45 protein-coding genes and 4 pseudogenes (1 of these 49 running past the window's edge) are annotated in these 49,184 nt (G+C 56.1%); 24 read left to right on the top strand and 25 right to left on the bottom strand.

Features of this window, described 5'->3' with window-relative positions; genetic code table 11:
- Nucleotides 1-451: 451 nt before the first annotated feature.
- From paaK to paaA, 11 genes are read right to left on the bottom strand one after another with little or no spacing between them, the layout of a single operon-like run.
- Nucleotides 452-1,768 carry a phenylacetate--CoA ligase PaaK gene (gene paaK, locus ABLU88_RS02155; RefSeq protein ID WP_004850513.1) on the bottom strand — a complete coding sequence of 439 codons (1,317 nt, stop codon included), beginning with the start codon at nucleotides 1,766-1,768 and terminating at the stop codon, nucleotides 452-454.
- Nucleotides 1,769-1,796: 28 nt separating this feature from the next.
- Nucleotides 1,797-3,002 (bottom strand): 3-oxoadipyl-CoA thiolase, encoded by a 1,206-nt coding sequence (gene pcaF / locus ABLU88_RS02150; protein ID WP_048263577.1) that lies wholly within the window; start codon nucleotides 3,000-3,002, stop codon nucleotides 1,797-1,799.
- Complete coding sequence (gene paaI / locus ABLU88_RS02145; protein ID WP_025107920.1) at nucleotides 3,002-3,424, bottom strand: hydroxyphenylacetyl-CoA thioesterase PaaI; 423 nt, start codon at nucleotides 3,422-3,424, stop codon at nucleotides 3,002-3,004. The genes pcaF and paaI overlap by 1 nt, the downstream gene beginning before the upstream one ends.
- Entirely contained in the window at nucleotides 3,414-4,835 is a 1,422-nt protein-coding gene (locus tag ABLU88_RS02140; protein WP_025107921.1) for a 3-hydroxyacyl-CoA dehydrogenase, read from the bottom strand. Before ABLU88_RS02140 ends, paaI begins: the two co-directional genes overlap by 11 nt.
- 3 nt (nucleotides 4,836-4,838) lie before the next feature.
- Entirely contained in the window at nucleotides 4,839-5,627 is a 789-nt protein-coding gene (gene paaG / locus ABLU88_RS02135) for a 2-(1,2-epoxy-1,2-dihydrophenyl)acetyl-CoA isomerase PaaG (RefSeq protein ID WP_025107922.1), read from the bottom strand.
- A 2-nt stretch (nucleotides 5,628-5,629) separates the two neighbouring features.
- Complete coding sequence (gene paaF, locus ABLU88_RS02130; RefSeq protein ID WP_025107923.1) at nucleotides 5,630-6,397, bottom strand: 2,3-dehydroadipyl-CoA hydratase PaaF; 768 nt, start codon at nucleotides 6,395-6,397, stop codon at nucleotides 5,630-5,632.
- Entirely contained in the window at nucleotides 6,394-7,464 is a 1,071-nt protein-coding gene (paaE, locus tag ABLU88_RS02125; protein WP_102803559.1) for a 1,2-phenylacetyl-CoA epoxidase subunit PaaE, read from the bottom strand. The genes paaF and paaE overlap by 4 nt, the downstream gene beginning before the upstream one ends.
- 7 nt (nucleotides 7,465-7,471) lie before the next feature.
- On the bottom strand, nucleotides 7,472-7,969 hold the full coding sequence (gene paaD / locus ABLU88_RS02120) for a 1,2-phenylacetyl-CoA epoxidase subunit PaaD (protein WP_004850498.1): 498 nt from the start codon (nucleotides 7,967-7,969) through the stop codon (nucleotides 7,472-7,474).
- A gap of 12 nt (nucleotides 7,970-7,981) precedes the next feature.
- Nucleotides 7,982-8,737 (bottom strand): 1,2-phenylacetyl-CoA epoxidase subunit PaaC, encoded by a 756-nt coding sequence (paaC, locus tag ABLU88_RS02115; RefSeq protein WP_348836139.1) that lies wholly within the window; start codon nucleotides 8,735-8,737, stop codon nucleotides 7,982-7,984.
- A gap of 7 nt (nucleotides 8,738-8,744) precedes the next feature.
- Nucleotides 8,745-9,032 (bottom strand): 1,2-phenylacetyl-CoA epoxidase subunit PaaB, encoded by a 288-nt coding sequence (paaB, locus tag ABLU88_RS02110; RefSeq protein ID WP_004850493.1) that lies wholly within the window; start codon nucleotides 9,030-9,032, stop codon nucleotides 8,745-8,747.
- An 11-nt stretch (nucleotides 9,033-9,043) separates the two neighbouring features.
- Entirely contained in the window at nucleotides 9,044-9,973 is a 930-nt protein-coding gene (gene paaA, locus ABLU88_RS02105) for a 1,2-phenylacetyl-CoA epoxidase subunit PaaA (protein ID WP_025107926.1), read from the bottom strand.
- A 286-nt stretch (nucleotides 9,974-10,259) separates the two neighbouring features.
- Here paaA and paaZ point away from each other — a divergent pair, with 286 nt between their 5' ends.
- The 3 genes from paaZ to ABLU88_RS02090 all read left to right on the top strand — a co-directional run bounded on the left by paaZ (nucleotide 10,260) and on the right by ABLU88_RS02090 (nucleotide 15,263).
- The gene (gene paaZ / locus ABLU88_RS02100) at nucleotides 10,260-12,305 is read left to right on the top strand and encodes a phenylacetic acid degradation bifunctional protein PaaZ (protein ID WP_186006544.1); all 2,046 of its coding nucleotides are present in this window, start codon (nucleotides 10,260-10,262) and stop codon (nucleotides 12,303-12,305) included.
- A gap of 190 nt (nucleotides 12,306-12,495) precedes the next feature.
- On the top strand, nucleotides 12,496-14,754 hold the full coding sequence (tynA, locus tag ABLU88_RS02095) for a primary-amine oxidase (protein ID WP_348836138.1): 2,259 nt from the start codon (nucleotides 12,496-12,498) through the stop codon (nucleotides 14,752-14,754).
- Nucleotides 14,755-14,930: 176 nt separating this feature from the next.
- Entirely contained in the window at nucleotides 14,931-15,263 is a 333-nt protein-coding gene (locus ABLU88_RS02090) for a cupin domain-containing protein (RefSeq protein WP_046877267.1), read from the top strand.
- 55 nt (nucleotides 15,264-15,318) lie between these two features.
- Here the strand turns inward: ABLU88_RS02090 and gcvA are convergent, their stop codons facing one another.
- Complete coding sequence (gcvA, locus tag ABLU88_RS02085; RefSeq protein WP_348836137.1) at nucleotides 15,319-16,221, bottom strand: transcriptional regulator GcvA; 903 nt, start codon at nucleotides 16,219-16,221, stop codon at nucleotides 15,319-15,321.
- 124 nt (nucleotides 16,222-16,345) lie between these two features.
- Here gcvA and ABLU88_RS02080 point away from each other — a divergent pair.
- Together ABLU88_RS02080 and ABLU88_RS02075 are read left to right on the top strand one after the other, a co-directional pair.
- A pseudogene (locus ABLU88_RS02080) lies at nucleotides 16,346-16,660 on the top strand (gamma-glutamylcyclotransferase family protein); the annotation flags it as partial.
- 353 nt (nucleotides 16,661-17,013) lie between these two features.
- Nucleotides 17,014-17,667: a LysE family translocator gene (locus tag ABLU88_RS02075; RefSeq protein ID WP_046877265.1), complete on the top strand. Its 654-nt coding sequence runs from the start codon at nucleotides 17,014-17,016 to the stop codon at nucleotides 17,665-17,667.
- A gap of 194 nt (nucleotides 17,668-17,861) precedes the next feature.
- Here the strand turns inward: ABLU88_RS02075 and ABLU88_RS02070 are convergent, their stop codons facing one another.
- The 3 genes from ABLU88_RS02070 to ABLU88_RS02060 form a co-directional block, all read right to left on the bottom strand.
- A complete protein-coding gene (locus tag ABLU88_RS02070; RefSeq protein ID WP_348836136.1) occupies nucleotides 17,862-18,287 on the bottom strand; it encodes a VOC family protein in 426 nt (141 codons plus the stop codon).
- A 171-nt stretch (nucleotides 18,288-18,458) separates the two neighbouring features.
- Nucleotides 18,459-19,322, bottom strand: coding sequence for an alpha/beta fold hydrolase (locus ABLU88_RS02065; RefSeq protein ID WP_348836135.1), 864 nt, complete (start codon nucleotides 19,320-19,322; stop codon nucleotides 18,459-18,461).
- A 411-nt stretch (nucleotides 19,323-19,733) separates the two neighbouring features.
- Complete coding sequence (locus ABLU88_RS02060; protein ID WP_348836134.1) at nucleotides 19,734-20,741, bottom strand: MBL fold metallo-hydrolase; 1,008 nt, start codon at nucleotides 20,739-20,741, stop codon at nucleotides 19,734-19,736.
- Between the two features lie 147 nt (nucleotides 20,742-20,888).
- Here ABLU88_RS02060 and ABLU88_RS02055 point away from each other — a divergent pair, with 147 nt between their 5' ends.
- Complete coding sequence (locus tag ABLU88_RS02055) at nucleotides 20,889-21,794, top strand: LysR family transcriptional regulator (RefSeq protein ID WP_348836133.1); 906 nt, start codon at nucleotides 20,889-20,891, stop codon at nucleotides 21,792-21,794.
- A 46-nt stretch (nucleotides 21,795-21,840) separates the two neighbouring features.
- Here ABLU88_RS02055 and ABLU88_RS02050 read toward each other — a convergent pair whose 3' ends face one another.
- Nucleotides 21,841-22,830, bottom strand: coding sequence for an NAD-dependent epimerase/dehydratase family protein (locus ABLU88_RS02050; RefSeq protein ID WP_348836132.1), 990 nt, complete (start codon nucleotides 22,828-22,830; stop codon nucleotides 21,841-21,843).
- A gap of 96 nt (nucleotides 22,831-22,926) precedes the next feature.
- Between ABLU88_RS02050 and ABLU88_RS02045 the strand changes: the two genes are divergently transcribed.
- Nucleotides 22,927-23,838 carry a LysR family transcriptional regulator gene (locus tag ABLU88_RS02045; protein ID WP_348836131.1) on the top strand — a complete coding sequence of 304 codons (912 nt, stop codon included), beginning with the start codon at nucleotides 22,927-22,929 and terminating at the stop codon, nucleotides 23,836-23,838.
- Between the two features lie 287 nt (nucleotides 23,839-24,125).
- Here ABLU88_RS02045 and ABLU88_RS02040 read toward each other — a convergent pair whose 3' ends face one another.
- Entirely contained in the window at nucleotides 24,126-24,578 is a 453-nt protein-coding gene (locus tag ABLU88_RS02040; RefSeq protein ID WP_014229171.1) for a GNAT family N-acetyltransferase, read from the bottom strand.
- A 200-nt stretch (nucleotides 24,579-24,778) separates the two neighbouring features.
- Between ABLU88_RS02040 and ABLU88_RS02035 the strand changes: the two are divergent.
- The 3 genes and pseudogenes from ABLU88_RS02035 to gap all read left to right on the top strand — a co-directional run bounded on the left by ABLU88_RS02035 (nucleotide 24,779) and on the right by gap (nucleotide 27,293).
- Nucleotides 24,779-24,990: pseudogene (locus tag ABLU88_RS02035) on the top strand (hypothetical protein).
- Nucleotides 24,991-25,223: 233 nt separating this feature from the next.
- Nucleotides 25,224-26,204: a helix-turn-helix domain-containing protein gene (locus tag ABLU88_RS02030; RefSeq protein WP_048263748.1), complete on the top strand. Its 981-nt coding sequence runs from the start codon at nucleotides 25,224-25,226 to the stop codon at nucleotides 26,202-26,204.
- A gap of 78 nt (nucleotides 26,205-26,282) precedes the next feature.
- Nucleotides 26,283-27,293: a type I glyceraldehyde-3-phosphate dehydrogenase gene (gap, locus tag ABLU88_RS02025; protein ID WP_348836130.1), complete on the top strand. Its 1,011-nt coding sequence runs from the start codon at nucleotides 26,283-26,285 to the stop codon at nucleotides 27,291-27,293.
- A 291-nt stretch (nucleotides 27,294-27,584) separates the two neighbouring features.
- On the opposite strand, the gene ABLU88_RS02020 is transcribed toward gap, so the two are convergent.
- Both ABLU88_RS02020 and ABLU88_RS02015 read right to left on the bottom strand, forming a co-directional pair.
- Nucleotides 27,585-28,556, bottom strand: coding sequence for a hypothetical protein (locus ABLU88_RS02020; protein ID WP_042945071.1), 972 nt, complete (start codon nucleotides 28,554-28,556; stop codon nucleotides 27,585-27,587).
- Nucleotides 28,557-29,177: 621 nt separating this feature from the next.
- A complete protein-coding gene (locus ABLU88_RS02015) occupies nucleotides 29,178-29,945 on the bottom strand; it encodes an arylamine N-acetyltransferase (protein ID WP_348836129.1) in 768 nt (255 codons plus the stop codon).
- A 38-nt stretch (nucleotides 29,946-29,983) separates the two neighbouring features.
- Between ABLU88_RS02015 and ABLU88_RS02010 the strand changes: the two genes are divergently transcribed.
- The gene (locus ABLU88_RS02010; protein ID WP_064406356.1) at nucleotides 29,984-31,480 is read left to right on the top strand and encodes a PLP-dependent aminotransferase family protein; all 1,497 of its coding nucleotides are present in this window, start codon (nucleotides 29,984-29,986) and stop codon (nucleotides 31,478-31,480) included.
- Between the two features lie 87 nt (nucleotides 31,481-31,567).
- Here ABLU88_RS02010 and ABLU88_RS02005 read toward each other — a convergent pair.
- The 3 genes and pseudogenes from ABLU88_RS02005 to ABLU88_RS01995 form a co-directional block, all read right to left on the bottom strand.
- Nucleotides 31,568-31,740 (bottom strand): annotated as a pseudogene (locus tag ABLU88_RS02005) (RNA polymerase sigma factor); the annotation flags it as partial.
- Nucleotides 31,727-32,275, bottom strand: a complete 549-nt coding sequence (locus tag ABLU88_RS02000; RefSeq protein WP_014838337.1) for a tetratricopeptide repeat protein — start codon at nucleotides 32,273-32,275, stop codon at nucleotides 31,727-31,729. The pseudogene ABLU88_RS02005 and the gene ABLU88_RS02000, both read right to left, overlap by 14 nt.
- Before the next feature lie 111 nt (nucleotides 32,276-32,386).
- A pseudogene (locus ABLU88_RS01995) lies at nucleotides 32,387-32,533 on the bottom strand (cytochrome b); the annotation flags it as partial.
- 267 nt (nucleotides 32,534-32,800) lie between these two features.
- On the opposite strand from ABLU88_RS01995, the gene ABLU88_RS01990 reads away from it, so the two are divergent.
- The 3 genes from ABLU88_RS01990 to ABLU88_RS01980 all read left to right on the top strand — a co-directional run bounded on the left by ABLU88_RS01990 (nucleotide 32,801) and on the right by ABLU88_RS01980 (nucleotide 34,556).
- Nucleotides 32,801-33,211, top strand: a complete 411-nt coding sequence (locus ABLU88_RS01990) for a DUF4440 domain-containing protein (protein ID WP_311102677.1) — start codon at nucleotides 32,801-32,803, stop codon at nucleotides 33,209-33,211.
- Nucleotides 33,208-33,828 (top strand): histidine phosphatase family protein, encoded by a 621-nt coding sequence (locus ABLU88_RS01985; protein ID WP_038424436.1) that lies wholly within the window; start codon nucleotides 33,208-33,210, stop codon nucleotides 33,826-33,828. Before ABLU88_RS01990 ends, ABLU88_RS01985 begins: the two co-directional genes overlap by 4 nt.
- Before the next feature lie 248 nt (nucleotides 33,829-34,076).
- Nucleotides 34,077-34,556 carry an Rrf2 family transcriptional regulator gene (locus ABLU88_RS01980; RefSeq protein ID WP_004121015.1) on the top strand — a complete coding sequence of 160 codons (480 nt, stop codon included), beginning with the start codon at nucleotides 34,077-34,079 and terminating at the stop codon, nucleotides 34,554-34,556.
- Nucleotides 34,557-34,619: 63 nt separating this feature from the next.
- Here ABLU88_RS01980 and oqxB read toward each other — a convergent pair whose 3' ends face one another.
- Nucleotides 34,620-37,772 (bottom strand): multidrug efflux RND transporter permease subunit OqxB, encoded by a 3,153-nt coding sequence (gene oqxB, locus ABLU88_RS01975; protein WP_348836128.1) that lies wholly within the window; start codon nucleotides 37,770-37,772, stop codon nucleotides 34,620-34,622.
- 24 nt (nucleotides 37,773-37,796) lie between these two features.
- The gene (locus tag ABLU88_RS01970) at nucleotides 37,797-38,972 is read right to left on the bottom strand and encodes an efflux RND transporter periplasmic adaptor subunit (RefSeq protein ID WP_032720794.1); all 1,176 of its coding nucleotides are present in this window, start codon (nucleotides 38,970-38,972) and stop codon (nucleotides 37,797-37,799) included.
- A gap of 335 nt (nucleotides 38,973-39,307) precedes the next feature.
- Between ABLU88_RS01970 and ABLU88_RS01965 the strand changes: the two genes are divergently transcribed.
- Entirely contained in the window at nucleotides 39,308-39,682 is a 375-nt protein-coding gene (locus ABLU88_RS01965; RefSeq protein ID WP_025107948.1) for a helix-turn-helix domain-containing protein, read from the top strand.
- Nucleotides 39,683-39,756: 74 nt separating this feature from the next.
- On the opposite strand, the gene ABLU88_RS01960 is transcribed toward ABLU88_RS01965, so the two are convergent.
- Nucleotides 39,757-40,551 (bottom strand): helix-turn-helix transcriptional regulator, encoded by a 795-nt coding sequence (locus ABLU88_RS01960; RefSeq protein WP_009653008.1) that lies wholly within the window; start codon nucleotides 40,549-40,551, stop codon nucleotides 39,757-39,759.
- Nucleotides 40,552-40,628: 77 nt separating this feature from the next.
- On the opposite strand from ABLU88_RS01960, the gene ABLU88_RS01955 reads away from it, so the two are divergent.
- The 9 genes from ABLU88_RS01955 to ABLU88_RS01915 all read left to right on the top strand — a co-directional run.
- Complete coding sequence (locus tag ABLU88_RS01955) at nucleotides 40,629-42,668, top strand: FUSC family protein (RefSeq protein WP_046877250.1); 2,040 nt, start codon at nucleotides 40,629-40,631, stop codon at nucleotides 42,666-42,668.
- Nucleotides 42,658-42,873, top strand: a complete 216-nt coding sequence (locus ABLU88_RS01950; RefSeq protein WP_014229155.1) for a DUF1656 domain-containing protein — start codon at nucleotides 42,658-42,660, stop codon at nucleotides 42,871-42,873. Before ABLU88_RS01955 ends, ABLU88_RS01950 begins: the two co-directional genes overlap by 11 nt.
- A complete protein-coding gene (locus ABLU88_RS01945; RefSeq protein ID WP_046877249.1) occupies nucleotides 42,870-43,793 on the top strand; it encodes an HlyD family secretion protein in 924 nt (307 codons plus the stop codon). Before ABLU88_RS01950 ends, ABLU88_RS01945 begins: the two co-directional genes overlap by 4 nt.
- Nucleotides 43,794-43,903: 110 nt before the next feature.
- Complete coding sequence (locus ABLU88_RS01940; protein ID WP_025107952.1) at nucleotides 43,904-44,704, top strand: hypothetical protein; 801 nt, start codon at nucleotides 43,904-43,906, stop codon at nucleotides 44,702-44,704.
- Nucleotides 44,705-45,143: 439 nt separating this feature from the next.
- Nucleotides 45,144-45,713 carry an XRE family transcriptional regulator gene (locus ABLU88_RS01935; RefSeq protein ID WP_032749316.1) on the top strand — a complete coding sequence of 190 codons (570 nt, stop codon included), beginning with the start codon at nucleotides 45,144-45,146 and terminating at the stop codon, nucleotides 45,711-45,713.
- A 440-nt stretch (nucleotides 45,714-46,153) separates the two neighbouring features.
- On the top strand, nucleotides 46,154-46,516 hold the full coding sequence (locus tag ABLU88_RS01930; protein ID WP_048263736.1) for a cupin domain-containing protein: 363 nt from the start codon (nucleotides 46,154-46,156) through the stop codon (nucleotides 46,514-46,516).
- A 610-nt stretch (nucleotides 46,517-47,126) separates the two neighbouring features.
- The gene (gene asd / locus ABLU88_RS01925) at nucleotides 47,127-48,245 is read left to right on the top strand and encodes an aspartate-semialdehyde dehydrogenase (protein ID WP_201993937.1); all 1,119 of its coding nucleotides are present in this window, start codon (nucleotides 47,127-47,129) and stop codon (nucleotides 48,243-48,245) included.
- Between the two features lie 72 nt (nucleotides 48,246-48,317).
- Nucleotides 48,318-48,854: a dihydrofolate reductase family protein gene (locus ABLU88_RS01920; protein ID WP_109240270.1), complete on the top strand. Its 537-nt coding sequence runs from the start codon at nucleotides 48,318-48,320 to the stop codon at nucleotides 48,852-48,854.
- Between the two features lie 106 nt (nucleotides 48,855-48,960).
- On the top strand, nucleotides 48,961-49,184 hold the beginning of the coding sequence (locus tag ABLU88_RS01915; RefSeq protein WP_042945062.1) for a DinB family protein. 268 nt of this gene lie beyond the right edge of the window; the window shows 224 of its 492 coding nt (coding positions 1-224); its start codon is at nucleotides 48,961-48,963; its stop codon lies beyond the right edge, outside the window.

Below are 49,184 nucleotides of genomic sequence, written 5' to 3'. Positions count from 1 at the left end.
ACCGCCCCGCAGACGACGGTGAATACGTAGCCCGGCTAAGCGCAGCGCGAGCCGGTAACAGGCCCAGTTGATACATCAACCCCGGCACACTCCCCGGGTCGCGGCGTAAACGCCTTACCCGGGCTACCGGCCCGCAGACGACGGTGAATTTGTAGCCCGGCTAAGCGCAGCGCGAGCCGGGAAGAAGCTGAGCTGATACATCAGCCCCGGCACACTCCCCGGGTCGCGGCGTAAACGCCTTACCCGGGCTACCGCCCCGCAGACGACGGTGAATACGTAGCCCGGCTAAGCGCAGCGCGAGCCGGGAAGAGGCTGAGCTGATACATCAACCCCGGCACACTCCCCGGGTCACGGCGTAAACGCCTTACCCAGGCTACCACTGTCCGGGCCAAGGGAGTTGCGGCATCGGGTAGCCCAGACAGGCGCAATGCGCCGCCTCCGGGAGAATGCGTTATCCGTTAGCAGCCACCTTGCGCAGATCGAACACGCGGCAGGCCTTACCCTCGGAGCGCGGAATGCTGCCGCAGTTAACAATGCTGATATCGGTCGAAATCCCCACCATCGACTTGATCCGGTGGCGCAGCTGGTGGCAAATCTGACAGCGCTGCTCGTGGTTCAGCGCCAGACCACTCTCTTTTAGCTCCACGCGCACCGAAAGTGAATCAAGATGGCCCCGGCGGTTGACTTCCAGCTGATAGTGCGGCGCCAAATGTTCGAACTTGAGGATCTCCTCTTCCAGCTGCGACGGGAAGACGTTCACGCCGCGGATAATCAGCATATCGTCGCTGCGCCCGCTGATGCGATCCATCCGGCGCATGGTGCGGGCGGTGCCCGGCAGCAGTCGCGTCAGGTCGCGGGTGCGGTAGCGGATCACCGGCAGCGCTTCTTTGGTCAGGGTGGTGAACAGCAGCTCGCCGTGTTCGCCGTCCGCCAGCGGCGTACCGGTGTCCGGATTCACCACTTCAGGGTAGAAGTGATCCTCCCAGATCGTCGGACCGTCGGCGGTTTCCAGACACTCCATCGCCACCCCCGGCCCCATCACCTCCGACAGGCCATAGATATCCAGCGCCGAAATCCCCAGACGACGTTCGATTTCCGCCCGCATCGCATGGGTCCACGGCTCCGCGCCGAACACGCCCACCCGCAGGGAGCAGCCGCTGGCGTCGCCGCCCATCTGGCGCTCCAGCTCTTCAATCAGGTTCAGACAGTAGGACGGCGTCACCATAATCATATCCGGCTTAAAATCGCGGATCAGCTGCGCCTGTTTTTCAGTCTGCCCGCCGGACATCGGTATCACCGTCGCGCCTAAACGCTCCGCGCCGTAGTGGGCGCCTAGCCCGCCGGTAAACAGACCATAGCCGTAGGCAACATGAATCTTGTCTTTTGCCGTCCCGCCCGCCGCGCGCAGGGAGCGGGCGACAATATTGGCCCAGTTATCAATATCGTTTTGCGTATAGCCCACCACCGTCGGTTTGCCGGTGGTGCCCGAAGACGCGTGGATACGCACCACCTGCTCCATCGGCACCGCAAAGGTATCAAAGGGGTAGTTGTCGCGCAGATCCTGCTTGGTGGTGCAGGGAAACTTGCTCAGATCGCTCAGTTCGTGAAAATCGTCAGGATGAATGCCCGCCGCGTCAAATTTACGGCGATACATCGGCACGTTCTCATACGCATGCTTAAGGGTCCACTTCAGACGCTGGGTTTGCAGGGCCTGTAGCTCGTCGCGCGATGCGGTTTCAATCGGGTCTAATTGAGTTATCGTTGTCATTTTGTAGGGTACTCGCAGGTAGATTCGCTCACACTCGCTCAAGGATCATGGCAATGCCCTGACCCACGCCAATACACATCGTACACAGCGCATAGCGCCCGCCGCGGCGCTGCAGCTCCAGGCTGGCGCTTAATGCCAGCCGGGCGCCGCTCATTCCCAACGGATGGCCTAAGGCGATGGCGCCGCCGTTGGGGTTAACATGCGGGGCATCATCCTCCAGCCCCAGCTGTCTGAGCACGCCCAGCGCCTGGGCGGCGAAGGCTTCATTCAGCTCAATCAGATCCATATCGTTTATACTCAGCCCGGCGCGCTCCAGCGCTTTACGTACCGCCGGTACCGGTCCAAGCCCCATCAGCTTCGGCTCGACGCCCGCCGTCGCCATCGCCACAATACGCGCCCGCGGCGTCAGCCCCTGGACGATGGCCTGCTGCGAGCTGGCGATAATCAGCGCCGCGGCGCCGTCGTTGACGCCGGAGGCATTACCCGCGGTCACTACGCCACCCTGACGGAACGGCGTTTTTAGCCGCGAAAGCTGTTCAATGGTGGTGTCCGCCCGCGGATGCTCGTCGTCGCGCACGACGTTTACCGCTCCTTTCCTGTCGACAACGTTTACCGGTACGATCTCCTGCGCCAGAATGCCGTCGCGCTGGGCCTGAGCCGTCCGCTGCTGGCTGCGGAAAGCGAAAGCGTCCTGATCGGCGCGGCTGATATTTAACAATTCAGCTACATTCTCCGCCGTTTCCGGCATGCTGTCAGTGCCAAATCGCTGCTGCATGAGCGGGTTCACAAAACGCCAGCCGATGGTGGTATCAAACAGCTCGGCCTGGCGCTGCCAGGGGGCGCTGGCTTTGGCCATCACAAACGGTGCGCGCGACATGGACTCGACGCCGCCGGCGATCATCAGATCCGCCTCTCCGGCTTTGATGGCGCGTGCGGCGAAGCCGATAGCGTCGAGACCGGAGCCGCACAGACGGTTAATGGTGGTGCCGGGTACGGTGTGCGGATAGCCCGCCAGCAGCGTCGCCATATGGGCCACGTTGCGGTTGTCTTCGCCGGCCTGGTTGGCGCAGCCGAGAATCACATCATCAATCGATGCCGGATCGAACTTCGGGTTACGGCTCAGCAGTTCGCGCAGCGGGATGGCGGCGAGGTCGTCGGCGCGCACGCTGGCCAGCGCCCCGCCGTAGCGGCCAATCGGCGTGCGGATCCCGTCACAAATAAAGGCGTCGCGCATCAGACTTCTCCTGTGATTGTGCCGCCGATGCGGTGCGATTTACCGCGGAACAGAGCGACAACTTTTTGCTGTTGGTTAACAATTTCTATGTCATAGACCCCGGTCAGCTTGCCCTGATGCTTAACTCTCGCCGTCGCGGTCAGCAGCTCGCCGACAAAGGCCGGACGCAGAAAATCGATGCTCGCCGCCGACGCGACCGCCGCCAGCCCCTGGCTGTTGCAGGCGTAGGCGAATGCGGTATCGGCGAGCGAAAACAGCTGTCCGCCGTGGCAGGTATGGTGGCCGTTGAGCATGTTCGGGGTGATCGCCATGGTCATCTGCGCGTAGCCCTGGTCCATCTCGATAATTTCAATTCCCAGCGCTTTCGCACAGTTATCGTTCTCGTACATCGCGCGGGCGTTGTGCCAGGCTTCATTGCTCATGATGTCTCTCCATCAGCGCCTTCTGGCGCAGCAGGGAACAGGGGCGATAGCGCTCTTCGCCGTAGTGCTGCTGCAGGTTTTCCAGCAGCCGCAGCACCCGGCCCCAGCCAAGTGATTCACCCCACGCCAGCGGGCCGCGCGGGTAGTTGACGCCCAGACGCATGGCGGTATCGATATCCTCCGCGCTGGCGACGCCCTTCTGCAGCGCGTCCAGCGCTTCGTTAACCAGCATCGCCACCGTCCGCCACACCAGCAGGCCGGGATAGTCGGCGATCTGCAGCACCTTTTTGCCCTGCTGCTGAAAATAGAAAGTCGCTTTATCGATCGCCGCCTGAGAGGTGGTTTCCGCGCTGGCCAGCACCACCGTATCGCCTGCGCTATGGTCGTAGACCACCACCGGGCGGCCGTGCTGAAGGCTTAACGCCAGGGCGGTTTCACCGGTCGTTTCCAGCAGCAGCACCTCGTCCAGATCGGTGACAACGTCACGTTTTATGCGCTTTGCTGCGCGTTCTGCCGATACGGCGGCCAAGGCCAGCTCAGGCTGCGCTTCGCCAGGCCAGCAGTAGACCCCCTGCCCGCTCTTTTTACCCAGCCGTCCGGCCAGCGCCAGCTCCTGCTGCAGCAGCGACGGCAGATAGCGGCGGTCCTGCCAGAAGGCGTTAAATACCGAACAGGTCACCGCAAAGTTGACGTCCTGGCCAATCAGGTCGGTCAGCGCCAGCGGCCCCATGGGAAAACCGCCGCCGTCGCGCAAGGCGGCGTCAATCACCTCCGGCGCGGCGACCTGCTCCTCCAGCGCTCGCCACGCTTCGGCATAAAAAGGCCGCGCCACGCGGTTGACGATAAAGCCGGGCGTTGAGCGGCAGCGAACCGGCTGCTTTCCCCAGTCGCTGACCCGCTGGCAGAGCTGTGCGACGACTTCCGCCGAGGTGGCCAGGCCGCTGACCACTTCCACCAGCTTCATTACCGGGGCCGGGTTAAAGAAGTGCAGCCCGGCGACCCGCTCCGGGTGTTTTATTCCCGCGGCGATGGCGGTGATCGATATCGACGACGTGTTGCTGACCAGCAGCGCTGACGGGGAGCAGATTTCGGCCAGCTGTTTGAACAGCGCTTTTTTCACGTCCAGGCGCTCGGAGGCGGCTTCAATAACCAACTCCGCACGGGCTAAAGCGCTCAGATCCTCAGCCGGTGCCAGACGCGACAGCAGCGCCCCGGCCTTTTCCGCCGCCAGCTTGCCGCGGCTGACGCGGGAGGCCAGCCGCTGGCGAATCCCGTCGATGGCGCGAACCACCGCCTCAGGGGCGATGTCGTAAATCAGTACCGGATGCCCGGCGGCGGCGGCCACTTCGGCAATGCCGGCGCCCATGGTGCCGCTGCCTATCACCGCGACGGTAGGTAACGTTGTGCTCATCGGCTATTTCCCGCTGAAGTGAGGTGGACGCTTCGCCAGAAAAGCGCTGACGCCTTCGCGATAGTCGGCGCTGCGTCCGGCCAGGCGCTGGTAGTCGCGCTCCAGGTCAAGCTGCTGGTCCAGGGTCTGGGTTTCCGCCAGCCGCAGCGCGTTTTTAATCAGCCCGAGGCCATAGGTCGGCTGGGCGGCCAGGTGCCGGGCCAGCGCCAGGCTGGTGTCTTTCAGCTCGGCGTCATCCACCACCTGCCAGATCATCCCCCACTGCGCCGCCTGCTCCGCGCTCAGGCTATCGCCCAGCAGCGCCAGCCCCATCGCGCGCGCGCGCCCCGCCACGCGCGGCAGAAACCAGCTGCCGCCGCAGTCCGGCACCAGACCAAGCTTGCTGAACGCCATAACGAACTTCGCTGAACGCGCCGCCAGCACGATATCGCAGCCCATCGCCAGCGTAGCCCCCGCGCCCGCCGCGACGCCGTTCACCGCGCAAATCACCGGTTTCGGCAGCGCCGCCAGACGGCGCACCAGGGGGTTGTAGAAACGCTCAACCGAGAGCCCGAGATCCGGAGCCGGCCCGCTGGGGTCGACGTTACGGTCATTTAAATCCTGCCCGGCGCAAAAACCGCGCCCCGCGCCGGTCACCAGCAGGCAGCGTATGCTGTCGTCGCGTTCGGCCTGTTTCAGGCACGCCGCCAGCTGCTGGTGCATCAGGTCGTTAAAACTGTTCAGACGGTCCGGGCGATTAAGGGTAATCGTCATCACGCCCTGTTCCACTTCGCTGAGAATGAAAGCTTCCACGATTAGCGTCCTTTAAATTCCGCAGTACGTTTATGTAAAAAGGCGTCGATGCCTTCGCGGCGATCTTCGGTCGCACTCAGCAAAGTAAACAGCTGGCGCTCCTGCTGAAGCCCGGCCTGCAGGCTCACCTCCTGCGACAGCCGCAAAGCCTGCTTAGCCGCGCGCAGCGCCAGCGGCGAGTGGCGAGCCACGGTTGCCGCCAGGCCGAGCGCGTATTCATCGGTGAGCGCTGGCGGATAAACCTCGCATACCAGCCCCGCCCGCTGCGCCTGATGGGCATCAATGCTTTCGCCGCTCAAGACCATCCGGCTGGCCAGCGCCTTACCGACGGAGCGGATCAGGCGCTGGGTCCCGCCCGCGCCCGGCATCATGCCGAGGGTGATTTCCGGCAGGCCGAAGCGGGCGTTATCGCCGGCGACAATCAGATCGCAGAGCAGCGCCAGCTCGCATCCGGCGCCGAGGGCATAGCCGTTAACCGAAGCGATCAGCGGTTTACTGAAGGCGTCGATACGCGCCCACAGCCGCGGGCGAATATCATCGAGCGTGGCGGGCAGATCTTTTTCCGCCATTTCGTTCAGGTCAGCCCCTGCGGCAAAGAAGCGTTCGTTACCGCTGATGACGCAGACGCCGACCGACGGGTCCAGCGCCGCCGCGTCGAGCACGTCGGCGATCTGCGTCAGCAGCGCGTTATTCAAAGCGTTGCGCGCCTGCGGGCGATTTAGCGTCAGCTGCAGTACGCGCGCGTGACGAGCAATGAACAGTTCGCTCATGCCATCCCCCGCGCGTCAAAGTCGACAACCACATCGTCGCTGGTGGGCAGCGCCTGACAGCTCAGCACGTAGCCCGCCGCCAGTTCGTCGGCTTCAAGGCTGTAGTTAGCGGCCATCGCCACCTCGCCGCGCAGCACTTTGCATTTACAGGTGGCGCAGACGCCCCCCTTGCAGGCAAACGGCAGGTCCGCCCCCTGGCGCAGCGCGGCGTCAAGAATGCTGTCATCCTCCGCGCTCAGGGCAATGATTCGGTCGCGGCCGTCCTGACGAATCGTGACCGCGCGGCCCTCCGCCTGGACGCCGGTAGCCCGCCTGGCGCGGCTGTCCGGGGTATTAAAACGTTCCAGATGAATCGCGTCCTCCGGTATGCCCAGCTCGCGCAGGGCGATCTCCGCTTCATCCATCATCGCCGCCGGGCCGCAGATAAAGGCGTGCTCGAAGCGGCTGAAGTCCAGCAGATGGGCGGCCAGTTCGCGCAGCTTGTCGCCGTTGATGCGCCCCTGCAGCAGATCGCTGTCCATCGACTCCTGGCTGAACAGGTGTACCACCTGCAGACGCTGCGGATAGCGGTCTTTCAGGTCGGCCAGCGCCTGACGGAACATCATGCTGTGGCTGCTGCGGTTGCCGTAAACCAGCGTGAAGCGGCTGTCGACTTCGGTGGCGAGGGTGGCGTCGATAATCGCCATCATCGGCGTAATGCCGGAGCCGGCGGCAATCGCCAGGTAGTCAGCGCAACGCCCGGCCTGCGGCTGGTAGCCGAAATGTCCCTGCGGCACCATCACGTCCAGCGCCATGCCTTGCTGAATGTCGCTCTGGGCATAGCGCGAGAAGCGCCCGCCGGCGATGGCCTTCACCGCCACGCTGATTTCACCCGGCGAGCGGCTGCGGCAAATGGAGTAGCAGCGCCTGAGCTCTTCCCCGCCAAGGCGCGCTTTCAGGGTCAGATGCTGGCCCGGACGGAAGGCGTATGCATTACGCAGCGCGTCGGGAATGGCAAAGGTGATGGTGACCGCATCGCGGGTTTCCGGCTCCACTTTCGCCACGGTAAGCGAATGAAATGTCGTCATCGCAACCTCAAATACATTTAAAGTAATCAAAGGGTTCCCGGCAGCTGTCGCAGCGATACAGCGCTTTGCAGGCCGTGGAACCGAATTCGCTAATCAGCGAGGTGTGGCGGCTGCCGCAGCGCGGGCAGACCACGTCCTCCGGCATGTGGGCATGGCAGGCATGGCCCTGCGGCGGACTGATGCCGTACTGGCGCAGGCGTTCACGCGCGTCCGGCCCCATCCAGTCGGTGGTCCACGGCGGGTCAAGCTGCAGCACGATATGCACCGGCGCGTAGCCGTTTTCCGTCATTGCCGCGCGGATTTCTCCCAGTAGATGTTCGGTGGCCGGGCAGCCCGAATAGGTTGGCGTGAAGCCAATCACCCAGCCATCGCCGCGGCGCTCCACGCTGCGCACCAGGCCGAGGTCGGTAATGGTCAGCACCGGCACTTCCGGATCGGGAATGGCGCCTAACAGATCCCAGACGGCGTGGACCTCCGGGGGCGCGATATCAACCAGACGTTGCATAATCCCCTCCTGCTACCACTGCTGGCCGGGATAGGCGCGCTGTAAATACTGCATCTCCGCCAGCAGCGGCCCGAGATGTTCGCTGTGCAGCCCCTGCTTACCGCCGCTGCGGAAAGCCGCTTCTTGCGGGATCTGCAAACCGGCGTCGATCAGCGCCGTGTGCACCGCGTTCTGCCATTCGGCCTGCAGTTCGCGGGGGTCGACGGCGATGCCCTGCGCACTCAGCTCAATTTCCAGCTCATCGGCCTGGAACAGCTCGCCGGTAAAGCGCCACAGGTTATCCACCGCGCTCTGCATTCTCTGGGCGGAAAGCGCCGTGCCGTAGCCCAGGCGCTCCAGCCAGCCGCGGCTAAAGCGCTGGTGGTAGCGCACCTCTTTCAGCGCCCTGGCGGCGATGGCGGCAAGCTGCGCATCGCGACTGCCGACCAGGCGGCCGAACAGCGCCACGTGCCAGACATCGATGAAAAACTGGCGAGCGAGGGTGTCGGCGAAGTTGCCGTTTGGCTGCTCCGCCAGCAGTAAATTGCAAAACTGGCGCTCGTCGCGGCCAAAGGCCAGGGTATCTTCATCGCCGCTGCCGGTCAGTTCGGCGGCGTAGCTGAGGAAATGGCGCGCCTGCCCCAGCAGGTCGAGGCCGATATTGGCCAGCGCCAGATCGATCTCCAGCTCCGGCGCATGGCCGCACCACTCGCCCAGACGCTGGGCCAGCACCAGGCCGTTATCGCCGAGGCGCAGGGCATAAGCGGCAACGGGGTTATCGTTTTTCATCGTGGCCTCACATATGTTCCATGCCGTCGGGCACGGTGTAGAAGGTGGGATGACGATAGACTTTGCTCTCCGCCGGGTCGAAAAATGCGCCGCGCTCTTCGGGCTGCGAGGCGACGATTTCGCTGGCCTTCACCACCCAAATCGAACAGCCTTCGCTGCGGCGGGTATAGGCATCGCGGGCGTTTTCCAGCGCCATCTGGTCATCGGCGGCGTGCAGACTGCCGACGTGGCGGTGCGACAGTCCCTGTTTGCTGCGAACGAACACTTCATATAACGGCCAGTAGTTTTTGCTCATCTTCATTCTCCTTACGCGGCGTCGCGAGCCTGCTGTTTTTGCGCATGCGCCAGCGCGGCTTCCCGCACCCACGCGCCCTCTTCCCATGCCTTGCGTTTAGCGCCCAGGCGTTCGTGGTTGCAGATCCCGCGTCCGGCAATCACTTCGTTAAATTCGTGCCAGTCGATGGCGCCAAAGCGGTAGTGGCCGCTGGTTTCATCCAGCCGCAAATCCGGGTCGGGTACGGTCATGCCGAGGATTTCCACCTGCGGAATGGTGTTATCGACAAAGCGCTGGCGCAGTTCGTCGTTCGAGTGGAGCTTGATTTTCCACGCCATGCTGCGGGCGCTGTTTGGCGAGTTATCGTCACCCGGGCCGAACATCATCAGCGCCGGCCACCAGAAACGGTTGATGGCGTCCTGCAGCATCTGCCGCTGCGCGTCGCTGCCCTGCGCCAGCGCCATGCAGGCTTCAAACCCCTGGCGCTGGTGAAAGCTCTCCTCTTTGCAGATCTTGACCATTGCCCGGGCGTAGGGTCCGTAGGAGGTGCGGCACAGCGCCACCTGATTGACGATGGCCGCGCCGTCCACCAGCCAGCCAATCACGCCGATATCCGCCCAGCTCAGGGTCGGGTAGTTAAAAATGGAGGAGTACTTCATCTTGCCGTCGAGCATCTTCTGATACAGGTCTTCGCGGGCGCAGCCGAGGGTTTCCGCCGCACTGTAGAGGTACAGGCCATGCCCGGCTTCATCCTGCACTTTCGCCAGCAGAATCGCTTTGCGCCTAAGGGTCGGCGCGCGAGTGATCCAGTTGCCTTCCGGCAACATGCCGACGATTTCCGAGTGCGCGTGCTGACCAATCTGGCGGATCAGCGTTTTGCGGTAGGCTTCCGGCATCCAGTCCTGCGGTTCGATGGCCGTCTCCTGCGCGATGCGCTGGTCAAAGCGTTGTTCTTCTGTCACGTCATCACCTTTATGATTCCAATAAGTTCGATTAAAAATAATTTTCGAATCACTTTGTTTTATAAAAGTTACATTCAGGTTAAATAAAACCACAAATTCTGTTTGTTCTTTTTGTGATAGCGACCGCAAAAGCTTTTGTAAAAACCCTTATTAACAAGATATTAAGTGCATAACGCAGATCATCACCGATCACAATGTTAATAAATTATTAAATGCGAGCTTGATTTTTATGATTCACCAAAGAACTATTTATAGATATTTCACGTAACACATCTGGAGATGAACCATGCAGCAGTTAGCCAGCTACTTGTCCGGCGCGTGGCAGACCGGCCGGGGCCACGCGCGTACCATCCATCACGCCATCAGCGGCGAAGCGCTATGGGAAGTCACCAGCGCGGGTCTGGATATGGCGCAGGCGCGACGCTTCGCGATTGAGCGCGGCGGCAAAGCGCTGGGGGCGATGAGCTTTATTGAGCGCAGCGCGATGCTGAAGGCGCTCGCCAGATATTTGCTGGAGCAGAAAGCAGAGCTGTACGCGATCTCCGCCGAAACCGGCGCCACCCGCGCCGATAGCTGGGTAGATATCGAAGGGGGCATTGGCACCCTTTTCACCTACGCCGGTCTCGGCAGCCGCGAGCTGCCGGACGATATCCTGTGGCCGGAAGATGAGCCGATCCCGCTGTCAAAACAGGGAGGCTTCGCCGCCCGCCACGTGCTCACGTCAAAATCCGGCGTGGCGGTGCATATCAACGCCTTTAACTTCCCCTGCTGGGGCATGCTGGAAAAGCTGGCGCCCACCTGGCTTGCCGGTATGCCCGCCATCATCAAACCGGCTACCGCCACCGCGCAGCTGACGCAGGCGATGGTCAAAATGATTGTTGATAGTGGGCTGGTGCCGGAGGGGGCAATCAGCCTGATCTGCGGCGGCGCGGGCGATCTGCTCGACCATCTCGATAGCCAGGACGTTGTCACCTTTACCGGCTCGGCCCGTACCGGACAGCAGCTGCGGGTGCATCCCAACCTGGTCGCGAAGTCCATTCCCTTCACCATGGAAGCTGATTCGCTGAACTGCTGCGTACTCGGTGACGACGTCACGCCGGCGCAGCCGGAGTTCGCGCTATTTATTCGCGAAGTGGTACGAGAGATGACGGCGAAGGCCGGGCAAAAGTGCACCGCCATCCGGCGTATTATTGTGCCGCAGGAGCAGGTGAAAGCGGTGAGCGACGCGCTGATTGCGCGCCTGCAAAAAGTGGTGGTCGGCGACCCGGCGCAGGAAGGCGTGAAGATGGGCGCGCTGGTCAACCACGAACAGCGTCAGGACGTGCAGGATAACGTCAACCGTCTGGTGGGCGCTGGATGTGACGTGCTGCTGGGCGGCCAGGCCGATTTCAGCGCCGCCGGCGCCTTCTTCCCGCCAACGCTGCTGTACTGCCCGCAGCCGGACGAGACCCCGGCGGTACACGCTATTGAAGCGTTTGGTCCCGTCGCCACCCTGATGCCGTATCAGAACGTTGAGCACGCCATGACCCTGGCGCGGGCCGGCGAAGGTAGCCTGGCCGGAACCCTGGTGACCGCCAGCGGCGAACTGGCGCGGGCGTTTATTCTCGGCGCCGCCCGCGCCCACGGGCGTATTCAGATACTGAACGAAGAGTCCTCCGCAGAATCAACCGGCCACGGCTCCCCGCTGCCGCAGCTGGTACACGGCGGCCCGGGGCGCGCCGGCGGCAGCGAAGAGCTGGGCGGCCTGCGGGCGGTGAAGCACTATATGCAGCGCACCGCGGTTCAGGGCAGCCCGACGATGCTCGCCGCCATTGGCCAGCAGTGGGTGCGCGGCGCGCAGGTGGTGGAAGACCGCATTCACCCGTTCCGTAAATATTTCGAGGAGATCCAGCCGGGCGACAGCCTGCTGACGCCGCGCCGCACCCTGACCGAGGCGGATATCGTCAACTTCGCCTGCCTGAGCGGCGATCACTTTTACGCTCATATGGATAAGATTGCCGCCGCGGAGTCGATTTTCGGCGAGCGCGTGGTGCACGGCTATTTCCTGATTTCCGCCGCTGCCGGGCTATTTGTTGACGCCGGGGTCGGCCCGGTGATCGCCAACTACGGAATGGAAAATCTGCGCTTTATCGAGCCGGTGAAGCCGGGGGATACCATCCAGGTACGCCTGACCTGCAAACGCAAAACGGTGAAACGCCAGCGCAGCGCGGAGGAGAAAGCGACCGGCGTCGTCGAGTGGGCGGTAGAGATTTTTAACCAGCACCAGCAGGCGGTCGCGCTCTACTCCATCCTGACCCTGGTGGCCCGCCAGCAGGGGGATTTTGCGGAGTAAATATTAGAAATTCGCCCATCTTTATCGCCCTCTTCATGCCTCTGCGGAGGCATTTTTTGTAACTGGCAAAACTGACAAACAACCTGGCAAAAGCAGGCAAACGCCTCGGCGCTGACCGCTGTTAGGTTAACGATACACAAGCCGACATTCGCAGCGGCGCTGCACAACACAACAATAAGGTGAGGTCTCAATGGCGATTCTTTCTCCCCGCAAAACGGCTCTGGCGTTGGCTGTTGCTCTGTTTTGCGCCTGGCAAAGCCCGGCGTTCGCCCACGGCGGCGAAGCCCATATGGTCCCGATGGACAAAACCCTGCAGGATTTTGGCGCGGACGTTCAGTGGGATGACTACGCGCAGATGTTTACCCTGATTAAAGACGGCGCTTACGTAAAGGTAAAACCGGGGGCGAAAACGGCCATCGTCAATGGTAAAACCCTGGAGCTGCAGGTGCCGGTAGTGATGAAAGACGGCAAAGCGTGGGTTTCTGACACCTTTATCAACGACGTGTTTCAGTCCGGTCTTGACCAGACTTTCCAGGTGGAAAAACGCCCGCATCCGCTGAACTCGCTGTCAGCGGCGGAAATCAGCGCAGCAGTCGCTATCGTTAAAGCCGCGGCGGATTTCAAACCCAATACCCGATTCACCGAGATCTCCCTGCGCGAGCCGGATAAAAAAGCGGTGTGGGATTTTGCCCTCAACGGTACGCCGGTCAACGCCCCGCGCGCTGCCGACGTGATCATGCTCGACGGCAAACACGTTATTGAGGCGGTGGTGGATTTACAGAATAAAAAAGTGCTTTCATGGACACCGATTAAAGACGCCCACGGCATGGTGCTGCTGGATGATTTCGCCAGCGTGCAGAACATCATCAACGCCAGCAGCGAATTTGCCGAAGTGTTAAAAAAGCACGGCATCGACGACCCGAGCAAGGTGATTACCACCCCGCTGACCGTCGGCTACTTCGACGGCAAAGATGGCCTCAAGCAGGACGCGCGGCTGCTGAAAGTGGTCAGCTATCTTGACGTTGGCGACGGTAACTACTGGGCGCATCCGATTGAAAACCTGGTAGCGGTGGTCGACCTTGAGCAGAAGAAGATCATCAAAATCGAAGAGGGGCCGACGATCCCGGTACCTATGGCGGCCCGCCCCTATGACGGGCGCGACCGCGTTGCGCCAAAGGTTAAACCGCTGGATATCATTGAGCCAGAGGGCAAAAACTACACCATTACCGGCGATATGATCCACTGGCAAAACTGGGATTTCCACCTGCGCATGAACTCCCGCGTTGGGCCGATTCTCTCCACCGTGACATATAACGATAACGGCAAGAAACGTCAGGTGATGTATGAAGGTTCGCTGGGCGGGATGATCGTCCCCTACGGCGACCCGGACGTGGGCTGGTACTTTAAGGCCTATCTCGATTCCGGCGACTACGGTATGGGCACCCTGACCTCACCTATCGTGCGCGGCAAGGACGCGCCGTCTAACGCGGTCCTGCTGGATGAAACCATCGCCGACTATACCGGCACGCCCACGACCATCCCGCGCGCAATCGCCATCTTCGAACGCTACGCCGGGCCGGAGTATAAGCATCAGGAGATGGGCAAGCCGAACGTCAGTACCCAGCGCCGCGAGCTGGTGGTGCGCTGGATCAGCACCGTCGGCAACTACGACTATATTTTTGACTGGGTATTCCACGAAAACGGCACCATCGGCATTGATGCCGGGGCGACCGGCATCGAAGCGGTGAAAGGCGTGCAGGCGAAGACCATGCACGATCCGAGCGCCAAAGAGGACACCCGCTACGGCACGCTGATTGACCATAATATTGTCGGCACCACCCACCAGCATATTTACAACTTCCGCCTCGATCTTGACGTTGACGGCGAGAACAACACGCTGGTAGCCATGGACCCGGAAGTGAAGCCGAATACCGCCGGCGGTCCGCGTACCAGCACCATGCAGATCAATCAGTACACGATTGATAGTGAGCAGAAAGCGGCGCAGAAATTTGACCCGGGCACCATTCGTCTGTTGAGCAATACCACGAAAGAAAACCGGATGGGTAACCCGGTGTCGTATCAGATTATCCCCTACGCGGGCGGCACGCATCCGGTCGCCACCGGGGCAAAATTCGCGCCTGATGAGTGGATTTACCATCGTCTGAGCTTTATGGATAAGCAGCTGTGGGTCACCCGCTATCATCCCACCGAGCGCTTCCCGGAAGGCAAGTACCCTAACCGTTCGATTCACGACACCGGCCTCGGCCAGTACGCGAAAGATGACGAGTCGCTGGACAACCATGATGACGTGGTGTGGATCACCACCGGCACCACCCACGTGGCCCGCGCCGAGGAGTGGCCGATTATGCCGACCGAGTGGGCGCACGCGCTGCTGAAACCGTGGAACTTCTTTGACGAGACGCCGACGCTGGGCGAGAAGAAACAATAGGCACGTCACGGCCTCAGCGATGGGGCCGTTTTTATTTATCCGCGGTCAATGCACATGCAGCGGGCAGCAGGACCGGTATAGCCTGTTTTTCAACTTCTTTTGCCATATATGTTAGATGTCGGCGATTAACTTATATGGCATAAAAGCAGGCAACGAATATCAATGAGAATGGCTTTATGTCGCTTTACGATCTCAGAACCGAAGCGCAGGCATTGCCGGCGTCCTGGCGCTCCCGGATCTTAGGCCGCGTTGGGGCAACGAATCTCAAAGTCCTGCGCATGGATGCCCACTCTGTCGCTGAGGAGGTACATGAATATGACGAGGGATTACTGGTTATAGACGGACGTCTGGAACTGAGCGTGCAGGAGAAAAAAATTTCCGTCGCGCCCGGCCAGCTTTATATAGCCAAAGCGGGAATTCCTCATACGGTAGAAGCAGGCAGCTTTGGCACCCTGGTGATTATAGATTTACCAGACAGCGGTTTCAGCGGCGCATCCCCTGCTGATTAAGTGAAATGTGCGGTAGACAGCGTTGTGCCAAAAGCGGATTTTTTTAGACAGCCATTCAATCTTTCAACGAGCTCAATTCTTCAGCGAGCCATTGTCTTAGAATGCTTATTTTAAATGAGTCCTGATTATCTGAACGGTAGACTAAATCGTACCCCCGCTCAGCCTTAAGCTTGAACTGTGGAAACGGAACAACAAGCCTTCCAGCAGCGACATCATCTGCAATCAGAACGCTGCGTCCCAAAGCAACGCCTTCGCCACGTATAGCCGCCTCAGTCGCCATGCTGCCAAGAGTCCATAAGGGCCCCTGCTGGCAGCAAAAATTTTTTTCTCCGGCCATCTCAAACCATGCCTTCCAGTTCGCCTGCATTCTGTACTCATGCAGAAGAACGCAATTTAAAAGTCCCTTAATCTCTGTCAGACCATTATGTTTCTCAAGAAAATCTGGGCTACAGACAGGAGTGACTGTTTCATCGAACATACGTTCAGACGAAACATCTCGATAATTGCCAAGGCCGTAACGAATGGCAGCATCTACCTGGCCATCATTAAGATCCACATTAACGTCAGTAACATCCAGCTCAATTTCAAATTCAGGATATCTCTGCCTGAACCGACTTAAACGCGGTTCTAACCACTTACTGGCAAATGAAACCGTTGTACTTATACGTAAACTTTTTATCAGGTTTCTTCCTCGCAGACGCTCGGACTCCCGCATTAAATCGCTCAAAAGACGGGTAACCAGTTGGTGAAATTCAGCCCCTTGCTCCGTCAGAATTATCTGCCGCGTCAGCCTGAAAAATAGCTTTAACCCCAGATGCTCTTCGAGCTTCCGGATTTGCCGGCTTATCGCACCATGCGTAACGTGCAACTCCGCTGCCGCCAGCGTCATGCTTGAGAGGCGGGCTGTGGCTTCAAAAGCGCGCAGAGTTTGCAATGGGGGAAGGCGATCGAACATCATACGCGTGATAATAATTCACGCGTGTTGTGAGAACAAATGATTTGTCAGGCCAGAGTCCAAAAATCAAAATTAACAAAAAGAACATTATTATTTTCATAGCGATACCCGGAGGAATAATGGAAAGTTTGTTTACGGGACACTCGGACCTGGCCGGCCTAATGCTCATATTCTTGAAAATATCGGGGGAACATGGCAGGAAGGCCACGTTGGGGGTTCTTTATTAGAGAAAGGCTGGGGTGCAGAGATGGGTTATCCGGGAATTGTACTGGATGACTCAGGTCATCGTGTACCGGGTTTTCTTTTCAAGTCAGAGAATTTACATAATCACTGGCACCTACTCGATGAGTTCGAAGGTTCTGAGTATGAACGGGTTCCTGTAGAGGTAACCACATCGACCGGTCAGACAGTGCAATCATGTCTCTATATGCTCAAAGCATAAACTGTTAGCGGCTGGTCCTGGTTCAGGTCGAGATTTTTAACTGTGTCTGTTAACAAATAAAGGTGACTGTCGGCCGGTTACAGGTAATCTGACGATGTCAGCAAGCCAGTTCATATATGGCTGATTGAACGACCAATGATGCTAAAACGCTCTGCAGGTTCTAATACAGAGAATAAATCATCCTTAATGCATCATGCACAAATCTTTAGCCCTATCTATGTCCGCTTCTCGCTCATAGCGGACCTTTGCACTTGTCCGTTTCGTGCCGTAGGCGGACGTTGCAGTATCTTCCACTTTCGGCTCGAATCAGTCTGAGGTAACGTAGCAGAAATTTTTTTCCGGACTCAACCACGATGCCTTCCATCGAAACGTTTATGACTTTCCTTCTCGCGCTGACGCTTCTGGAAATTTCTCCGGGGCCAGACATGATGCTGACCATCGCCAGAGGAGTCGGTCAGGGAAGACGTATTGCACTGCTTACGGTTCTGGGCAATGTCTTTGTCGCAGGTTTTGTGCAAGTTTCTTTTCTTGTTCTTGGGCTGGTGACCGTTGTGCATGCCTGGCCAGTTGCGCTGGATCTGCTAAGGTGGGCTGGTGCGGCTTATCTGATGTGGCTGGGCATAAAAATGATAGCGACTTCAGGCACAGATACTCGGCTGCGAAAAACCGCAATAATTTCTGACTGGAATGCGGTTAAGGAAGGTGCCCTGAACAGCCTGACGAACCCAAAATCCCTGCTGTTCATGTTTGCTTTTCTTCCTCAGTTTATCGATCCCGCCGCGGGTCCTGTCTGGCTGCAATTGCTTGTTCTGGGGAGTATTCAAAAGCTGGCAGGAATTGTTTCCCTGGGGTCAGTCGCAATGGCATCAGGGACATTTGGAAACTGGCTACGTAAACACCCAGGCTTTATCAAATGGCAGGAACGATTTACAGGCGTTGTCATGATAGGCCTTGGTATCCGCATGTTGTTCAGCGGGTCTGGTGTAGTCTCGAAATCTGCCCGGTAAGTTTTACCGAAACATTAAACCCAGTGTCCGCCTCTCGCTCATAGCAGCTCTCGCGACGCTTCAGATGGTCCGCTTTGTGCCAGGAGCGGACTGTCCAAGCCGAAGACGATTTTGAGTGTCTTCGCCGGAAATGCCGCCTTTCACCGCTAAGCGTTATAAACGCTCAAAACCGTAAAATGTGATAAGTGAAGCCACTATTCTTCATCTATGAACTTATCTGCTTCAGGAGAATAATGCTGACAAACGCATGCCAGCTTATGCCCGTCAGGATCGCGCAGATAGGCAACATAAAAGTCGGGGCCGTATGCGGTTCGTGTACCTGGATCGCCTTCATTCTCCCCTCCCGCAAGGAGGCCTGCTGCATGAAACCGCCTGACAAGGTCAGCGCTGTCTGCATGGAATGCGAACATTGTCCCGTTTCCCGCCGTTGCGGGATGCCGGTCAAAAGGAGGACAAATACAGAAGTTGAATACCTCATGTGGATTATTTTCATCTCCCCACATTGCCCAGCTTTCTGTCCAGGCTGGCAGTCGTGAGTAGCCAAGAACTTTAAAAATCGCCTCATAAAAGTCCACGGAGCGCTGAAAGTCATTTGTACCTATAGTGATATAAGCCAGCATCTTAGTGCATCCTCTTCGCCCTTTTTTGAACAGACATGATATCTCTCTGAGTCGCGATGAACTATTTCCGCGGATGCGCCTGTTGCCGCTTTGGAACCTGAGCACCGACGGTTACGGCATACCATGTCCTGTTAATCTCTTCGACTACAAGAAAAAATAGCCGGGAAGACATTATCCCTGGGGTTGACACTGGCTTGCCAGCCAGCGACCGACTTCAGGCCATATTTTTTCCGCACATCGGGTACGGAAAAAGCCCATGTGGCCGACGACCGGAATACCATAATCCGCGTGCCGGATCTCGCGGCGTTCAATTTTTGCGTTTTCCACCGGCGCCATCAGGCGCGTAATCGCTGCAGAATTAGCCCAGGGATCGTCATCAAAACCGAGTACCAGAAGGGGTAACGTGACTTCGCTTGCCCGTCGGCGCGCATCCCAGGCGCGATCGTCATAAAAATAGTCGGGCATGGCACTCCAGCGCCCCCATTGCAGCATGACGGGCGCGGGTAAATCTTCCCCCAGCCCGAGGCGTCTGGCAGGCATATAGCCAAAGGTACGACACAGAACCGGCGCCAGAATACGTAATAAAAACCAGACTCTGAGCTTTTCCTGCGTTTGTTTAATTGTGCGGGTGACGCCAGCGTGCGAAGCAACAAGAACCGCCGCATGCAGCGACCGGGTGGCCGTCGAAAGCAGAATAGCGTGCCCGCCAACGCTGTGCCCTACCGCCATCAGCAGAAGATTGGGGAAACGCAGCTTTGCCCAGGCGGTAACGCAGCCGACATCCTGCTCGATCCAGTCGGACATAGAGACATGACAGTGTTGTAGCGTGCCTGACCTGGAATGACCTATCCCCCGATAGTCGTAGGTCAGAACATTGAATCCCATTGCGTAAAGGTACTCAGCGAAGTCCTTGTAAAACGCCTGTGATACCGCGGTGGCAGGATGGAGGATCACCAGCGCTTTAGCATCGCTTCTCTCCCATACTGTGGCAGCCAGAACATCCCCCTGATTTACAGGGATTGTTATCAGGTTCATAAAAGATATCCGCCTATGTGGTCATACCAGTTAAATAATCTTAACTGTAGCCGCCACGGGCAAATCTGGCGATGTTTTTATTCCTCTATTAACGTCCTCTTCTCACGCTGCACAGGCTCAGCGGTCTTTTCCCCCAACCACCAGCGCCAGAAGCGGTTGGTACTGATAAGCCACTCAATCTCTTGCTTTTTTTCGACCTGTCGATCATGCTCATCTCATGCAGATTAAGCGCAGCGGTTCGAATACGGGACAGGCAGATGCCCCTCGCCTTTGATTAAAGAGCCTGATTAACCAAGGCTCTTTATTGTCAGTCCGATATTTCCTGAAAATGTAGTTCGTTACGTTTACGAGATCCTGACTTGCCAGTAGATAAAAGTATCTGCACTGGTATTCATGATGATGCCCGTACTGTCACGATGGATCCCACATTAAAGGTACAAACTGGTAACCATCGTCAGGTTTAACTACGTGGCCCATCGAGGGGAATGAAAAATGAAAACCCTGAAGAAGGATCTTATCTTTCACAATCCGGTCATAAAGTTGTCGACGTGTTTTTTCAGCCAAATCAGGATCCATATCTGACCATCCATGCCATTCAGGATGGCGTATAAACAGAGCCGGATGCGTTGTCACGTCCCCCTGAACAATGGCGGTGTGATTTTCAGAACTGATTATAAATGAAGAGTGGCCCGGGGTGTGGCCGGGGGTTGCAATAGACGTTACCCCCGGGGCAACCTCTTCATCGGGTTCGAATTTATGCAGGTTGGTTCCAATGATGCCAAATATATTTCTGGCACGTTCAAAGTTCGTTTTTATTCCTTCTGTGGCGGCATTTTTCATATTGCTGTCACTCATCCAGAACGCATATTCTGCTGCCGGAACATAAATCTGTGAGTCCGGAAATGCTGGCTTATTATCAGCAGTAATTAAGCCTCCGATGTGGTCAGCATGAAAATGTGTAATTAAAACTTTATCAATCTGTTTTGTACTGAATCCTGCTGCCGAAAGGTTCCGGTGGAACTGTCCCCCGATGCCCTTACTTTGTTGAAACGCATTTTCCCCCAGCCCCGTGTCAATCACTACCGTTTGACCTTTTGTTTTAAGGAGCACAGGAGTAAAGGTCAGCGTGATTGTGTCCGGATCTAAAAAATTGTTTGTAAGTTCCGATGTAACAACCTGTGGGCTGGCATTCAAGACAAAGTTATCCCTGCGCGGAAAACTGTTTGAACCATCTGTGATTGAATAAAGCTCAGCCGACCCCAGCGTGTGGCGATAAATGCCGGCATTGGGAGAGTAAGGAGAGGTCCTCGTTTTCGGGTCTTTATTCACTGCGGCGAATGAAGGGATACCCGTAAGGGATGATATCGCTGCGATTGAGGCGGAACCCGCCAGAAGAGTACGTCGAGAGATGCTGTTCATTTTCTGTACCTGTCCTTTGCCCGGCATTGCGGGGCTCTGTGTTTAACTACGGCAGAAACTGAACTATAAATGAACAGAAAAATGAAATTAAGACATAAACCAGTATAATGGTTATACTGAAAATTAATAAATCCTGAATAATTCATCATGAATAAGATTGATTTAACTGACTTAAATACCTTCATCACGCTTGCTGAGGAGCTCAGTTTTACAAAAGCGTCGGTGCGACTGGAAACATCACAGTCTGCTTTGAGTCATGCCCTTAAACGGCTTGAAATGCGTCTGGGCGTACGGCTTTTTACACGTTCAACCCGCCAGGTTTCCCTGACTCAGGCTGGAGAACAGCTTTATAACACTCTGCAGCCCGCTTTTGAGAGCATCGCTCTGGGTCTCAACGAAGTCGGAGCGTTAAGGGAAAAACCGTCAGGATCTATTCGTATTACTGCTCCGCCCTATGCAGCGAGGCAAATTCTGTTTCCTGTTATCAGGACGTTCAACGAAGATTATCCTGACGTAAAATTTGATATCAGCGTTGATTCCGGATTCCGGGATATCATATCCGAAAGGTTTGATGCGGGGGTTCGCCTTGGCGAATTAGTCGCAACTAATATGGTTGCACTTCGCATAAGCCCGGATATGAGAATGTCAGTAGTCGCTTCCCACACGTATATTGAACGCTACGGATTACCGAAACATCCGGCTGAGCTGGCAGCTCATAATTGCATTAATTTCAGACTGCCAACAAATGGAGGAAATTATATCTGGGAGTTTGACGACGGAAGAAAAAAAGTCAACGTAAGAGTTGATGGACAGCTCACTTTCAATGATACCGATCTGATCGTTGAGGCAGTAGTACAGGGTGCGGGGATAGCCTGTCTTACCGAAGCCCAGGCCAGAGAGTTAGTGAACGCAGGCAGGCTTGTGCGCATGTTAGAAGAGTGGTGTCAAAGTTTTCCGGGTTACCATATCTTCTATCCAGAGCGGAAAAACAATTCAGCAGCGTTCAGATTATTTATAGAACGCCTGAGAATGAAAAATAATAGCAATTTTTAGCCATTTAGCTTGTCCGCTTCGTGCCAGATGCAACGCTGGAGCGTCTCTATATTGTTATACGAGGCATCTCGGTACGATCAATACAGCCCAGGCCCTGTAATGTCGCATGGACAGCTTCATCAAGAGGAGTGTGAGGCTCGGCACCTAAAAAATTCACCAGTTTCGTATTGTCCAGGCGAACCGGCTGGCGCCACAGGTACCGCATCTCGAGAAGTTCGCGTAAGGTTGCGTTGAAAGGTGCTGCCAGGTACATCAACCACAACGGAAATGATTGTATTTTGGCCATGCCGCCATAGCGTGCCGCTGTGCGTTGAATCGCGCTGACCATTTCGCTGCCGTCGGTATCCCAGTGACCTTGCATATGAAAACGTGCAAAGGGCTCAAGCTCCTCGCGTCGTGCCAGCAGCGCAGCTATCGTTTCCGCGACATCAGGTAAGTAAGCCCACTGGTGACCGGTTGCAAACGAAGCTGGATTGGTAATGACGCCAGGCAGCTTGCCGGGCTTAATCAGACCTTGAGAAAACCAGTTATTACCGGCGCGCGGACCAAAAAAATCCCCCGCGCGGACGATCAATACCCGTCCGCCACGCTGCGAATAGGCCGCCAGTTCATTCTCCATTTGCACCCTGATCGCTCCCTTCCTGGTGACCGGCATCTGCTGAGCATCTTCCCGTAATAGCGGAAAAGCGTCAGGTCCATAGTTGTAAACGGTACCGGGAAGCACGATCAAGGCGCCGGTTCGTTCTGCTGCGCCAATCGTGTTGCGCAGCATAGGCAGCACCAGATGCTTCCAGTTTCTGTAGCCGGGCGGATTAACGGCGTGAACGATCGCGCTACAGTCTGCTGCCGCAGCGGCGACCTGCTCCGGGTCGAGAGCGTCGCCCCCTATCCACTGGATGTCACCACGTCGTTCACTGCCATGAAGTCCTCGTTTTAGTGCACGAACGTCCCATTTTTTCTGAATAAGCCGGCGCGCCGTTTCACCACCGATTCCGCCGGTTGCGCCAAGTATCAGGACCTTGCCTCGGGTTTCCATATTGTCTGCCTCTTTGCTGATTTGACCTTGACAGCGTACGTACAGGCAGAGCTAAATGGAATTGCATATCTTTATAGGGCAGCTATACAAATTTGTATGAATACATCTATCCCATGGGAGTGGTACCGAACATTTCTGGCTGTGCTCAGGGAAGGCTCGCTTTCCGGCGCATCACGCAGGCTTTCGATTACGCAGCCTACGGCGGGACGGCATATCGCTGCGCTTGAATCCGCTCTGGGCCAGGTGTTGTTCACGCGGTCGCAGACGGGCTTGCTGGCGACTGAAACGGCGCTGGCGCTGAGGGTGCATGCCGAAGCGATGGAGAGCACCGCGAATACGCTAGCGCGCACAGCCTCCAACTTTAGTCATAACAGCGCGTCCATTCATGGCGTCGTCCGCGTCTCCGCGAGTGACGTTATCGGCGTTGAGGTTCTGCCGCCGCTTATTGCCAGGCTCAGGGAGTCTCACCCACAAATAACGATTGAATTAGTTCTGTCGAACCGGGTTCAGGATTTACTGCACAGGGAAGCCGATATTGCTGTACGCATGACGACGCCAGTACAGGAACAGCTTATTGCGCGTCGCGTTGGCCGCATTGAACTCGGTCTCCACGCATCAACGTCCTATCTTGCACAACATGGCACGCCTGAAAATAGCGAAGATCTGCTGAAACATGCGCTGGTTGGCTTTGATCAGGATACGCCTTTCATCCGTAAGGCCCTGGAAAAATTCCCTCAGCTAAGCCGGAATGCATTTTCCATGCGCACCGACAGCGACGTGGCTCAGCTGAATCTTATTCGCGCCGGGGCCGGCATTGGCATATGCCAGGTGCAGTTGGCCAATGGCTCTGTTCCACTGCGGAGGTTACTGCCGAATTTCTTTTCTTTCTATCTTGATACCTGGATCGTCATGCACGAAGACCTGCGCAATAGTCTGTGCTGCAAATTGGTTTTCGATGTTCTGGCAAAGGGATTAGAGGAATATATCGGCCAGAAACAGGCACAGTGAATCGCCATGGAGAAATGGTCCCTTTAAAGTGCCTGTATACTCCGCGCGTTTTCTCCGGGAGGAATCCCGCTCCTCGGTCATGCCGGCCGCTACGCCCTCCTCCGGCAGCTCCGCGTCGATGCAGAAACCGCGATGACCATGGTTCTGCATGAGCGCAACACACGATCCTGCGCATCATCATTATCTGTCTTTACTCTCACAGCCTTAACGCTATAGCTAAATGGGCATTGGTGGAGTTTGGTAGACAGCGTTGTGCCTGGAGCGGAAAGCGGGTCCAATTAATACAATCAGCGCAATGCTTTTGAGAAACACACGGCTTCTGTCCTACCGACATAGGGGCCGTAATTTTCAATACGAATATATCCATTTTTCTCGTAGAAATTTACTGCCCGATGGTTGATGTGTCGGGTTTCCAGTCTGAGTTCGCTATATCCCATATCTTTTGCAGATGTTTCCAGAAAAGTGAGTAAAGCTCCCCCAACTCCAGGCACGCTTCGGTCTGAAAACATTCTTTTAAGCTCGGCTATATTTTGCGTTATCGGCCGAATAGCGCCGCATCCTATTGCTTCGCCATGAGTATTCTTTGCCAATACCCATAAGGCTTTGTCATCATTCATTGCTTCAACGGTGAAATTGCTTTTGCCACTATCCCCCGTAATAGCGGCAAGTTCAGCTGATAGCATTTCGATTAAGCGATGGGATTCTGAAGAAAATGGATCGGATTTCTCTACAGTTATCATGGTCGTATCCTATAAATGAGAGTAACCAGCATAAAGTATCCTGCCTCAGAAAGCATGAACCGAAACTGATGCTGGAAGAGTATCCTTTCCCAAACTATCCCGGGGATGTTATGTCTGCTATTAGCTCATAGCGGAGATTCAACTCAGTAAGTTCGTCCGCTCCGTGCCAGGAGCGGACGTTGTCTTCTCCCTGGTTCGCTATTAAACAGTATACGTGTGACCGGGTTGTCCCCCCGGATTTCGAACTGACAGGGTTAGATACGTTTATAGATAGCCCATCAAAAATGGGGAACGTTTAATGAAGGGGCGCTCGATCTGGGAAACCATTCGTTTTTTGTTAGGTCAACCGCGTAGTTGCCATATAAGTAGAATCAACTTTGAAGGTCCCACTCGCGAAAAACTGGGAGATTAAGGCTCCATTTGGCGACGTAGAGCAGAGTGTTCAACTTCCATTCCTCGCTCATAGCAGACATTCGGTACTATTTTTCCAGTCCAGTTTGTGCGAGACCAGCCTCATCAGGCAACCCCATCCCGTCGACGTCACGCCATCAGCGAGCGAGACGAGAGCGTCGCTGCGGTGGCAAAAACTTCCCCTTCCCCGTCTGTTCTGTTGACTTATTCTGTAAAAAGATTACTTTTCAGGACATGAAGAAGATACTTATTATTGTCCCGGATGGCGGCATGCTGTTTGAATCCGCCGGTATTGCCGACATTCTGATGCAGGCCAACCGTCTGCACCCGGAAGGCGCCGGGGAGCTTTGCTACCAGGTCCAGCTAGCGACCACCCAGCCGCATCAGGTGATCCATGGTCAGTCCGGTTTAAATCTGCTGGCCGATCATCGCCTTCATGAGATAGACCCTCGCGAGCCGCTCGATACCATCATGATTACCGGCAGAGGTCAAAACCCGCAGGAAGGGGTTGCGGTGGTTGACTGGCTGCGCCTTGCGGCTCCCCATGCCCGCCGCATTGCCTCCATATGCGGCGGAGCCCTGCTGCTGGCGCAAACCGGGCTGCTGGACGGCAGGCGAGCCACTACCCACTGGAAGCTACTGGATACCCTGCAGGCGGAATTTCCTCAGGTACGCGTCGAAGGCGGTCCGCTCTATATTCAGGACGAACACATCTGGACCTCTGGCGGGGTCAGTTCCGGCTTCGACCTCACCCTGGCGCTGGTTGAAGAGGACTACGGCTTCAGCCTGGCGCGCGATATTGCTCAGGATTTCGTCATGTACCTGCGTCGTCCCGGCGGCCAGCTGCAGTTTAGCCGCTACAACCTTCAGCAGACCAGCACCCTGGGCCCCATTAACGATCTGCTGGCGTGGTTGCTCGCAAACCTCACCACCGATCTCAGCGTGGATAAACTGGCGGAAAGAGTCGCCATGAGTCCAAGGAATTTCACCCGCGTATTTACCCGGGAAACCGGTGCTTCGCCGGCGCGCTACGTCGCCGAAGCCCGTCTGGCCGCCGCGCGGCAGCGTCTGGAGCAAACTAACGAGACGCTGGATCGTATCGCCGAACAAACTGGATTTGGCAGCAGCATTAACCTGCGACGGCTGTTTGAAAAACAGCTTCACCTCACACCCGGGGAATATCGCCAGCGATTTCACTGTCGCAAAATGGCGTAAAGTGATCCTTTTTTGTCATTTACGCCAAAGCCTGCCCGGCCTACTCTGACGCCAGAGACAATGGATAAGGAGTTAATCATGGTAAAGGTCGGTATTAACGGTTTTGGCCGTATCGGACGCAACGTACTGCGCGCTGCACTGGGCACTTCGGATATTCAGATTGTGGCGATCAACGATTTGACGGACAGCAAAACGCTGGCGCATCTGCTGAAATACGATTCGCTGCTCGGTAAGCTCGACGCGGACGTTACCGCCGGTGAAGGGCAGCTTGTGGTTGACGGTAAACCCATAACCGTATTCAGCGAACGCGACCCGGCCAATATCCCGTGGCATCAGCGTGAAGTCGATATCGTCATTGAAGCCACCGGATTCTTCACCGATCGCGACAAGGCGGCGGTGCATATCCACAGCGGTGGCGCAAAGCGCGTGATTATCTCCGCCCCCGGCAAAAACGATGATTTAACCATCGTGATGGGCGTTAACGATGGCCTCTACTCCCCGGATAAACACTTCGTGGTCAGCAACGGTAGCTGCACCACCAACGGTCTGGCGCCTGCCGCGCAGGTTCTGCACCAGCATTTCGGTATTAAGCACGGTTTGATGAACACCACCCACGCCTACACCAACAGCCAGGCCCTGCACGATCAGCCGGAAAAAGATCTGCGCGGCGCTCGCGCCGCCGCGCTGTCGATAGTGCCTTACTCCAGCGGCGCAGCGAAGGCGCTGGGCAAAGTTATTCCTGAGCTGGATGGCCGCTTAACGGGATACTCGCTGCGCGTCCCGGTACCGGTGGTGTCTATTGTCGACCTGACCGTGACGCTGGCGCGAGAGGTGACAGCCGAAGAGGTGAACAATGCCTTTCGTGAAGCCGCCGCGGCGGGGCCGCTAAAAGGGATCCTCGGCTATAGCGATGAACCGCTCGTCTCCAGCGACTACCAGGGTGACCCGCGCTCGTCGATTATCGACGGTCTGTCAACGCTGGTGATTGGCGGCAATATGGTTAAAATTTTGGCGTGGTACGACAATGAATGGGGATTCTCTAACCGCCTCGTTGACCTGGCGCTGATGATGGCAAGGTGTGAGCGTTAATTCACTGCGGGTGTTATTGCTAGTTGACATCACTCTGTCGCGGAGAGCTTCCCTGGTGACGCGCAGCAGGCTCCTCTGAGCGCCTGATAAAAAGCATAAATGCCCTCGAAGGGCATTTATGCTTTAGCGGTAATGTGCGAGGGTCAGTATTTACTTAACCACTATTCCTGCGGGGCCGGAAAATAGTCAGTGCACAAATAGCGCGATTAAAATAATGATAGGGATTGGCACACCCAGAAAGAAAAGCAATATTGAACGCATAGGTTCCTCCCGTATAATGAGTATTAGACGTTATAAATCACGCTGACGGCCGCCATAGGTGGCACAGAGACTGGCAACAAAAGCGCCAATTAACAGAGAAATAAATGACCACAGAGTGACGTAGCTGGTGGTTTTTCTGGCGGCGTCTGCGGCCTGCTGCGCTTTATCTTTTGCCTCTTTCAAATTAGCCTGGGCTTTATCATAAACCGCCTGTACCCGCTGCTCGGCCTCTTGCTGACTGATGCCGGTATTCTGAGAAACCAGCTGCGCCACATAGGTCAGATCATCCTGGGGAAGCGCGCCAGAATAAATACTGTTAGCAAAAATGCCCGTCACCTCGGCTAATTGAGCGGGTGACTCCGCCTTTGGCGGCGCCGGCTGATTCATGGCCATAACATCATTGCCCGATGCGTTGCTGTTACCTGCCGGAGTGGAGCCGCTAGCCCTGAACAGCGAGCGGGTAAAATATTCCATCGATGACTTCGATAACATCGATGATCCCTCCCCCGCGTTATTCACGGCGGTTGCCGTCGCGCCCCCGGCAACGGAACCAATGACTTTTGCGCTGCCGCCAATGAGTGAACTGATGGTGGTGGTTAAAAGGACGGCTGATACCAGCAGCGCCACCGCCCATGTCAGAAAGCCATGCGCCGTATCGCGGAAATAGATTTCATTGGTATGCGTATCAACCCATTTAGTCCGAAGCCGTCCGGCCAGATATCCCCCCATTCCTGACGCCACAATTTGGGTAAACGTCAGCCAGGCGATGGCGGCAATACCGACGGTACCCGCCGCAAGACCTTGATTTTCCCAGGGAGAGATTGAGGTGAGGCCTAATCCGGCGCCAAGCATGAGCAGCATAAGCGCCAGCGAGGCGGCAGCGGCGGCGCCTGCAAATATCGCCCCCCATGAAACCGCGCTCGCGCTGTTTACAGCAGCCGCAGGCAAGTGCCTGGCCGCTTCCTGACTGCTTATATTGGTAGAGTCGTAGATATTCGTCATTTACGTTGTCCTTTGAAATAACTCAATTAGCCCGGTGTCGTTTTACACAAACGTCCAGAGCAGGAATTTACCTGCCAGACCCAGGGCAATATCGAGCGGGATAATTATCGTCAGCAGCCATCACTCGCTGCTTAAATTTTGGGCATTCGACACAAAGCCAATTATCTGAATTAATACGAACGAGCAGTGTATGAATTTAATCAACAATTTGATTTTAGTAGATGATTTTATTTTAACCATTTTTTATCTTCAGAAATATTGCCGTATAGCTGTAACTACTTGTTAGCAATGAATTTCCAGGCGCAGGGGATTATGTGGCGAAAATATGTACTGTGGATAGAGGTTAGCCAGCTCAGATAGAATTATCTTATTTTTGTAGTGGTAATTAACTGAATAGCCTTGTTTATTAAAAGTGGCGTTAGTTTTTTATTTGCATTATCTGCTATTTCATATACCCGCCGGCAACGTAAATAATCGCCCGCTGCTGATATCGCAGCAGATGAACAGATTGAGAGAGGCACGGGGAAGCGGTCACTCCCGCCTCATGGCGATCGCGATGGCTCCCCCGGCATCCCTGCTTCATGCCCGTTCCGCCCCGGACTCATTGGCCCTTTTGATTAATTAGCGGGCAGATAACGCAAAGCGCTGCTCAAGTACATTCGCAATCTCATCGTCTTCCAGCCGCTGCTTTTCTACCCGATCCGCGGTAATGCTCTTGAGCGTATTGCCCAGCAGAATAAAGCGCCCCTCGGGCTGATGCTGTATAACCAGCAGCTTTTGTACAAAGACCGCGTCGGGGTGCGTGGAGTTAAGGAAATTGGCCGGAGCAAAATCAATCCATTCCTGAGGTGACAGGTCAAAACCATATTGATTGGCCCAGCTTCCCTCAACTTTTGCCTGCAGCAGATAGTCGCCGTGCGCATCGCGGCTAAGCCGGAACGTATCGAAATCCTGGATAATGTCCGTATCAAGTTCATCCAGGGCCAGCGGCGCGCGAATACCGTAGCTCCCAAAGCCAAGGTCGCAAAGCCACTGACGGCCCTCGACTTCCGCGACGACCGCCATATGGGTTTTAGGCCGGCGCGCGGGATAGAACATGGGCCGCGCCGCGACAAACCGCCAGGCAATGCCCAGCGCTTCCAGCGCCATGGTAAACAGCCCGTTGAGTTCATAGCAGTAGCCGCCCCGTCTCTGCCGTAAGAGCTTGTTGGCAATATCATCGGGCGCCATCGACACGATTTTACCTGCCTGTACGTCCAGATTTTCGAAGGGGATGGCAAAGAGCTGGTGACGCATGAGCGCGTGTAGCGTTGCGGTATCCGCTGCCGCAGGCCCGCTATAGCCTATGCGGCGGAAGTAAAGTGAAAGGTCAAAACTGTCGCTGTGCATGTGATTTCCCCGGCTGGTTGGTGTGGAACACACTATAGATGGCGCCCCGCTTCGCCTGTATAGTCAGATTTATCAAAAAGCAGACTATACAGATGACGATGTCCGAAATATCCCCGCCGACGCCCCACTACCGCCGTATAGCCGATATGCTGCGGCTGACGCTTGCTTCAGGCGCTTTACGGGCAGGCGATCGCATTATCTCCGCGCGTAAACTGGCCGAACGCGAGCAGGTCAGCCTCCCCACGGCCCTGGAAGCGCTGCGTTATCTTGAGGCGGAGGGTCTGATTATCGCGCGACCGCGTTCAGGCTATTTTGTCCGCCAGCCAGCCGCCTCCGGAAACGAACAGCGCGCTGCCTCTTTGCCCGGTCCGGTGCCGGTGACTATGTCCGCCATTGCCCGGTCGCTGTTCGGTAGCGCTGAAGCGCGTCTGGTGCCGCTTGGCGCCGCGCTACCCGATCCCGCCTGGCTTCCCGTGGATGCACTACAGCGGGCACTGCACACCGCCGGTCGTCGGCTTGATGCGCGCGGGCAGAGCTACAGCCTGCCCCCGGGAAGAGCGGACCTGCGCAGAAAGATTGCCGCACGCGCTGCGCAGTGGGGCGCCCTTTTTGGCGCGGATGACCTTATCATTACGGCAGGCGCAACCCAGGCGCTACGTTTGGCGCTTCGCGCGGTATGCCAGCCGGGCGATGCTGTCGCGATTGAGCAGCCCGCCTACTTCGGCACGCTTCTGCTGCTGGAAGATCTGGGTCTGAAAGCGTTACAGATCCCCACAGACCCGATTGAAGGCTTATTGTTGGCGCCCCTTGAAGAGGCTATCCAGCGCCACCGCCCTGCGGCCGTGCTTGCCTCACCCACAGTGCAAAATCCGCTGGGTGCCAGCATGCCCGTGGCGCGCAAACAGGCGCTGGTGGCGCTGCTCGCCGATAAGGGCATCCCGCTCATTGAGGACGATGTGTATGGCGATCTGGCCGGTGGCGCCCAGCGTCCGCCCGCGTGTAAAGCCTTCGACAGGGACGGAAATGTGATTTATTGCAGTTCGCTGTCGAAAACCCTGGCGCCGGGCTGGCGAATTGGCTGGATTGCTGCCGGACGCTATCACTCCGCGGTATTGCAGGCCCGCATGGCCGGAGAATGGGCAGGCGCGCCGCTGATTGAAGCCGCGGCAAACGAGATCCTCGCCAGCGGCGATTACGACAGGCACCTGCGGCACCTGAAGCTGCGGATTGCGGAAGGTATGCGCGCTATCATCACCCGAGTTGAAGCTTGCTTCCCACCGGGCACGCGCGTCGCGGCTCCGGAAGCCGGCTTTTTGATTTGGGTTCAACTCCCCTCCAGGATAGATGCGCTGGAGGTACATCGTCGCGCACTCGCCCTGGGCATTGGCGTCAGTCCGGGGCCGCTGTTTTCCCCGGGCGCGGCGGAACTGCAAAACTACCTGCGCCTGAACGGTGCGAATGAACCCACCCCCGCGCTTTTGCATGCCGTTGAACAGCTCGGTATCGTATGCCACGAATTGGCCAGGGAACATTGACAGCGGCTATTGCCCGGGGCCGGTCAATTGGAGATAAAACCAGGATAGGGTAACCAATCGGGACGGGCAACGTGTCGGCCGCCTCCTCGGGGTGAACCGCGCGCTTTTTTCAAGCGCGCGGACACAGGCAGACTGAACCAGCTCTTCGACAACCAGAACCAGCCCATAGCGCCACAGGCGTGTCAGATGTGCAGCAAGATGCTGACGGACGCCGCTGGTCGTAATTTTTTATCCTCATACTCATATTCAGGACTCAGGATGACCGTCGATCGCAGCCTGAAGATCCCGGTACTCCTCGCAGCTATGGCCGCACAGCGTGGCGATAGTTTTCAATTGCTCTTTTGCCAGGTCAGGACGGCCTTTCGCCAGCCATGCTTCACCAAGGTATTCACGTACTTTGGCATAGGTCGGATCGAGCGCGATTGAACGCTGATAGTAGCCAATGCCCTCATCGGTACGGCCCAGCTTACGCGTGGCATAGCCCCGGTAATTCCAGGCTTCCGCGGTATCGCCATTTTTCAGGGTGTTGAGCAGGTCCAGGGCCGCCTGGTACTCCCCTTTTTTGGCCAGATGATAGGCATAACGCGTTTTATCTTCATCGCTGAGCTGGCTTGTTTTTTCAGGTACGCACTGTTTTTTCGTGCTGTCATACACCTGACCGCTGGGGCAGTCCGGCGTTTTGCTATTGGTACTATTGTCACCTGCGGCCAAAACCGGCGTGGTCAGCAGAGCAAACACCACGGGCAGCAGCAGACGTTGATTAATGGCGGAATGTAAAAACGACAACGTGTTCATAGTGAACTCCGGGTTAACGAAAAGAACGGCAAGGCAGCATACGACGCGGTATGCTGTCCCGTAGCAGATAGTGAGGGAAAAGCGCGCAGCAAATATGACCGGCCCGCCGCTTTTTTTCAGGGGCGTTCCCCGCTCCAGCGGCTCCCGGATATGTGCGCTTGCAAACAGGAAAATGACATTGGCTGCGGTGACCCAATGCCGTGCCAGGGTAAAACTATCGCGGCACTGTTGTGTTAGCGGTTGCGTTGTTGCAGTCATAAATGATGACTCCATCAGTACGTTGATGATGAGTTAACGCCACAACCTTTTAATCTATTCGATAAAAAATACGTTTTTTCGTTTTTTATCGCCGGGCTCAGGTACGATCCTTCTTCGCGCCCTCGTATGAGTATATATCCCCGTTTATTCCTTCACATTTCTGGCGACGCAGCGAAGAGGAGTATCTGGTCGCCAAATATCAGTGATAGCCGGGAGCGGGTGTTGCTTTCCAGCGATTATTGCCCTAAGAGTGAATGACCGAAGGTTATGAGGACAAACACTATGCCCCTGGAGACGCTTAAAGGACTCGAATGTTCTCTTCATGGCGACAAGCGCAAAGAGCGGGAATGGCTTGAGCAGATACTTCATGAGGAATTTAGAGAAATAACACGATCGGGTGTACTAGTTGATCGTGCAGGAACAATAGAGGCACTTTCTACTGAAGAAAATATTCCGCCCCTTCTCAGTTGCGATTTCAGACTTATCAGCGTTAGAGATAATTTCGCAATATTACATTACAGGACTTTTTATCAAGATGGCAGCTGTGCCTCTCTTCGTTCCTCATGCTGGGAAATGTCAGAGAATGGCCAATGGAAAATGGTATTCCATCAGGGTACTCCGGCGTCAAATGGCAAGAAGCGGACACTATCTTTGGATAACGGATCTCAAATACGATGAAAGTGATATGGGTGAGGCACGCAGAAACCGAGTGGAATCATAGAGGGATTATTCAGGGGCGTCGCGACAGCTTCGTAACCCACCGCGGTATGCAAGAAACAGCGGCGTTACTGACAGCGCTGACGAAAGAGGCATATCCGATAGAATGTGTTTACAGCTCCCCGCTTGGGCGCGCCTTGCACATGGGGCTGAAGCTGTCTGAAGGTCTTGGCTGCCCGTTAAAAGTTGAAGAATCTCTTAAGGAACAGTCGTTTGGTTGCTTTGAAGGGATATCTTTCGAGCATTTCAGGCGAGACAATCCGCGTGATGCAGATGCGTTGCTCGCCCTTGATGCAGCCTATTGTCCCCCGGAGGGAGAGTCGTTAGCCCAGGCGACTCGACGCGTGATAAATTTCTTACAACACCTGCAAAATACCAATGAACATCAGATCGTCGGTGTTGTTTCTCACGGGCATGTCAGTCAGGGCGTGCTGGCGTTACTTAAAGAGGGGACTCTCGATAACTTCTCTCGCTATGCTCACCCCAATGCGAGTTACTCTGTTTTCGATTTTACGGACGGCAAATGCGCCGCGCTCAGATGGGGGATAGCTACCCACCTCATTCAACTTCAACGGTAAACTCCCATTAAGACCCCGGGGGTCCTGTGTGCCCGAGCGGGTATTAAATGCTGATACCTTTTTCATCAGTGCCTCACGCCATGGCATGAAGCGTCGGCTGGCCCCGCTCTCACTCACGCTTTTTTACCTGGCGGGAAAAGCGCAGATTGCTTCAAAAAAATTACCGTATTTGGTATATTGTTGTTTATTGCTTACTCACCTCTGCGGTGCCAAAAAGAACAAGATTCACCGCTACCCAGGATAAGAAAATGTTAGATTACCGCTTCCCGACAGCTTTGCAGATGGTTCTCAGCGTAGCAATGGCGGAGCAGTTGGGTGAACGTTCGACGAGCGCGATTCTGGCCTACGGCCTGGAAGCGAACCCGAGCTTTATCCGCAAACTCATGGTTCCTCTCACCCGTGACGGCATTATTGTCTCAACGCTTGGCCGCAACGGCTCTATTCATCTTGGCCGCCCGGCGGAAGAGATCACCCTGCGCGATATCTACGTCTCCGTTATCGAAGATAAAAAACTGTGGGCGTCGCGCCCTGACGTCCCCGCCCGCTGCGTGGTCAGCGCAAACGCGTGCTGGTACTTCAAATCTATCGCCGATGAAGCGGAGCAGGCTTCGCTACAGGTACTGGCACGCCACACCGTGGCAAGCGCGCTGGAAGAAGTGAAAAAAGCCGATACCAGCGGGTGCGATCCGGTGCCTGAACTTATCGCCAAATATAAAGAAGCCCATTAATTTTCCTTGAGCGCCAAAAAACCGCCTTCACTGTGAAGGCGGTTTTTTGTTATCTGCCGCACCCTACGCCGGCGAAACGTCCTCAGCCGGTTTACCGCGCGTCACGAATTTACGCAGCGTCACGTAAAACACCGGGGTCAGGAACAGACCAAACAGCGTCACCCCCAGCATCCCGGAGAACACCGTGATCCCGGTAACGCCGCGCACTTCCGCGCCCGCGCCGTGACCGAGGATCAGCGGGATGGTCCCGGCAATAAAGGCGATAGAAGTCATCACAATCGGGCGTAAACGCAGGCGACACGCCTCCAGCGCCGCTTCCATGATCCCTTTCCCCTGGATTTCCAGCTCGCGGGCAAACTCCACGATCAGAATCGCGTTTTTACAGGCCAGCCCCATCAGCACCACCAGCCCCACCTGTACGAACACGTTGTTATCGCCGCCGGTCAGCCAGACGCCAAACAGCGCGGAGAGCATCGTCATCGGCACGATAAGAATCACCGCCAGCGGCAGCGTCCAGCTTTCATACAGCGCCGCCAGCACCAGGAACGCCAGCAGCACCGCCACCGGGAAGACGATCAGCGCCGTATTGCCCTGCGTGGCCTGCTGGAAGCTCAGATCCGTCCATTCGATATTCATCCCGTTCGGCAATATCTGGCCGGACATCTTCTCCAGCTGCGTCATCGCCTGCGAGGAAGAGAGTACGCGCGGATCGGCATCGCCAATCAAATCCGCCGCCGGATAGCCATTGTAGCGAATCACCGGGTCCGGCCCGTAGGTGGTGCTGATATTCACCATACTGCCGATTGGCACCATTTCGTCCTGATTATTCCGCGTGCGCAAATTGGCAATATCCTCCACGCTTTCGCGGAACGGGCCGTCAGCCTGCGCCATCACGCGCCAGGTCCGCCCGAACTGGTTAAAATCATTGACGTAAGACGATCCCAGATAGGTTTGCAGCGTACCAAACAGATCGGTGAGCGACACGCCCTGCGCTTTCGCCTTATCACGATCGACCTGGACATCCAGCTGCGGCACGTTCGCCTGGTAGGTGGAGATCGGGAAGTGCATCCCCGGCGTCTGCATAATGGTACCGGACATCGCGTTTACCGCGCTTTGCAGCGCACCATAGCCAAGACCTGCCCGGTCCTGAATATAGAGCGAATAGCCGGAACCCTGGCCGAGCCCTAAAATCGGCGGAGGCAAAATAGAGAAGCCAAAGCCCTGCTGGATTTGCGCGATTTTCGCGTTGATCTCAGCGTTAATTTCCGCCGCCGAATGTTTACGCTGGTCGAACGGCTTCAGGCCAAAGAAGACCGTTCCGGTATTCGGCGTATTGGTGAACTGCAGCGCGTTAAGCCCCGGAAACGCGACCGCGTAATCCACGCCTTCGGTATTCATCCCGATTTCGCTCATTTTGCGGATCACCGCATCGGTGCGCGCCAGCGAAGAACCTTCCGGCATTTTCACGCCGCCGATTAAATACAGTTTATCCTGCGTCGGTATAAATCCGCCGGGTACCGCTTTAAACATGACGCCCGCCGCGCAGAGCAGCAGCACATAGACCACAAACACCGCCCCGCGTCGTCCGAGCGTTTTTCCCACCAGCCCCTGATAGCCGTTCGAGCTGCGGTGGAAAAAGCGGTTAAACGGACGGAAAATCCAGCCGAAAAGACGGTCGATAAGCCGGGTCGGGAAGTCTTTCGGCGCGCCGTGCGGTTTTAGCAGCAGCGCGGCCAGCGCCGGAGAGAGCGTCAGCGAGTTGATGGCGGAGATCACCGTGGAGATGGCGATCGTCACCGCAAACTGCTTGTAGAACTGGCCGGTTACGCCCGAGAGAAACGCCATCGGCACAAACACCGCGCACAGCACCAGCGCAATGGCGATAATCGGGCCGGACACCTCACGCATCGCCTGATGCGCCGCGGCGAGCGGAGCCAGCCCTTCCTCGATATTTCGCTCGACGTTTTCCACCACCACGATGGCGTCATCCACCACGATGCCGATGGCCAGCACCAGCCCGAACAAGCTCAGGGTATTCAGCGAGAAGCCCAGCAGGTAGAGAATGCTGAAGGTACCCACCACCGAAACCGGCACCGCGATCAGCGGAATAATCGACGCGCGCCAGGTTTGCAGGAACAGGATCACCACCAGCACAACCAGCACCACCGCTTCCAGCAGCGTTTGCACCACCGCGCGAATGGAATCGCGAACAAATACCGTCGGATCGTAAGGCGCCGCCCATTTCATATCCTGCGGGAAACGCTTCGACAGCTCGTCCATTTTGGCGCGCACCGCGTTAGACAAATCGATGGCGTTCGCCCCCGGCGACTGGAAGATACCAATCCCGACCGCGTCTTTATTGTTCAGCTGGGAACGCAGCGCATAGCTGCCGGAGCCCATTTCGATACGCGCCACGTCGCGCAGGCGGACGACCGTACCGTCCTGCGTTGTTTTCAGGACAATATTGCCAAACTCTTCTTCGGTATGCAGGCGCCCCTGGGCGTTAATGGAGATCAGAAAGTCGCTCTCTTTCGGCAGCGGCTCGGCGCCAAGCTGCCCGGCGGAAACCTGGACGTTCTGCTCCTGCATCGCCGTGACCACATCCGACGCGGTTAATCCGCGCGCCGCCACCTTGTTGGGATCGAGCCAGACGCGCATCGCGTATTCGCCCGAGCCAAAAATCTGAATTTGGCCGACGCCGGGCAGGCGCGCCAGTTCATCCTTCACCTTCAGCGTGGCGTAGTTACGCATATACAGGGAGTCGTATTTACCGTTTGGCGAAAACAGATGCACCACCAGCGTCAGCGTCGGCGACTGCTTCTGGGTGGTGATCCCCAAACGCCGCACATCTTCCGGCAGACGCGCTTCGGCCTGCGATACCCGGTTTTGCACCTGAACCTGCGCCTGATCGGGATCGGTACCCGGACGGAAGGTTACGGTGGTCACCAGTACGCCGTCAGAACCGGCGACGGATTTCATGTACATCATATTTTCAACGCCGTTGATCGCCTCTTCCAGCGGCGTCGCCACGGTCTCGGCAATCACTTTCGGGTTGGCGCCCGGATACTCCGCGCGCACCTGCACGCTGGGCGGCACGACGTCAGGATATTCGCTCACCGGCAGCAGCGGGATGGCGATTAATCCGGTGATAAAAATCAGAATCGACAGAACGGCGGCAAAAATCGGCCTGTCGATGAAAAAACGGGAAAAGTCCATGGGTTGGATTCTCAGGTCAAGGGATCAGTTGAGGGCGGTGCTGGCGGTCATGGCCACGGTTTTCGCGTTAACCGGCATGCCCGGCATAAACACTTTCTGTAGACCATCGACGATGACTCTGTCGCCCGGCTTCAGCCCCTGCTGCACGATGCGCAAACCGTCGGCCAGACGGCCCGGCGTAATATCACGGCGCTGCGCTTTACCCTCTTTATCAACGACATAAACATATTTGCGATCCTGATCGGTCAACACCGCTTTATCATCGATAAGCGTGGCGTTGAATTCCGCGCTGCCCGGCAGGCGGACGCGGGCAAAGAGACCCGGCGTGAACTGACGCTGCGCGTTATCCAGCAGCGCGCGCATCCGGATCGTGCCGGTGCTCGGCGTTAACTGATTATCCAGAAAATCCACTTTGCCCTGATGGGGGTAGCCCTCTTCGCCAACCAGGCCAATCTCCACCGGCAGCGCCAGGTGATTGCTGGACGCGCCCTGCCCGCTGCGGGCGAGATTTTGATAATGGAGGTAGGTCGACTCGTCCACGTCAAAGTAGACGTAAACCGTCTTCTGCGACACCAGCGTGGTGAGCACGCTGGCGCTGTCGCCGGCGGTGACGAGGTTACCGCTGGTGATCAACGCCCGGCTGGCGCGGCCATCGATAGGCGCGGTCACTTTGGTGAAGTCCAGGTTAAGCTGCGCGGCGTCGACTGCCGCCTGGGCGGCGCGAATGTCGGCCTGCGCCTGGGTGGCCGCGGCGCGACGCTGCTCCCACTCTTCGCGGGAGACCAGGTTGGTATTGACTAATTTATCGGTACGGTTAGCCTCGCTTCGCGCCAGGCTGGCCTGCGTTTTGGCTCTCGCCAGCGTCGCCTGCGCCTGTTCCAGCGCGGCGCGATAGGTTCTGTCATCGATAGTGAACAGCACCTCCCCCTTTTTCACCTCCTGGCCGTCGGTGTAATTCACTTTGTCAATGTAGCCGGAGACGCGGGGTCGCAGCTGGACGCTTTCCACCGCTTCAATCCGACCGTTAAAGCTGTCCCACTGACTAATGGATTTGACGACCACATCAGCGGCGCTGACGGCGGGCGCCTGCGGCGCGGCGTTTTGCGCGACGCCCTCATCGCATCCAACGAGGAGCGCCGAGAGCAGCATCACGCCCGGCACAGTTAGATGAAAGTTACCCCAGTATTTTTGCAGGCTCATTATTTTTATTCCGGTATTGGTAGCCGCCGGGCAAGACGCAGCGGAAGACACCGCGCCACTTCCTTTGTCCGGGCTGGCTTAAGGCCATTTGTGTCGTTCATCGCCACAAAATTGTAACAGTTGCGAATACACTATCGCGGCGATTGTAGGAAGGCGCTAAATTTAGTGCAAGAATAATTGTTGCACTTTATGTGCTATTCCTGGCGCCTAAAAATGGCGCGTTTCCGGCATGGATTTAAATGCAACAATAAAACTTGCAATTAGTGCAAAAACGGGCCACCTTTAAATGCAACAGATAAAGATGCTTTTTTAGACGCTGCGTAGAGGTACATCAGATGAACACTGGCGCATTCATTCACGATTTACTCGACTGGATCGACAACAATCTTGATAGCCGTCTGGATATTGGCACCGTCGCCAGGCGAGCAGGCTATTCGAAATGGCATCTGCAGCGGCTATTTAAGGAGCATACCGGTTATCCTCTCGCCGAGTATATTCGCGCGCAAAAGCTACAAAAATCGGTCGAGCGCTTAGCCCACAGCGACGAACCGATTTTGAACGTGGCGATCGCCCTGGGCTTTGACTCCCAGCAGTCCTTCAACCGCAGCTTCAAGCGTCAGTTCGGCCAGGCCCCCGGCGCATGGCGCCGCAGCATCGGCAACCCGGATACGACGGGATTACGCCAGCCGCCTCCGCCCTTCTCTGACTAAATTTTGCGCTCGCCGCGGCGCTGTGGCCGCGGCGGATATTAAGCGCCTCACTCCGCATCCAGCCTGCGCGCCGCTCAGGGATCTGCCGTTCTTCGACCGGCAAAGTAGTGCGCGGGGGTGCTCCCCATCGTTTTTCTGAACATGGTGATAAACGCGTTGACCGACTCATACCCCAGATTAGCCGCCACGTTTTGCACCGATACCCCGCTCGCCAGCTCCCGCAGGGCAATAATCAAATGCAGCTGCTGACGCCATCGCCCGAAGGTCAGACCGGTTTCGCGCAGCATCAGGCGTGCTAATGAGCGCTCGCTGAGCGCCAGCCGTTTCGCCCAAACTTTAAAGGTGCTGCGATCCTCCGGGTGGCTGACCAGCGCATCCGCCATGGCGCGGATCTTAGGATGCGCCGAAACCGGCAGACTCAGCTTCTGCTGCGGCATGGTGGCCAGCTCATCGAGCGTCACTCTGGTCAGCCTGCCGACATGGCTCTCCGCGGCGTAATCGACGTCCGCATTCGTTAAGCGGTCAACTAACGCTTTAATCAGCGGCGAAATCGCCAGCGTGCAGCATTTCTCCGGCAGCGCGGCGGCGCCGGGTTCAATAAACAAATAGTTGAGATGCGCATTCCAGGTCGCTTTGGCGCTGTGCGGGATCCCACCGGGGATCCACACCGCGCAGTCTGGCGGCACTATCCAGATATCGTTTTCCGCACGACAAATCACCGCCCCATAGAGGGCAACGATCAGTTGTCCCTTGCGGTGGGTATGAACCGGCACTTCTGCCGCGTAATCAACGAAATCAATATGCCGCGCGACGGCAGGGCTCGGCGTGCTATCGGGATCAAACAGGGTATGGGCAAGTCTGGATGGCATCTCATTGGCAACATTTAGGTATTTTTTGACAGAATAGAGTATTTAAGGAGACGCGCAAAGCGGGAATAATTCCCGGCATGAGCACATTAACTTCCCATCACAGCCGTTTTTTACACGCGATAAGCCGTTGGTCAGGCCGCATAGCCTCTCCCTCGCTGCTGAGCGACGCCCATGCCCTGCTCTATTCCGTCAGGAGTTTTGCCGCCGCGATGCTCGCCTATTACGTTGCCCTGGCGATTGGCCTTGAACGGCCCTCATGGGCCATCATCACCGTCTACATCGTGTCGCAAACCTCGGTGGGCGCGTCCCTGAGCAGAAGCCTTTATCGCCTGGCCGGTACCGTGGCCGGCGCGGGGGCCACGGTATTGATTGTGCCGACGTTTGTGAATACGCCAATTCTATGTAGCGTGATTCTGGCAGGCTGGATCACCTTCTGCCTCTATTTATCCCTGCTTGAACGCACGCCCCGCGCCTATGCCTTTGTGCTGGCCGGTTATACCGCAAGCCTGATTGGTTTTCCCGCCGTCGCCGATCCCGGCACGGTGTTTAACATCGCCCTCATCCGGGTACAGGAAATCGCGATCGGTATCGTCTGCGCCGCGCTGATTCACCGCTACATTTTACCTGCCCGGATATCAGGGCTGTTCAACAGCAAATTAGCCCAGACGCTGCACGCCGCGCGCCAGCGGATTGCCGACACCCTGGCAGGCAAGGCCGACGCGCAGTCAGAGCCGCTGCATCTGGCGCTGGCGCTACAGTTTCTGCAGGGTATCAGCCACCATATCCCGTATGATTTTGCCCTTTCGGTTCCGGCCCGCCAGGCCAGGAAAGCGCTCCATGACAGGCTGGCGCGGTTAGTGATTGTCAACGGCGAAGTGCGCGATCGTTTGCAGATCATCGCCGAGATGCCCGCCGCGATGCAGGCTCTACTCAATGACGTGCAGGTCTGGCTGACCTGCGACGATACCGGCCAACGCAAAAACGCCGCAGAAGCGCTGCACCAGCGCAGCGCGCAGTTAGCGCAGCGGCTCGCGGCGCAGGCGCTGACCTATGAAGATGCGCTGCGGGTAAATTTCTTACGCTACATCGCTGAGTTGATTACCCTACTGCAACAGTGTGAGCGGCTTTCGGAGGCCATTCATCACGCCAGGCCTGCGCCAGCGCAGGCGGAAGATCGTGCGGCGACAGGATACGTTTTCCATCGCGATCCCCTCAGCGCCGCCCGCACGGCGTTGGGCGCTTTTGTCATCATTCTGAGCGGCTGTCTGCTATGGATTTACTCTGCCTGGCCCGATGGCGGCACGGCGGTGTCAATTCTTGGTGTTTGCTGCACGCTGTTTGGCAGTTTCGACACGCCGGCCCCGCATATTGTGAAATATATTATCGGCTCTGTCTGGGGCGTAGTGATAAGCCTTATCTATAGCTTCGCCCTGCTTCCTCCGCTCAGCGATTTCCCCGTGCTGGTGGCGGTGCTTGCCCCGGTCTATCTGCTTGCCGGATCGCTGCAGGCGCGGCCCCCCACGACCTTTATGGCCATGGGGATCACCCTGACGCTGCCGGTACTGTGCGAGCTGGGCGCGCGCTACAGCGGCGACTTCGCCGACGCGGCCAACACCGCGATCGCCCTGTTTTTCGCGACCGGCTTTGCGGTTATCGGCATGAGTCTGCTGCAAACCGTACAGGCGGACGCGGCGATAAAGCGTCTGCTGAAACTGTGCCAACGCGATATTCGCCGCAGCGTGAGCGGCGTATTTAAAGGCGATGAAACGCACTGGACCAATCTGATGATCGACCGGGCCGCCCTGCTGCTACCACGCTTGCCGCGCAGCGGGCAGTCCTCCGCCCGGGCGCTCGATCGCCTGGTGCACTTTCTGCGCATAGGCCTCTGCGTGATGCGCCTGCGCCGTTGCGAAACGCCCGCCGGCAGCGATATCCACGAGGTGCTTTCTCGTCTTACCCACACAACGGAGACCGAAGCCTTACGCGAGCGCATTGCCGCCATGGCGAACCGCTGCTTGCCCGCGAGGGAGGAACAATCATGCCAGTTTGTCGACCGACTGGTCGATCTGCACTGCGCGTTACGGACGCAGAACGAGGAACCCACCCATGATAAATGACATCAATATCGGGGGCGTTTTTATCCCCGGACTGCTGCTGACCGCGCTCATTGCCCTGGTCTGTACGCTGCTACTCGTACCGCTTTTCTCCTGCAGCAGGCTTTACCGCCGCTTGCCCTTACGCCCGCTGCTTGATGTTTCAACCTATATCGTGACCTTTTTCCTGCTTTTGCAGGGCCTGACCACACTGGGGTTATTCGCATGAAATCTTTTTTCTCTTTGCTGGGCCGTTACGCGCTGACGTTAATCGCAGTAGCGGTAGCGGCCTGCGTGGCGTTTATTTTCTGGAAACAGTATGCGCAGACGCCCTGGACGCGCGATGGCCGGGTTCGGGCAGATGTGGTGCAGATTGCGCCGGATGTTTCCGGGCCGGTGAGCAGCGTGGCAGTGCGGGATAATCAGTGGGTTAACCGCGGCGATGTGCTTTATGCCATCGACCCGCGCTGGCTGAAGCTGGCGGTGCTCAGCGCGCAGGCCGACGTCGAAGCAAAACGTCATGAAATGCTGATGCGCCAGGATGCCGCCCGGCGACGCGCGCTCATCAAAGGGGTCATTTCCGGCGAGGATATCCAGCAAACAGGCAGCGCAGCGCGCGTCGCGGCGGCCAATTATCAGGGGGCGCTGGCTGCGCTGGAACTGGCGCAGCTGAATTTATCCCATGCAACGGTGCGCGCCCCGGTTACCGGCTACGTGACGCATCTTCGGCTCCGCCCCGGCGACTACGCCGCGGCGGGAGAGACAAAGATCGCCGTGATCGATGCGCACAGTTTCTGGGTGGTGGGCTATTTTGAAGAGACTAAGCTGCGTCATATTCGCGTCGGAAGCGCCGCACACATTTCTCTGATGGGGTTTGACCCGCTCATCACCGGGCACGTGGAGAGTATCGGCCGGGGGATCGATGATAGCAATGACGAGACGGGCGGACTGGGGCTGCCGGATGTCAATCCCACCTTCAGCTGGGTGCGACTTGCGCAGCGAGTCCCCGTTCGTATTCAGTTAGATAAGATACCGGAAGGGATTGAACTGGTGGCGGGACTATCCGCCAGCGTTTCCATCCTGCCTGAAAACCCTGACGGCGGGCGTAGCGGAGGATCGGGCTACGTGGCTCAGGCTATCCACCCATAGTGGACCCGAGACTCAATGAGGAAACGACGCTTCCTGCAAAAATATCTGGCCCGAATATACCGAACTCGATATTCTGTAATGCTTTGTATTTTTTGTGAACAGGAAAAAGTATGCTTAGTACGTTACCCGATTTACACAGAAGTTTTGCAGAGCAACTCAAGCTTAACGTTCAGTCTGACGCCCGGATTCACTCCCTGCTCGGGGGCGGATCGCTTATTCATGGCGGATTTGATAAATACTCCGATTTGGATTTTGTCGTTGTGGTAGACCCTCTCTACTACGATGAAATCATGGAGCAGCGTGTGGCGTTCGCCGGAACAGCAGGCAACCTGCTGCATGCGTTCACCGGGGAACATGTCGGAGAGCCTCGCCTGCTGATATGCCTGTATGGCCCTGAACTCCTCCATGTCGATCTGAAATTTGTCACCCTGGACATGCTCACTCAACGCGTTGAGGAGCCGGTAGTGTTATTTTCTCGCGATCGCCATGCCCTGGAGCGACATCTGGCACAATTTCGGGCCCAGTGGCCTGACATGACGCCGGAGTGGTTTGAGTCCCGAGCCTGGATCTGGCTTCATTATGCGGTGGTTAAACTGGGAAGGGGCGAACTTTTCGAAGCGATGGGTATGCTGTCATTCTTCCGGGAGCAAGTGCTGGGACCGATGCTGTACCGCCGCGCCAATCTACCGCAGCGTGGGGTTCGCCGCATTGAATGCCACAATATCGATCCTGAGGGCCTGCTGACCTCCACGCTGGCCACGCACGATCGTGACTCCGTCAGCATCGCCATCAGCAAGGCGGTTGACGCTTATATCAATCTGCGCGCTGATGCGCTGCCTGAAAATATCGCGGACGATGCGGCACGACGGGCGCTCCTTGCCATGCTGAAAGCGTATTCTGAACGGGTTTAAACGATACTTCCGGCCGCTTAAGTGGCCGGAATGTAAAACTATCGTGGAAGATGCCACTAATACTCAAATCCCAGGACAAACACCGCTATCCGGGAAACCACTCGCGACCAATGGAACTCTCATCAGAGAGTCTGATACAAATCATTGAAGACCGGCTTATCGTTCAAAGCAGCCATCAACATCTGAGCGCTAAAATTTTTACTTGATGTGCAATATTTCCCGTTTTTCAGGCGGCCCCTCATGAGTCTGTAAACCCCAGGGGGATCATCTGAATGGATAAATAGAGTATCAAGGCATTGCGGGCGCGTGATAAATTGCTGCCTGTTGATGCAGCTATGATATATCAGGCCGGCGACAGCATCGTCATGTCCTTACCGCGATCACAACTGGGCGGGCGTTTATTCATATGAGAAAGCCACACTCGGGGAGGGTCGCAATAATGGCTGATTCAGGACACGATAAACCTGCTGCGTTGTCATTAAATATCGGCAATAAAATAAGACGACTGCGGCAGTCACGGGGGATTTCGTTAAACGACCTGTCTAAATTGTCAGGGGTTTCAAAGGGGGCATTATCCAAACTGGAGTCAGGATTTTCCAGCCCCCGTGTCGATACGTTGGACGCTATCGCCACTGCATTACGTTTACCGGTTGGCGATTTACTGAGCGGCGGCAGCAGGATATATCCCTGTTTTGATAAGCATCGTCCCGCGCCGGGCGAATATTCACAAATGATGAAATTCCGCATCGGCCCCGGCAATACCTCCGAGATATGGTTGCTGCAAATGGAGCCGCAGGTCACCATCCACAGTCCCGGGCATTCAGACGGGTCGCATGAACATATTCTGGTTCACAGCGGCACCCTGCATCTGCGCTTTAGTCAGTACGAAGTCATCACATTAGAACCCGGGGATTTTTACGCTTTCTCCGCGCAGGTTGCGCACACATACAGCTCAAAAGAGACGGCGATTAGCGCAACGGTGGTGATGACTCACCTCGAGCCAGGTTAACTCCTCTACGCGATTACCTGGCCAGGAGCCCTCTGATAAAATGCCGAAGAGCGGACATGTGTTCACTTAAAGAAACAAAAACGCTCTCCTGAAAGCCAGGCGGAAAATTATTTTATAAATAAAATGAAGTAAATTCAGCCGACTGATTTCGTATTGATAAATTATTGCGCCCGTAACCGGGAAACCCATTGTTCTGCGTGCGGGCTGACTGTATTGTTATTTCGAACAACAGCACTGGCTTCCCTGCGCTGTATTTTGCCACAATGCGAAGCAGTTGTTAGCGCCCGAAACTGGCCATGTTACGGCCAATTTATCTTCGGTCCGCCGGAGTTTTTTAGCAATGAATATCGACCTTCCGGTGGCGCACCGCGCTACCATTGTCGGTTCTTTTACTATGCCTAATAAATCCATCTGGATTATATATGTGACGGAGAAGATAAGTGCATAAAGTTAATTTAAAAGAAAGTTTTGCTCTGTTCAGCGAATGCTGGAACCCCAAAATTGTCGGCGAAATTAATAACGAGTATGTCAAACTGGCTAAATTAGCCGGAAAGTTTGACTGGCATCATCATGAGCATGAGGACGAGCTTTTTCTTGTTATCAGCGGCCGCTTGCGAATGGGGTTAAGAACGGGCGATATCGTGCTTGAAGCGGGTGAGTTTATCATTGTGCCGAAAGGAACCGAGCATTGTCCTGAAGCGTTAACTGAAGAGTGCTGCGTCGTTTTACTTGAGCCAAAAACGACGCTGAATACGGGCAATATCGTCAATGAACGTACTGTACATAAGCTGGATAGACTATAGTCGCGCCTCCTGACGTCTCAGAACGTTCTGGACAGAGAGATTTCCTTCCCCGTCAGGTTTGGCGGGGCGTGAGGATCTGTTTTATCAGGAGTCAGTCACCATTACTCCCCTACCGCCGCGAGTTTCGGCGGCGGCAATCATTGTTGGCTGAACTGACTTCATTATTTGCTAACCTTCATTTATTACTTATTCATTAACTATCAGGGACAGGAAAGATCATAGAGCGGCTTTTCCCTATAACCTCAAATAAAAATCGATTCCACTATATTAACTGAACGAAGCACGGCTCTTGCTGCCAGATATTTACCGTGACAAGGCGCGGTAAACCAGCGTCCGCTCCCCGCTCATTGCAAACCCTGGCTTTGTTCAGTCTGGCTGTTGTGTGCCAGAAGCAGATGTCTTAAGCCTGTTCTTGCCTTTAAATACAAATGCCGCAGGTCAACAGGTTATGATTTTTTAGCTGTGAAAGAGATAAAAATCGCTGATGCCAGATGAAAGATTTTAATAATGATGGAATCGGATGTTGTTCGTAATGACCTTTAATTTGGAATGAGATATAACGTGCTTCGAAGAAAATTAACATTCTCATAACGTAATTAGGGTTAAGCAAATGAAGCAGGTTGGCATTGTTGGTTGGCGAGGAATGGTCGGTTCTGTTTTGCTACAGCGAATGATCGAAGAGAACGACTTCGACAATATATCAGCGCATTTTTTCAGTACCTCCAGTGCAGGAGCCGCCGGTCCTGTCATTGATGGTGTCGGCTACACACTTAAAGATGCTAATTCCGTAAGTGCGCTGGCCGAAATGGACATCATCATAACCTGCCAGGGCGGGGATTATACCAAAGCAATATACCCTGCTTTGCTTAACCATGGCTGGGAAGGCTACTGGATTGACGCGGCTTCAGCGCTGCGGATGGATGAGAAAGCCTGCATTATTCTTGACCCCGTCAACCGCAACAATATCGATCGTGCAATTAAAGAAGGTATTAAACTTTTTGTCGGCGGCAACTGTTCTATTACGCTGAGTCTTATGGGGCTGGCTGGGTTGATAAAGGCTGACTTGATCGAATGGATGAGTGTGATGACCTACCAGTCCGCATCGGGTGCTGGTGCACAGTATGTACGGGAACTCATTGCGCAAAGTGCCTACATAAGCCGCCATTTATCTCCGGATGAGCTGGCATCCTCAGGTTCAGTGCTTCCGTTAGTTAATAAGGTCAGTGAATTGATTAACAGCGCTGATATGCCGACCCAGAACTTCGGTGCACCTTTGATGGGCAGCATCATTCCCTGGATCGACAGCGATTTAGGCGATGGCAATAGCCGTGAAGAATGGAAAGGTGAGGCGGAAACCAACAAAATTTTAGGCCTGTCTCCCGGTACGATCCCGGTAAACGGCTTATGCATACGCGTCGGCGTGATCCGCTGCCACAGCGCTGCTATAACCCTTAAGCTCAAGCGTGAAGTCAACGAAGAGGAGTTTGCAGAATTAGTGATGAATTCCCACCCCTGGGTTAACTATGTGCCCAATAACAAGGAAGAGAGTGTCAGTACCCTGACACCGGCCTGTATCAGCGGTTCGCTTAAGGTGGGTATTGGCCGTTACAAGAAAATGTCGCTAAACAATGAACCGATCTACTCGGTCCTGACGGTTGGCGATCAGCTATTGTGGGGAGCAGCGGAACCATTGCGCCGCATGTTGAATATTTTGGCTGGCAAAGCGTGAATCATATTATGTGGACAAAACACCTACCCCTAAACTCAACGGCATTGATACAAGCTGAATACGGAGCACTTGATGGTCACCACACATGTTTTTATCGCGGTCAGTCTTGATGGTTATATCGCCCGACAGGATGGCGATATCGACTGGCTGTTGCAGCGCGATGACCCGACAGAAGATCATGGCTATGCCGCATTCATCGCGGACAAAGATTGGATCGTTATGGGCCGGGGGAGCTATGAGAAGGCGCTGACTTTTGACCAATGGCCTTACGATCGACCCGTGCTGGTTCTCTCCCGACAGCTAACCGATACCGCCATTCCCGAGACGCTGAAGGGCAAAGTGCAGCTCTCAAGCCGCACGCCGGGGGAAGTGCTTGCTGACCTGGCGGCGCAAAACGCGCATCGCGTCTATCTGGATGGCGGGCAGGTAATACAGTCGTTCCTGCGCGAAGGTCTGGTCGCCGATATCGTTATCACGACCGTTCCTGTCCTGCTTGGTTCGGGAAAACCATTGTTCGGATCCCTGACCAGGGATATTGATTTGACGCTGTTATCAAGCCGCAGCTTCCCTTCGGGACTGGTGCAGTCGCACTATCGGCTGACGTCATAAACGGCCTATAAACCTGACGGCGGCCTACGCTAAAGCAACAGTACCGCCCTGCCAGCGGTACTGAATGTTACTGATATAATGACAAAATAGATAAAAGAGGTGACGCATGGGTACTGACAAAATAGCTACGCTGTTTAGATACAAACGCTGGATAGATATTGAAACGCTACAAGCGATTAAAAGAATTGATGCGTCTGCGAATGCAGAAAAACGCCATCTGACGCTCAGATTAATGAATCACATACATGTGGTTGATATGATCTTCCGCGCTAACATTACCGGCCAGAAGCACTCCTACACCGCACTGAACACGCCAGAGACGCCCTCTGC

Origin of the sequence: Klebsiella sp. GW_Kp182, assembly GCF_040062275.1 — a bacterium.
Classification (GTDB): Bacteria; Pseudomonadota; Gammaproteobacteria; order Enterobacterales; family Enterobacteriaceae; genus Klebsiella; species Klebsiella michiganensis.
This window is presented reverse-complemented; position numbering and strand designations above follow the sequence as displayed.

Excerpts from the sequence above, each read along its gene's own strand:
- paaB (WP_004850493.1), bottom strand. The coding sequence starts at position 9,032 with ATGAGCAAAAACTACTGGCCGTTATATGAAGTGTTCGTTCGCAGCAAA.
- ABLU88_RS01920 (WP_109240270.1), top strand. The coding sequence starts at position 48,318 with ATGGTCACCACACATGTTTTTATCGCGGTCAGTCTTGATGGTTATATC.
- pcaF (WP_048263577.1), bottom strand. The coding sequence starts at position 3,002 with ATGCGCGACGCCTTTATTTGTGACGGGATCCGCACGCCGATTGGCCGC.
- ABLU88_RS02045 (WP_348836131.1), top strand. The coding sequence starts at position 22,927 with ATGAATACATCTATCCCATGGGAGTGGTACCGAACATTTCTGGCTGTG.
- ABLU88_RS02055 (WP_348836133.1), top strand. The coding sequence starts at position 20,889 with ATGAATAAGATTGATTTAACTGACTTAAATACCTTCATCACGCTTGCT.
- paaZ (WP_186006544.1), top strand. The coding sequence starts at position 10,260 with ATGCAGCAGTTAGCCAGCTACTTGTCCGGCGCGTGGCAGACCGGCCGG.
- ABLU88_RS01990 (WP_311102677.1), top strand. The coding sequence starts at position 32,801 with ATGAGGACAAACACTATGCCCCTGGAGACGCTTAAAGGACTCGAATGT.
- ABLU88_RS02140 (WP_025107921.1), bottom strand. The coding sequence starts at position 4,835 with ATGAGCACAACGTTACCTACCGTCGCGGTGATAGGCAGCGGCACCATG.
- paaE (WP_102803559.1), bottom strand. The coding sequence starts at position 7,464 with ATGACGACATTTCATTCGCTTACCGTGGCGAAAGTGGAGCCGGAAACC.
- paaD (WP_004850498.1), bottom strand. The coding sequence starts at position 7,969 with ATGCAACGTCTGGTTGATATCGCGCCCCCGGAGGTCCACGCCGTCTGG.
- oqxB (WP_348836128.1), bottom strand. The coding sequence starts at position 37,772 with ATGGACTTTTCCCGTTTTTTCATCGACAGGCCGATTTTTGCCGCCGTT.
- ABLU88_RS02030 (WP_048263748.1), top strand. The coding sequence starts at position 25,224 with ATGAAGAAGATACTTATTATTGTCCCGGATGGCGGCATGCTGTTTGAA.
- ABLU88_RS01965 (WP_025107948.1), top strand. The coding sequence starts at position 39,308 with ATGAACACTGGCGCATTCATTCACGATTTACTCGACTGGATCGACAAC.
- paaK (WP_004850513.1), bottom strand. The coding sequence starts at position 1,768 with ATGACAACGATAACTCAATTAGACCCGATTGAAACCGCATCGCGCGAC.
- ABLU88_RS02040 (WP_014229171.1), bottom strand. The coding sequence starts at position 24,578 with ATGATAACTGTAGAGAAATCCGATCCATTTTCTTCAGAATCCCATCGC.
- gcvA (WP_348836137.1), bottom strand. The coding sequence starts at position 16,221 with ATGATGTTCGATCGCCTTCCCCCATTGCAAACTCTGCGCGCTTTTGAA.
- ABLU88_RS01980 (WP_004121015.1), top strand. The coding sequence starts at position 34,077 with ATGTTAGATTACCGCTTCCCGACAGCTTTGCAGATGGTTCTCAGCGTA.
- ABLU88_RS02050 (WP_348836132.1), bottom strand. The coding sequence starts at position 22,830 with ATGGAAACCCGAGGCAAGGTCCTGATACTTGGCGCAACCGGCGGAATC.
- ABLU88_RS02075 (WP_046877265.1), top strand. The coding sequence starts at position 17,014 with ATGCCTTCCATCGAAACGTTTATGACTTTCCTTCTCGCGCTGACGCTT.
- ABLU88_RS01940 (WP_025107952.1), top strand. The coding sequence starts at position 43,904 with ATGCTTAGTACGTTACCCGATTTACACAGAAGTTTTGCAGAGCAACTC.
- ABLU88_RS02000 (WP_014838337.1), bottom strand. The coding sequence starts at position 32,275 with ATGAACACGTTGTCGTTTTTACATTCCGCCATTAATCAACGTCTGCTG.
- ABLU88_RS01950 (WP_014229155.1), top strand. The coding sequence starts at position 42,658 with ATGATAAATGACATCAATATCGGGGGCGTTTTTATCCCCGGACTGCTG.
- ABLU88_RS02070 (WP_348836136.1), bottom strand. The coding sequence starts at position 18,287 with ATGCTGGCTTATATCACTATAGGTACAAATGACTTTCAGCGCTCCGTG.
- ABLU88_RS01960 (WP_009653008.1), bottom strand. The coding sequence starts at position 40,551 with ATGCCATCCAGACTTGCCCATACCCTGTTTGATCCCGATAGCACGCCG.
- ABLU88_RS02060 (WP_348836134.1), bottom strand. The coding sequence starts at position 20,741 with ATGAACAGCATCTCTCGACGTACTCTTCTGGCGGGTTCCGCCTCAATC.
- ABLU88_RS02010 (WP_064406356.1), top strand. The coding sequence starts at position 29,984 with ATGGCGCCCCGCTTCGCCTGTATAGTCAGATTTATCAAAAAGCAGACT.
- paaF (WP_025107923.1), bottom strand. The coding sequence starts at position 6,397 with ATGAGCGAACTGTTCATTGCTCGTCACGCGCGCGTACTGCAGCTGACG.
- ABLU88_RS02065 (WP_348836135.1), bottom strand. The coding sequence starts at position 19,322 with ATGAACCTGATAACAATCCCTGTAAATCAGGGGGATGTTCTGGCTGCC.
- ABLU88_RS01985 (WP_038424436.1), top strand. The coding sequence starts at position 33,208 with ATGAAAGTGATATGGGTGAGGCACGCAGAAACCGAGTGGAATCATAGA.
- ABLU88_RS01935 (WP_032749316.1), top strand. The coding sequence starts at position 45,144 with ATGGCTGATTCAGGACACGATAAACCTGCTGCGTTGTCATTAAATATC.
- ABLU88_RS02015 (WP_348836129.1), bottom strand. The coding sequence starts at position 29,945 with ATGCACAGCGACAGTTTTGACCTTTCACTTTACTTCCGCCGCATAGGC.
- ABLU88_RS01945 (WP_046877249.1), top strand. The coding sequence starts at position 42,870 with ATGAAATCTTTTTTCTCTTTGCTGGGCCGTTACGCGCTGACGTTAATC.
- gap (WP_348836130.1), top strand. The coding sequence starts at position 26,283 with ATGGTAAAGGTCGGTATTAACGGTTTTGGCCGTATCGGACGCAACGTA.
- ABLU88_RS02090 (WP_046877267.1), top strand. The coding sequence starts at position 14,931 with ATGTCGCTTTACGATCTCAGAACCGAAGCGCAGGCATTGCCGGCGTCC.
- paaC (WP_348836139.1), bottom strand. The coding sequence starts at position 8,737 with ATGAAAAACGATAACCCCGTTGCCGCTTATGCCCTGCGCCTCGGCGAT.
- ABLU88_RS02020 (WP_042945071.1), bottom strand. The coding sequence starts at position 28,556 with ATGACGAATATCTACGACTCTACCAATATAAGCAGTCAGGAAGCGGCC.
- asd (WP_201993937.1), top strand. The coding sequence starts at position 47,127 with ATGAAGCAGGTTGGCATTGTTGGTTGGCGAGGAATGGTCGGTTCTGTT.
- ABLU88_RS01970 (WP_032720794.1), bottom strand. The coding sequence starts at position 38,972 with ATGAGCCTGCAAAAATACTGGGGTAACTTTCATCTAACTGTGCCGGGC.
- paaI (WP_025107920.1), bottom strand. The coding sequence starts at position 3,424 with ATGAGCAATGAAGCCTGGCACAACGCCCGCGCGATGTACGAGAACGAT.
- ABLU88_RS01955 (WP_046877250.1), top strand. The coding sequence starts at position 40,629 with ATGAGCACATTAACTTCCCATCACAGCCGTTTTTTACACGCGATAAGC.
- tynA (WP_348836138.1), top strand. The coding sequence starts at position 12,496 with ATGGCGATTCTTTCTCCCCGCAAAACGGCTCTGGCGTTGGCTGTTGCT.